At 70.2% G+C, this 56,829-nt stretch carries 52 protein-coding genes and 2 tRNA genes (1 of these 54 only partly in view); 43 read left to right on the top strand and 11 right to left on the bottom strand.

What is annotated here, in order from left to right; all coding sequences use genetic code 11:
• The 3 genes in view from hemC to hemB are tightly spaced (at most 51 nt apart) and all read left to right on the top strand, a layout consistent with a single transcriptional unit that may run on beyond the window.
• Positions 1–163, top strand: partial view of a hydroxymethylbilane synthase gene (gene hemC, locus VG296_RS12455; RefSeq protein WP_325565832.1) — the 3' end only. 818 nt of this gene lie to the left of the window's left edge; the window shows 163 of its 981 coding nt (coding positions 819–981); its start codon lies beyond the left edge, outside the window; it ends in the stop codon at positions 161–163.
• A 14-nt stretch (positions 164–177) separates the two neighbouring features.
• On the top strand, positions 178–1,980 hold the full coding sequence (locus tag VG296_RS12450; RefSeq protein WP_325565831.1) for a uroporphyrinogen-III synthase: 1,803 nt from the start codon (positions 178–180) through the stop codon (positions 1,978–1,980).
• 51 nt (positions 1,981–2,031) lie between these two features.
• Complete coding sequence (gene hemB, locus VG296_RS12445; RefSeq protein ID WP_325565830.1) at positions 2,032–3,009, top strand: porphobilinogen synthase; 978 nt, start codon at positions 2,032–2,034, stop codon at positions 3,007–3,009.
• Here the strand turns inward: hemB and VG296_RS12440 are convergent.
• Positions 2,973–3,668, bottom strand: coding sequence for an ATP-binding cassette domain-containing protein (locus VG296_RS12440; protein WP_325565829.1), 696 nt, complete (start codon positions 3,666–3,668; stop codon positions 2,973–2,975). The two genes, hemB and VG296_RS12440, sit on opposite strands and share 37 nt — an antisense overlap.
• Before the next feature lie 100 nt (positions 3,669–3,768).
• Between VG296_RS12440 and VG296_RS12435 the strand changes: the two genes are divergently transcribed.
• Positions 3,769–4,974: a CPBP family intramembrane glutamic endopeptidase gene (locus VG296_RS12435; protein ID WP_325565828.1), complete on the top strand. Its 1,206-nt coding sequence runs from the start codon at positions 3,769–3,771 to the stop codon at positions 4,972–4,974.
• A gap of 73 nt (positions 4,975–5,047) precedes the next feature.
• Here the strand turns inward: VG296_RS12435 and VG296_RS12430 are convergent, their stop codons facing one another.
• Together VG296_RS12430 and VG296_RS12425 are read right to left on the bottom strand one after the other, a co-directional pair.
• A complete protein-coding gene (locus VG296_RS12430) occupies positions 5,048–5,695 on the bottom strand; it encodes a TetR family transcriptional regulator (RefSeq protein ID WP_325565827.1) in 648 nt (215 codons plus the stop codon).
• Between the two features lie 31 nt (positions 5,696–5,726).
• A complete protein-coding gene (locus VG296_RS12425; RefSeq protein WP_325565826.1) occupies positions 5,727–8,039 on the bottom strand; it encodes an FdhF/YdeP family oxidoreductase in 2,313 nt (770 codons plus the stop codon).
• A gap of 154 nt (positions 8,040–8,193) precedes the next feature.
• Between VG296_RS12425 and VG296_RS12420 the strand changes: the two genes are divergently transcribed.
• From VG296_RS12420 to VG296_RS12360, 13 genes are all read left to right on the top strand, one after another.
• Positions 8,194–8,928: a hypothetical protein gene (locus tag VG296_RS12420; protein WP_325565825.1), complete on the top strand. Its 735-nt coding sequence runs from the start codon at positions 8,194–8,196 to the stop codon at positions 8,926–8,928.
• Positions 8,929–9,022: 94 nt separating this feature from the next.
• Positions 9,023–9,442, top strand: a complete 420-nt coding sequence (locus tag VG296_RS12415) for a hypothetical protein (RefSeq protein ID WP_325565824.1) — start codon at positions 9,023–9,025, stop codon at positions 9,440–9,442.
• Entirely contained in the window at positions 9,439–10,005 is a 567-nt protein-coding gene (locus VG296_RS12410) for a hypothetical protein (protein WP_325565823.1), read from the top strand. Before VG296_RS12415 ends, VG296_RS12410 begins: the two co-directional genes overlap by 4 nt.
• Positions 10,002–10,325, top strand: coding sequence for a hypothetical protein (locus VG296_RS12405; protein ID WP_325565822.1), 324 nt, complete (start codon positions 10,002–10,004; stop codon positions 10,323–10,325). The genes VG296_RS12410 and VG296_RS12405 overlap by 4 nt, the downstream gene beginning before the upstream one ends.
• 26 nt (positions 10,326–10,351) lie before the next feature.
• Positions 10,352–11,452, top strand: a complete 1,101-nt coding sequence (locus tag VG296_RS12400; protein ID WP_325565821.1) for a PLP-dependent cysteine synthase family protein — start codon at positions 10,352–10,354, stop codon at positions 11,450–11,452.
• Positions 11,453–11,496: 44 nt separating this feature from the next.
• A complete protein-coding gene (locus VG296_RS12395) occupies positions 11,497–12,825 on the top strand; it encodes a hypothetical protein (protein WP_325565820.1) in 1,329 nt (442 codons plus the stop codon).
• A gap of 126 nt (positions 12,826–12,951) precedes the next feature.
• Complete coding sequence (locus tag VG296_RS12390) at positions 12,952–14,523, top strand: efflux RND transporter periplasmic adaptor subunit (protein ID WP_325565819.1); 1,572 nt, start codon at positions 12,952–12,954, stop codon at positions 14,521–14,523.
• The gene (locus VG296_RS12385) at positions 14,520–15,320 is read left to right on the top strand and encodes an ABC transporter ATP-binding protein (protein WP_325565818.1); all 801 of its coding nucleotides are present in this window, start codon (positions 14,520–14,522) and stop codon (positions 15,318–15,320) included. Before VG296_RS12390 ends, VG296_RS12385 begins: the two co-directional genes overlap by 4 nt.
• 3 nt (positions 15,321–15,323) lie before the next feature.
• Complete coding sequence (locus VG296_RS12380; RefSeq protein ID WP_325565817.1) at positions 15,324–16,553, top strand: ABC transporter permease; 1,230 nt, start codon at positions 15,324–15,326, stop codon at positions 16,551–16,553.
• 19 nt (positions 16,554–16,572) lie between these two features.
• On the top strand, positions 16,573–17,193 hold the full coding sequence (locus VG296_RS12375) for a hypothetical protein (RefSeq protein ID WP_325565816.1): 621 nt from the start codon (positions 16,573–16,575) through the stop codon (positions 17,191–17,193).
• A gap of 4 nt (positions 17,194–17,197) precedes the next feature.
• Positions 17,198–17,800, top strand: coding sequence for a hypothetical protein (locus tag VG296_RS12370; RefSeq protein WP_325565815.1), 603 nt, complete (start codon positions 17,198–17,200; stop codon positions 17,798–17,800).
• 129 nt (positions 17,801–17,929) lie between these two features.
• Positions 17,930–18,631 (top strand): response regulator transcription factor, encoded by a 702-nt coding sequence (locus VG296_RS12365; RefSeq protein WP_325565814.1) that lies wholly within the window; start codon positions 17,930–17,932, stop codon positions 18,629–18,631.
• 13 nt (positions 18,632–18,644) lie between these two features.
• Entirely contained in the window at positions 18,645–20,117 is a 1,473-nt protein-coding gene (locus VG296_RS12360; RefSeq protein ID WP_325565813.1) for a HAMP domain-containing sensor histidine kinase, read from the top strand.
• 8 nt (positions 20,118–20,125) lie between these two features.
• On the opposite strand, the gene VG296_RS12355 is transcribed toward VG296_RS12360, so the two are convergent.
• A complete protein-coding gene (locus VG296_RS12355; protein WP_325565812.1) occupies positions 20,126–20,704 on the bottom strand; it encodes a TetR/AcrR family transcriptional regulator in 579 nt (192 codons plus the stop codon).
• A gap of 90 nt (positions 20,705–20,794) precedes the next feature.
• Here VG296_RS12355 and VG296_RS12350 point away from each other — a divergent pair, with 90 nt between their 5' ends.
• Positions 20,795–21,241 carry a DUF1772 domain-containing protein gene (locus tag VG296_RS12350; protein ID WP_325565811.1) on the top strand — a complete coding sequence of 149 codons (447 nt, stop codon included), beginning with the start codon at positions 20,795–20,797 and terminating at the stop codon, positions 21,239–21,241.
• 20 nt (positions 21,242–21,261) lie between these two features.
• Here VG296_RS12350 and VG296_RS12345 read toward each other — a convergent pair whose 3' ends face one another.
• Positions 21,262–21,768, bottom strand: coding sequence for a MarR family winged helix-turn-helix transcriptional regulator (locus VG296_RS12345; RefSeq protein ID WP_325565810.1), 507 nt, complete (start codon positions 21,766–21,768; stop codon positions 21,262–21,264).
• Positions 21,769–21,989: 221 nt separating this feature from the next.
• Between VG296_RS12345 and VG296_RS12340 the strand changes: the two genes are divergently transcribed.
• Together VG296_RS12340 and VG296_RS12335 are read left to right on the top strand one after the other, a co-directional pair.
• Positions 21,990–22,409 (top strand): nitroreductase family deazaflavin-dependent oxidoreductase, encoded by a 420-nt coding sequence (locus VG296_RS12340; protein ID WP_325565809.1) that lies wholly within the window; start codon positions 21,990–21,992, stop codon positions 22,407–22,409.
• A gap of 99 nt (positions 22,410–22,508) precedes the next feature.
• Complete coding sequence (locus VG296_RS12335; protein WP_325565808.1) at positions 22,509–23,528, top strand: hypothetical protein; 1,020 nt, start codon at positions 22,509–22,511, stop codon at positions 23,526–23,528.
• Between the two features lie 51 nt (positions 23,529–23,579).
• On the opposite strand, the gene VG296_RS12330 is transcribed toward VG296_RS12335, so the two are convergent.
• Both VG296_RS12330 and VG296_RS12325 read right to left on the bottom strand, forming a co-directional pair.
• Complete coding sequence (locus VG296_RS12330; RefSeq protein WP_325565807.1) at positions 23,580–24,749, bottom strand: glycosyltransferase; 1,170 nt, start codon at positions 24,747–24,749, stop codon at positions 23,580–23,582.
• Positions 24,746–27,622 (bottom strand): bifunctional glycosyltransferase/CDP-glycerol:glycerophosphate glycerophosphotransferase, encoded by a 2,877-nt coding sequence (locus tag VG296_RS12325; RefSeq protein ID WP_325565806.1) that lies wholly within the window; start codon positions 27,620–27,622, stop codon positions 24,746–24,748. Before VG296_RS12325 ends, VG296_RS12330 begins: the two co-directional genes overlap by 4 nt.
• Positions 27,623–27,746: 124 nt before the next feature.
• Between VG296_RS12325 and VG296_RS12320 the strand changes: the two genes are divergently transcribed.
• The 10 genes from VG296_RS12320 (at position 27,747) to VG296_RS12275 (ending at position 38,564) form a co-directional block, all read left to right on the top strand.
• A complete protein-coding gene (locus VG296_RS12320) occupies positions 27,747–29,435 on the top strand; it encodes a DUF5941 domain-containing protein (protein ID WP_325565805.1) in 1,689 nt (562 codons plus the stop codon).
• Positions 29,436–29,544: 109 nt separating this feature from the next.
• Positions 29,545–30,531, top strand: coding sequence for a UDP-glucose 4-epimerase GalE (galE, locus tag VG296_RS12315; protein ID WP_325565804.1), 987 nt, complete (start codon positions 29,545–29,547; stop codon positions 30,529–30,531).
• Between the two features lie 74 nt (positions 30,532–30,605).
• The gene (locus tag VG296_RS12310) at positions 30,606–31,358 is read left to right on the top strand and encodes a phosphocholine cytidylyltransferase family protein (protein WP_325565803.1); all 753 of its coding nucleotides are present in this window, start codon (positions 30,606–30,608) and stop codon (positions 31,356–31,358) included.
• A complete protein-coding gene (locus VG296_RS12305) occupies positions 31,358–32,428 on the top strand; it encodes an iron-containing alcohol dehydrogenase family protein (protein ID WP_325565802.1) in 1,071 nt (356 codons plus the stop codon). The genes VG296_RS12310 and VG296_RS12305 overlap by 1 nt, the downstream gene beginning before the upstream one ends.
• Positions 32,406–33,173, top strand: coding sequence for a CDP-alcohol phosphatidyltransferase family protein (locus VG296_RS12300; protein WP_325565801.1), 768 nt, complete (start codon positions 32,406–32,408; stop codon positions 33,171–33,173). The genes VG296_RS12305 and VG296_RS12300 overlap by 23 nt, the downstream gene beginning before the upstream one ends.
• 27 nt (positions 33,174–33,200) lie before the next feature.
• Complete coding sequence (locus VG296_RS12295) at positions 33,201–34,085, top strand: hypothetical protein (RefSeq protein ID WP_325565800.1); 885 nt, start codon at positions 33,201–33,203, stop codon at positions 34,083–34,085.
• Between the two features lie 27 nt (positions 34,086–34,112).
• Complete coding sequence (locus tag VG296_RS12290; RefSeq protein WP_325565799.1) at positions 34,113–35,093, top strand: ABC transporter permease; 981 nt, start codon at positions 34,113–34,115, stop codon at positions 35,091–35,093.
• 100 nt (positions 35,094–35,193) lie between these two features.
• The gene (locus VG296_RS12285) at positions 35,194–36,000 is read left to right on the top strand and encodes an ABC transporter ATP-binding protein (RefSeq protein WP_349259537.1); all 807 of its coding nucleotides are present in this window, start codon (positions 35,194–35,196) and stop codon (positions 35,998–36,000) included.
• Between the two features lie 208 nt (positions 36,001–36,208).
• Positions 36,209–37,246: a hypothetical protein gene (locus VG296_RS12280; RefSeq protein ID WP_325565797.1), complete on the top strand. Its 1,038-nt coding sequence runs from the start codon at positions 36,209–36,211 to the stop codon at positions 37,244–37,246.
• A 112-nt stretch (positions 37,247–37,358) separates the two neighbouring features.
• Positions 37,359–38,564, top strand: a complete 1,206-nt coding sequence (locus VG296_RS12275) for an alpha/beta hydrolase (protein WP_325565796.1) — start codon at positions 37,359–37,361, stop codon at positions 38,562–38,564.
• A gap of 64 nt (positions 38,565–38,628) precedes the next feature.
• On the opposite strand, the gene VG296_RS12270 is transcribed toward VG296_RS12275, so the two are convergent.
• The gene (locus VG296_RS12270; RefSeq protein ID WP_325565795.1) at positions 38,629–39,321 is read right to left on the bottom strand and encodes an SDR family NAD(P)-dependent oxidoreductase; all 693 of its coding nucleotides are present in this window, start codon (positions 39,319–39,321) and stop codon (positions 38,629–38,631) included.
• 408 nt (positions 39,322–39,729) lie between these two features.
• Positions 39,730–39,802 (bottom strand) — tRNA-Arg (locus tag VG296_RS12265).
• Between the two features lie 109 nt (positions 39,803–39,911).
• On the opposite strand from VG296_RS12265, the gene VG296_RS12260 reads away from it, so the two are divergent.
• The 4 genes from VG296_RS12260 to VG296_RS12245 all read left to right on the top strand — a co-directional run bounded on the left by VG296_RS12260 (position 39,912) and on the right by VG296_RS12245 (position 45,252).
• Positions 39,912–41,792, top strand: coding sequence for an ABC transporter ATP-binding protein (locus tag VG296_RS12260; RefSeq protein ID WP_325565794.1), 1,881 nt, complete (start codon positions 39,912–39,914; stop codon positions 41,790–41,792).
• Positions 41,793–42,260: 468 nt separating this feature from the next.
• A complete protein-coding gene (locus VG296_RS12255) occupies positions 42,261–44,057 on the top strand; it encodes an ABC transporter ATP-binding protein (protein ID WP_325565793.1) in 1,797 nt (598 codons plus the stop codon).
• Positions 44,054–44,251: a hypothetical protein gene (locus tag VG296_RS12250; protein WP_325565792.1), complete on the top strand. Its 198-nt coding sequence runs from the start codon at positions 44,054–44,056 to the stop codon at positions 44,249–44,251. The genes VG296_RS12255 and VG296_RS12250 overlap by 4 nt, the downstream gene beginning before the upstream one ends.
• Positions 44,252–44,862: 611 nt before the next feature.
• Positions 44,863–45,252, top strand: a complete 390-nt coding sequence (locus VG296_RS12245) for an FmdB family zinc ribbon protein (protein WP_349259536.1) — start codon at positions 44,863–44,865, stop codon at positions 45,250–45,252.
• Positions 45,253–45,265: 13 nt separating this feature from the next.
• Here the strand turns inward: VG296_RS12245 and VG296_RS12240 are convergent, their stop codons facing one another.
• The gene (locus VG296_RS12240; RefSeq protein WP_325565790.1) at positions 45,266–47,131 is read right to left on the bottom strand and encodes an ATP-binding SpoIIE family protein phosphatase; all 1,866 of its coding nucleotides are present in this window, start codon (positions 47,129–47,131) and stop codon (positions 45,266–45,268) included.
• 224 nt (positions 47,132–47,355) lie between these two features.
• Between VG296_RS12240 and VG296_RS12235 the strand changes: the two genes are divergently transcribed.
• Positions 47,356–49,776: a penicillin acylase family protein gene (locus tag VG296_RS12235; RefSeq protein ID WP_325565789.1), complete on the top strand. Its 2,421-nt coding sequence runs from the start codon at positions 47,356–47,358 to the stop codon at positions 49,774–49,776.
• 73 nt (positions 49,777–49,849) lie between these two features.
• Here the strand turns inward: VG296_RS12235 and VG296_RS12230 are convergent, their stop codons facing one another.
• Complete coding sequence (locus tag VG296_RS12230; protein ID WP_325565788.1) at positions 49,850–50,467, bottom strand: 5-formyltetrahydrofolate cyclo-ligase; 618 nt, start codon at positions 50,465–50,467, stop codon at positions 49,850–49,852.
• A 112-nt stretch (positions 50,468–50,579) separates the two neighbouring features.
• Between VG296_RS12230 and VG296_RS12225 the strand changes: the two genes are divergently transcribed.
• The 8 genes from VG296_RS12225 (at position 50,580) to VG296_RS12190 (ending at position 56,527) form a co-directional block, all read left to right on the top strand.
• Positions 50,580–51,275 (top strand): GGDEF domain-containing protein, encoded by a 696-nt coding sequence (locus VG296_RS12225; RefSeq protein WP_325565787.1) that lies wholly within the window; start codon positions 50,580–50,582, stop codon positions 51,273–51,275.
• 63 nt (positions 51,276–51,338) lie between these two features.
• Positions 51,339–52,235: a UTP--glucose-1-phosphate uridylyltransferase GalU gene (gene galU, locus VG296_RS12220; RefSeq protein WP_325565786.1), complete on the top strand. Its 897-nt coding sequence runs from the start codon at positions 51,339–51,341 to the stop codon at positions 52,233–52,235.
• A 103-nt stretch (positions 52,236–52,338) separates the two neighbouring features.
• On the top strand, positions 52,339–53,583 hold the full coding sequence (glp, locus tag VG296_RS12215; RefSeq protein ID WP_325565785.1) for a gephyrin-like molybdotransferase Glp: 1,245 nt from the start codon (positions 52,339–52,341) through the stop codon (positions 53,581–53,583).
• A 47-nt stretch (positions 53,584–53,630) separates the two neighbouring features.
• Complete coding sequence (gene moaC / locus VG296_RS12210) at positions 53,631–54,056, top strand: cyclic pyranopterin monophosphate synthase MoaC (protein WP_349259535.1); 426 nt, start codon at positions 53,631–53,633, stop codon at positions 54,054–54,056.
• On the top strand, positions 54,053–54,547 hold the full coding sequence (locus VG296_RS12205) for a MogA/MoaB family molybdenum cofactor biosynthesis protein (RefSeq protein WP_325565783.1): 495 nt from the start codon (positions 54,053–54,055) through the stop codon (positions 54,545–54,547). The genes moaC and VG296_RS12205 overlap by 4 nt, the downstream gene beginning before the upstream one ends.
• A 2-nt stretch (positions 54,548–54,549) precedes the next feature.
• Entirely contained in the window at positions 54,550–55,203 is a 654-nt protein-coding gene (locus VG296_RS12200) for a GNAT family protein (protein WP_325565782.1), read from the top strand.
• A gap of 136 nt (positions 55,204–55,339) precedes the next feature.
• Positions 55,340–56,359 carry a hypothetical protein gene (locus VG296_RS12195; RefSeq protein WP_325565781.1) on the top strand — a complete coding sequence of 340 codons (1,020 nt, stop codon included), beginning with the start codon at positions 55,340–55,342 and terminating at the stop codon, positions 56,357–56,359.
• 94 nt (positions 56,360–56,453) lie between these two features.
• Positions 56,454–56,527, top strand: a tRNA-Ala gene (locus VG296_RS12190).
• Positions 56,528–56,829: the final 302 nt, after the last annotated feature.

The following is a 56,829-nucleotide window of genomic DNA, read 5'->3' as shown; positions in this document are numbered from 1 at the left end:
GGCCGAGGCGCAATCGGCTCCGACGGGCGTGCCGCCCAGCGTGCGCGGCTCGTTGACCGGCCCGGCGGAGCGGGCGGCCCGACTGGGCGCCGAGCTCGCCGCCTGGCTGCTGGCGCAGGGCGCCGCGGACTTGATGACTCATCAGGTGGGAGAAACACAGTGAGCGCCGTTCGAACCATGACCGCGACCGTTCCGGCGGGCGGCGGCACGCTGACCCCGCTGGAGAAGATCGAGGGCGCGTTGGACGGCACCGGGCTGCCGGTGCCGCGTCCGCAGGACCCCGAGACGGCCGAGGTGCGCGTGGCCGGGGGCGGGGCCCCCGTCGTCGAGCGGCCGCGTCCGGCGCACCTGGCCCGGGTGAGCTTCGTCGGCGCGGGCCCCGGCGACCCGGACCTGCTGACCGTGCGCGGGGCCGCGACGCTGGCCGAGGCGGACGTGCTGGTGCTCGACCAGTTGCTGCTCGAGCGCTTCCTGCCGCTGGCCCGCGCGGACGTGCGGGTGATCGAGCTCGGCGCCGACGGCGGCGCGGCGGTGTTCGGCCACGCCGGCTGTCCGGAGCAGGTGCTGCACGCGATGGCCGAGGCGGTGGCCGAGGGCCGGCACGTGGTGCGGCTGCTTGACGGCGACCCCGGCCTGTTCAGCCCGCTGGAGACCGAGGCCGCGGCGTGCGTGAAGGGCGAGGTGCCCTTCGAGGTCGTGCCGGGCCTGGCCCGCGCCACCACCGTGCCGATGTTCGCCGGGATCCCGCTCAGCCGCGGCTCGATCGGCGACGTCCGGCTGCTGTCCGCGCCGCACCCGCTGGCCGGCGAGGACTTCACCGCCTGGTCCGACTGGCACCGCCAGCTCGGCGAGGCCGGGGCAAGCGCGTCTACGCTGGTGCTGCAGGGCGTCGGCGACCGTATCGACGAGGTCGCGGCCGAACTGCTGGCGGCCGGCCGGCCGAGCAGCACTCCGGTCGCGGTCACCGTGGACGGCTCGCTCACCTCGCAGCGCACCGTGACCGGCTCGCTGGACCGGATCGCCGCCGCCCTCAAGGCCGAGCGGGTCTCCTGTCTCGGTCCGAACACCGTCGTCGTGGTGGGAGCGGTCGTGGAGCAGCGCTCCGAGCTTTCCTGGTACGAGAGCAAGCCGCTGTTCGGCTGGCGGGTGCTGGTGCCGCGCACGAAGGAGCAGGCCGGCGCGCTGTCCGAGCAGCTGCGGCGGTACGGCGCGGTGCCCACCGAGGTGCCGACGATCTCGGTGGAGCCGCCGCGTACCCCGCAGCAGATGGAGCGCGCGGTCAAGGGCCTGGTCACCGGCCGCTACGAGTGGGTCGCGTTCACCTCGGCCAACGCGGTCAAGGCGGTGCGCGAGAAGTTCGAGGACTACGGCCTGGACGCGCGCGCGTTCGCCGGGATCAAGGTCGCGGCGGTCGGCGAGCAGACCTCGAAGGCGCTCAAGGCCTTCGGCGTGGTGCCGGACCTGGTGCCGGCCGGCGAGCAGTCGGCGGCCGGCCTGCTGGCCGAGTTCCCGGCCTTCGACCCGGCCTTCGACCCGATCGAGCGGGTCTTCCTGCCGCGGGCCGACATCGCCACCGAGACGCTGTCCGCGGGCCTGGTCGAGCTGGGCTGGGAGGTGGACGACGTGACGGCCTACCGGACCGTGCGCGCCGCCCCGCCGGCCGAGTCGATCCGCGAGGCGATCAAGGGCGGCGGCTTCGACGCGGTGCTGTTCACCTCCTCATCGACGGTGCGCAACCTGGTCGGCATCGCGGGCAAGCCGCACGCCGCGACCGTGATCACCTGCATCGGCCCGCAGACCGCGGCCACCGCCAAGGAGCACGGCCTGCGGGTGGACGTGCTGAGCCCGAGCCCGAGCGCGGCGGCGCTGGCCGCGGCGCTGGCCGAATTCGGCGCGGCCCGCCGGGCGGCGCAGATCGAGGCCGGGGACCCGGTCACCCGTCCCTCGGAGCGGACCCGGGCGCGGCGCAGGCGGGCGTAGGATCCCGGGCCGCCGGCCGGCCGCGGGATCGACGAGCGTAGGATTCCGAGCATGGCGATAGACCTTCCGTTCCGTCCGCGCCGGCTGCGTACGACCCCCGCGATGCGGCGGCTGGTCGCCGAGACCCGGATCCACCCGGGCAACCTCGTGCTGCCGGTGTTCGTCAAGGAGGGCCTGCGCGAGCCGGCCCCGATCGCCTCGCTGCCGGGCGTCGTCCAGCACACGCTGCCCAGCGTGCGCAAGGCCGCCCGCGAGGCCGTGGCCGCGGGCGTCGGCGGTCTGATGCTCTTCGCTGTCCCCGAGCACCGTGACGCGATCGGCAGTGCGGGCACCGACCCGGACGGCATCCTGCAGCGCGCGCTGCGCGAGGTGTCCGACGAGGTCGGCGACGAGACCGTGATCATGAGCGATCTGTGCCTCGACGAGTTCACCGACCACGGCCACTGCGGCGTGCTGCGCGCGGACGGCACGGTGGACAACGACGCGACGCTCGAGCGCTACGGCGAGATGGCGCTGGCGCAGGCCGAGGCGGGCGCCCACCTGCTGGGCCCGAGCGGCATGATGGACGGTCAGGTCGGTTACGTCCGGCGCGTTCTGGACGAGCACGGCCTCCAGGACACCGGCATACTCGCCTACTCGGCCAAGTACGCCTCCGCGTTCTTCGGCCCCTTCCGGGAGGCGGTCGAGTCGCAGCTCGAGGGCGATCGCAAGACGTACCAGCAGGATCCGGCCAACGCCCTCGAATCGTTGCGCGAGGTGCGCCTCGACATCGAGGAGGGCGCCGACCTGGTCATGGTCAAGCCCGCGCTCGCGTACCTGGACATCATCACGCGCGTCGCCGCCGAGGTGGACGTCCCCGTCGCGGCGTACCAGGTCTCCGGCGAGTACGCGATGGTCGAGGCCGCGGCCGCCAACGGCTGGATCGACCGCGAGCGCGCCATCCTCGAGACCCTCACCTCGATTCGCCGCGCCGGCGCCAGCGTGATCCTGACCTACTGGGCCGTCGAGGCGATCCGGCTGCTCGGATAGGACTTTCCTTCTCGCAGTTCGTAGACCTCGTCGCAGACGGCTTCGACGAGCTCCATGTCGTGCTCGATCATGAGCAGCGCGAGACCGTCCGCGGCCAGCGTGCGCAGCGTCCGGGCGAAGTCGGTCAGCTCCGCGGCGGCCATGCCCGACGAGGGCTCGTCCAGCAGCAGCACTCCCGCGCCGCCGGCGAGGGCGCGCGCGATCTCCACCAGGCGGGCGATCCCGGTCGGGAGTCTCCCCGCGGGGTACGCGGCGAAGTCGGCGAGACCGAGTCGGCGCAGCGTGTCGGCCACGGCCCGGCCGGGGTCCGTCCCGCCCGCCGCGCGCGCGGCGACGAGCAGGTTCTCGGCCACGCTGAGCGAGCCGAAGACCTCCAGCCGCTGGTAGGTCCGGCCGAGGCCCAGGCGGGCCCTGCGGTGCGTCGGCGTGTGCGTGATGTCGATGTCGACGGCCTCCCGGCCGCCGAGCAGGATCCGGCCGCGGCGGGCCCGCAGGCGTCCGCAGACGACGTCGAACAGCGTGGACTTGCCCGCGCCGTTGGCCCCGATCAGGCCGGTCAGCCGGCCCGGCGGGGCCTCCAGGCTGAGGCCGTCCAGCACCGGCACGCCGGGATAGCCCGCGCTGACCTCGCGGATCGAGAGTCGATCGGCGGTGGGCATCGCGTTCCCTTCAGGCGCTTGGACCGGACTCGTGATACAAAGCAAACTCGAGGGGTGGGCCCTTGTCGAGCAGTGTCGAGATGTGTGAGGTTCGTGGCGCGTGGAGATCCGAGACCAGATATCGAACGGTCGGCCGGAGCCCGCTGCTGAGCGCCGTATCCCGCTGATCCGGGCCTTCGGCGAGATCCTCGGCGTCTACGTGCCGTCCTTCGGTCTGGGCATCCTGAGCGCGCTCATCCTGCTGCACAACCCCAGTCTCGGCTCCGACCAGATCAGCGGTCCGGTCAGCGCGCTCGACGAGATCCTGCAGTACGTCATGCAGGCGAGCGTCACCGTGTTCGGCGTGGCGTTCTTCTGCCTGCAGCGCGGCGTGACGCTCCGCATGCTCTTCGGCAAGCTGGTCGAGCCGCCGCCGTACCCCCAGCCGGCGTACGGGATGCCGTACCCGCAGCCGCCGCAGAACCTGCTGCCGCCGCAGCACCCGGCACCGCCGCAGCAGCAGCCGTCGCAACACCAGCAGCCGACGCAGAACGGCAACGGGGCGTCCGTCCCCGCGAACGGGTACTTCTGGCCGGGCTACGCGTACTACATGCCGCCGCGGCCTCCGACGCAGCGCGGCCGCGGTTGGCAGTTCAGCCGCGCGTACTTCGTGTCGATGGCGGGCGTGGTCGGCTTCCTGCTCTCGGTGGTCATCTACACGGCGGTCACGCACTACCAGACCGGCGCGCCCAGCCAGGGCAGCAGCCTGTACCTCATCCCGGTGGGCTTCGTGGTCGCGCTCGCGGCGGGCTTCGGCGAGGAGATGCTGGTCACGGGGCTTACCGTGAACGCGCTCGAGGCGGCAGGCGCGGTCGGCAAGCGCTCGTGGCTGATCTACGTGGTCGCCGTCTGCCTGCGCATCCCGTTCCACCTGTACTACGGCTGGGCCTCGCTCGGCGTGATCATCTTCACCGTCGTCAACATCTGGGTCTACCGCCGCTGGCGCCTGCTGTGGCCGATCGTGCTCGCGCACGCGACGTACGACTTCATCGAGTACCTCGCGTCCGTCGCGCCCAACGCGATCGGCGGCCTGCTGATCCTCGGCCTCGGCTTCGCGACGCTGGTGATGGTGATCATCGTGCTCTGCATCGAGCTGTCCGACCGCGGCGTCCGCCGCCGCTACGCGCAGTACACCGCGGCCACCCAGGCCGCGTACGCCGCCCAGACGGCCCAATCCGCGTACGCCGCGCCGCCGACGCCTCCGCAGGTCCCCCCGGTCCCGCAGATTCCGCAGGTCCCGCGGACCGATCCCGAATCCACCGGCTGACCGGGGCCGGAGACACGGCGTCCCCGCTCCGGTGCCACAGCCGCACCAGAGCGGGGACGCGCCTTGTCGGGACCTAGGCCGCCGTCGGCTTCTTGCCGGTGACGCCCCAGGTCACCAGCCGGATCAGCGCGTTGCGCAGGTCCTTGTCCTTGACCGACCAGGACTCGAAGCTCTTCGGGTGCGCCGCGGAGGCCGCGAGCATCGTCACCAGGGCGCCCGCCGTGGCCGCCGCGGGCACCTCGCGCTCCAGCTTGCCGCTGTGCTGCAGCTCGGTGATCGCGGTGCTCAGCGCCTTGTGCACGGCGTCGAGCACGCGCATCCGGTGCCGGGTGAAGCGCTTGTCGCCCTCGGCCGCGGCCAGGTCCACCACCCGCAGGATCGAGTCGTGTTCCTGCCAGAAGTCCATCAGCCCGTTGACCAGCTCGGACGCCGAGACGGTGCCGGCCCGGCCGGCCCAGCTGCGCTCGGCGGCAAGCTCCTTGAGCTCGGCGGCCTCCTTGACCACGTCGGAGGCGAGTTCCAGGATCGCCGCCTCGATGTCCGGGAAGTACTGGTAGAAGGTGGCGGGGGAGGTGCCGGCGTCACGGGCGACGTCGATGACGGTGACGTCCCGGTAGGACCGGGCCGCCAGCAGTTCGGCGAGGCACTCGAGGAGGCGCGCCCGGGTCTCCTGGCCGCGCCGGCCGGCTATCCGTCCATCGACGGTACGTACTTGTGTCATACCGTCAGTTTATCTACCTATGAGCAGTTAGCTAATGTGATGACCTGTCTACTTGCTCCATTCGGGTCGGCTCGAGGCGTACGACGATCGACTTGGAGGTCGGGGTGTTCGAGGTCTCGGCGGTGGAATCCAATGGCACGAGCACGTTCGTCTCCGGGAAATAGGCCGCCGCGCAGCCCTTCGCCGTCGCATAGCTGACGACCCGGAAGGCGGCGGCGCGCCTGGCCACGCCGTCGGACCATTCGGAAATCAAATCCACCGACTGTCCGTCGGCCAGACCCAGTTCGCGCAGATCCGCCGGATTGACGAAGACGACTCTCCGCCCTTGCTTGATACCGCGATACCGATCGTCGAGACCGTAAATGGTCGTGTTGTACTGGTCGTGCGAACGGACCGTCTGCAGCAGCAGCGAACCCGCGGGAACGCGCAGCACCTCGAGGTCGTTGACGGTGAAGTTCGCCTTTCCGGTGCTGGTCGGGAAGGTGCGCGAGTCGCGCGGGCCGTGCGGCAGCTGGAAGCCGTCCGGCTGCCTGACCTTGGCGTTGAACCCGGCGAATCCCGGGATGACGCGCGATACGCCGTCTCGGATCAGGTCGTATTCGGCGGTGAGTGACGCCCAGTCGACCGAGTCCTGAGGGCCGAACAGCTCGCGCGCGAGACCGGCCACGATCGCCACCTCGCTGCGCAGCTGAGCCGATGCGGGGGCGAGCCGGCCGCGCGAGGCGTGCACCATCGACATCGAGTCCTCGACCGTGACGAACTGCGCGCCGCCGCCCTGCTCGTCCTTCTCGGTGCGGCCGAGGCAGGGCAGGATCAGCGCGGCCTCGCCGGTCACCGCGTGCGAGCGGTTCAGCTTCGTGGAGACCTGGATCGTCAGCTTGCAGCCGCGGATCGCGGCCTCGGTGACGGCCGTGTCCGGGGTCGCGGCCACGAAGTTGCCGCCGAGCCCCATGAACACGCGCACCTTGCCGTCCCGCATGGCCCGGATCGCCTCGACCGTGTCGTAGCCGTGCTCGCGCGGGGGCTCGAAGCCGAATTCGGCGCCGAGCGCGTCCAGGAACGCCGCCGCGGGCTTCTCGTAGATGCCCATGGTCCGGTCGCCCTGCACGTTGGAGTGGCCGCGCACCGGGCACACGCCCGCGCCGGGCCGGCCCACGTTGCCGCGGCAGAGCAGAAAGTTGACGACCTCGCGGATCGTCGGCACGGAGTTCTTGTGCTGCGTCAGACCCATCGCCCAGCAGACGATGACGCGCTCCGAGCGCAGCACCCGTTCGGCCACCGCCGATATCTGCTCGCGCGTCAGTCCGGTGGCCTCGAGAATCTCCTCCCAGGGGGTCTTGCGCACGTCCGCCGCGAACTCCTCGAAGCCGTGCGTGTATTCGTCGATGAACGCGCGGTCCAGGACGGTGCCCGGGGCTTCGTCCTCGGCCTCCAGCAGCAGCCGGTTCAGCGCCCGGAACAGCGCGAGGTCGCCGTTCACCCGGATCTGCAGGAAGTCGTCGGACAGCTGGGTGCCCGAGCCGAGCACCCCGCCGACCTTCTGCGGGTTCTTGAAGCGGATCAGCCCGGCCTCCGGCAGCGGGTTGACGGCGACGATCGACGCGCCCGCCTTCTTCGCCCGCTCCAGCGCGGTCAGCATCCGCGGATGGTTGGTGCCCGGATTCTGACCGACCACCAGAATGAGGTCGGCCCGATAGAGGTCTTCCAGCGACACCGAGCCCTTGCCGACGCCGAGGGTCTGGTTCAGCGCCGAGCCGCTCGACTCGTGGCACATGTTCGAGCAGTCCGGCAGGTTGTTCGTGCCGTGCCGCCGGACCAGCAGCTGATAGAGGAACGCCGCCTCGTTCGAGGTGCGGCCCGAGGTGTAGAACACCGCCTCGTCCGCAGTGCCCGCCTTCAGCTCGTCCGCCGCGATCCGGAAGGCCTCGTCCCAGCTGACGGGCCGATAGTGGTCCTCGCCGGGCGCCTTGTACACCGGGTCGGTGAGCCGGCCCTGCTGGCCGAGCCAGTAGTCCGTCTTCTCGGCGAGCTCGGCCACCGGGTTGCGCGCGAAGAACTCCGGGGTCACGCGGCGCACGGTCGCCTCCTCGGCCACCGCCTTCGCGCCGTTCTCGCAGAACTCGAAGTGGCTGCGTTCCGTCCCCTCCGGCCACGCGCAGCCGGGGCAGTCGAATCCGTCCTTCTGGTTCACCCTCAGGAGCGTCAGCGCGGTACGGCGCGCCCCCATCTGCTGCTGCGAGATCTGCAGGGCGTGCGCGACGGCCGGCGCGCCGACCGCCCAGGTCTTCGGGTGACCGACCCGCAGGTCGCGGTCGTCCGGATCTTCCACGGGAGGCTTGGACATAGCACAGACTCTAGTGCGCGCGCGGTATTTGGCCATGTTCACGCCTTTGGGTGATTCGTGAACGATTATCCCTCGATCGGCGTGTCGCTCCCCTGCAATGGATGACGAAAGAGCACTCGTGCTCGTCCGTTCTCGATGAAGGGATCTGGTCCGCATGGGCACGCACGCCAAACCCCGCACCACGGGTCGCAAGGCCGCGCTCGGCGCGCTCGCGTTCGGCGCGTCGCTGACGGGCGTGGGCCTGATCGCCGCCGCGCTCGACCCGTCCACCGCGGTGCTCACGGCCACCGGCGGGGACGAGGGCGGCACCACGCAGCTGTCCGGCCTGTCCTCGCCGGTGAGCCTCGAGCTGACTCCGGCCGCCGACTCGATCACGAACCTCTCCTCGGCCCCGCTGCCGTCGACGAGCACTCCGCTGCCCGCCGCCGCGACCCAGCACGGCACGCAGGAGACCGTCAGCTGGTTCAGCAAGCCCGACAGGTCCACGACCACGGCCCGGCACGCGTCGCCGTCGTCGGGCACGGCCGGCTCCTCCGGTTCGGAGACCGCCGTCAAGCCGATCGTCGCCTCGACCCCGACGAGCTCCTCCGGCTCGTCCACCGGCAAGCACAAGGTGACCGGCTCCGGCGCGCCGCCCACGGACAGCTCGGGGGTCACCTCGGCCATCCAGGACGCCGTGTCACCGGTCACCTCGGCCGTCGCGCAGGTGCTGCCGGTCGTGCAGCAGCTCGTCAGCCAGGTCCCGATCGTCTCCACCCTGGTGCAGGACACCGGGGCGAGCGGCACGGTCAGCAGCCTGCCGCTGGTCGGCACGCTGCTCGGCGGCAGCGGCGACGGGCAGTCGACCACGACCGTGCCCGGCCTGTCCACGGTGACCGGCCTGTTGTAGAGAGCCGATCTCTCACCGCTTCGAGTGGTCCGCGATCACCCGATCTGATGATGAAGTCTGATATGCCGGTTTGCTGCTGGCAGCATGGACTGCCATGAGCAACGGCATGGAGTCGCTCATCCACCGCGACTACGCAGCCCTGGTCGCCGCGGTTCCGCTGATCGCGGCGGGCGCGGTGGCGACCTTCGGCTGGCGGGACCGCGGCCCGGCCCGCGCCGCGGCGGCGGACGAGGCAGACTCGGTCATCGCGGCGCTGCCGCAGGATCTGGAGTACGCGCTGATCGGCGTGCTGCTCGCGGTGATGGCGGAGCGGCTCGAGCACGATCCGGCCGCCTTTCCACAGCTGGCCGGCGCGGCCTCCCGGCTGGTTCCGCCCGCGTACCTCTCCGGTCCGCACGGCTGGACCGGACTGACCGAGCGGGCCAGGCAGGCGGCCGTCCAGGTGCTGCGGCCCACCGCGCTCAGCACCCTGGTGCGGGCCGCGTCGTACGAATACTTGGGGGCCTTGACGTGAGTGAGCCCGCTTACGAAGAACGCTGCGCCGATTGCCCGGGCAACGTGATCCTCGAACCGGTCCCGGTCCTCGGTCCGTTCATCGGCCTCGTCGGCTCGGTGCTGTGCTGCGTGGCAGGGGCGTTGCTGCTGCTCGCGCCCTTCGCCTTCGACTATCGGCAGGGCGCGCACAAGCTGCCGCGCAGCAGCGTGATCGACCTTGGGACCGGCGGCGGCGTGCTGCTGATCGGCCTGCTGACGACGCTGCTGTTCGCCGGCTCGCTGCGACGGCGGCTGCGTGCGGCGGAACCGACGGCAGCGGCACAGGAGCCGGTACCCGAGGCCGCGTCGGAACCGGCGGCCCTCCCCGAGCAGCCGCGGCCCCAGCCTCCGCGGCCCGAACCCGAGCCGCAGCCCGTCGCCGCCCCGGCCGCGCCCGCGATCGCCGATCCCGGCGGCGCGCTGCGCGATCTGCTCACGCCGCTGGTCGCCGCCTTGGCCGCGGACCTGCGTGCCCGGGAGACGAACGGTGCTGAACCCGCGCGCGTCGACGGTGCCGAACCCGCGAAAGGAAGGCAATCGTGAGCTTCGACCCGCACTGCCCGACCGAGCCCATCCCCGTGGTCCGGGTCCTCGCCCGCCGACCGCACGCGCCGGTCGCCGCGCTGCTCGGCCTCGGCCTGCTCGGGCTGGCCGGCGCCTGGCTGATCGCGGCGCCCTTCCTGCTCGGCTACCACGGCCTCGGCGACCAGCGGCGCGGCGCGGCGTGGACGGACGCGACCCGGGTGGACGTGAGCCTGGGCGCGGCGATCCTCGCGGTCTCGGTCGCGGCCCTGCTCGGCTACCTCGCCGCTGCGGTCACCTGGCTGGCGCGGTACCGTCAAGCGGAGTGGGTCAATGAGTAAACATGTGAACTGAAGGGGCGTGCGCGATGGGGCGCGGGGATCGGACGGACGCGGGTTGTCAGGCCGGTCGCGGGTGGATACACCAGGCGATCGAGACCGTGGAGGCGGACCGGCACCGATCCGCGGACACGCACCTGCTGAGCGTGCCGCTGCCGCGTGAGTGGGGCGTGGACCTGTATCTGAAGGACGAGTCCACCCACCCGACCGGCTCGCTCAAGCACCGGCTCGCGCGCTCGCTGTTTCTGTACGCGTTGTGTAACGGCTGGATTCGCGAAGGCCTGCCGGTGATCGAGGCCTCCTCCGGCTCGACGGCGGTGTCCGAGGCGTACTTCGCGCGGATGCTGGACCTGCCGTTCGTCGCGGTGATGCCCGCGAGCACGAGCAAAGAGAAGATCTCGCTGATCGAGTTCTACGGCGGCCGCTGCCACCTCGTCGAGGATCCGACGACGGTGGTCGAGGAGTCCAAGCGGCTCGCGGCCGAGACCGGCGGGCACTTCATGGACCAGTTCACCTACGCCGAGCGCGCGACCGACTGGCGGGGCAACAACAACATCGCCGAGTCCGTCTTCGGCCAGATGGCCAGGGAACGGCACCCGATCCCGTGCTGGATCGTGGTCGGCGCCGGGACCGGCGGGACGAGCGCGACGATCGGCCGCTACATCAGGTACCAGCGGCACGAGACGCGGCTGTGCGTGGTCGATCCGGAGAACTCGGCGTTCTTCGAGGGCTGGGCGCAGGGCGATCCCGAGTACACCACCGGCACCGGCTCGCGGATCGAGGGCATCGGCCGCCCGCGCGTGGAGCCCTCGTTCATGCCCGCGATCGTGGACCGGATGATCCAGGTCCCGGACGCCGCCTCGATCGCCGCGGCCCGCTGGCTGGCCGCGCACACCGGCCACCGCGCCGGCGGCTCGACCGGCACGAACCTGTGGGGCGTGTTCCAGATCGTCGCCGAGCTGGTCGCCGCGGGCGAACGCGGTTCGGTCGTGAGCCTGCTCTGCGACGGCGGCGAGCGGTATCAGCACACGTACTACGACGACGGCTGGCTCGCCGAGCGCGGCCTGGACACCGCGCCGTACGACGCGGCGATCCGGCACTTCCTGGCCACCGGCGAGTTCCACGCCTGATCATTCCCGAGGCCCACGAGATGCCAAGCCGCTATCGTGACAGCGTGGTGGGGAACGACGGGGCGCGGCCGAGGGGCCCGAGGACGAGTACGCCGGGCCGGCTGCTGCTGTGGATCGCCCTGCCGATCCTCGGCGTGCTCGCCTGCGGGCTGCTGCTGACGACCAGCATCGGCGGGCTGCGCGACAACATCGGGGTCGTCGGCACGCAGGCCGAGCCGCAGGTCGTGGCGGCGTCCCGGCTCTCCTTCGATCTCGCCTCGATGGACGGCCAGGCCGCCGACATCCTGCTGGTCGGCGACGCGGCCGGCCTCAGCGAGACCCGGTCCGGCGCCTATCAGAGGTTCGAGAGCGATCAGGCGGACGCGGACAAGCAGTTGGAACTCGTCGGCTCCGGCATCGAGCAGGTTCCGAACGGCCCGGCGACCTACCTCGCGATCGAGACCGGACTGAGTCAGTACACGCAGTACGTCTCCTTCGCGATGTACATCGCCGATCAGGCGCACGGCCAGAAGTCCGGCCAGCCGCCGTCCGCGGCCCTGCAGGCCTACGACCACGCCTCGGCTCTGCTGAACACGGACGGCACCGGAGCCCAGGCGCAGGCGGAACAGCTGTTCATCGGCGAGCAGGAGGCCGAGTCCCGGCCGAGTGACGACGGCTCCGCGACCATCTGGCACCTCCAACTGGGATGCGCCCTGCTGATCGCCTTCATCGTCGTCACGCTCGTGCTCGTGCAACGCAGGCTCAGCCGCGTCTTCCGGCGCATGGTCAATCCGCTGCTGGCCCTGACCACGATCACCACGCTGATCTTCGGCGTCCTGCTCTTCTCCGCCCTCGGCGCGGCGAAATCCTCGTACGACGCGCTGAATCTGAACGGCCCCACCTCCGTCGTCACGCTCTGGAACACCCGCGCCACGACCGCCGACATGAACGCCTCGGAGAGCCGCTGGCTGCTGGACGCCGGAAACCCGTCCGCGCAGCCGACATCCACGCCGGCGGCCGAGCAGCAGAAGTTCACGTCCGACGACCAGAGCGTGATGTCGACGCAACCATCGGGAAACGTCGCGACGGAGTTCAGCACGTACACCGCGGACGACACGCATCTGCGTTCACTGATCAACGGCGGCAGCACGTCACTCGACGCGCAGATCAGCGAGGCCGTGGCCTACAAGACGGCCACGTCCGACGCCGCGTACGCGACGTACGACGCGGACCTCGCGCAGGTGATCGGCGTCGAGCAGCAGGCCTTCGCCGTCAGCACCGCGCACGGCGAGAACGGTCTGGTCAGCTGGCTGTGGCTGCCCTGGCTCTGGATGGCGGCGACGATCGCCCTGATCCTGCTCGGGTCCGCGCCGCGGCTTCGTGAATATCGATAACCTTTCTCATTGTTTTCTCAGACGGATCGGGCGCAAAGTCTTAGAGCCGTAACAGTTGTCTGAATAGATGCTAAGAGCATAGTGAGCTTCATCTAATTTTCAGCCGGCGTCCCGACACTCCGCTTCATGAAGTCGTTTAGGACCTCGCGCCGTCGGCTGGCGCTGAACGGGGGACTCGCGGTCGTCCTGGTCGGAGCCGCGGCCGCAGCGTATATCGAGGTGGGCGGGAACGCCTCCGCCTCGGCCGGCTCCTTCACCCGCAACGCCACCGTCACGCGCGGCACGGTGCTCGCTCAGGTCTCCGCGTCCGGCAATCTGGCCATCGCCGCCCAGTCCTCGCTCGCCTTCGGCGCCTCGGGCAAGGTCACCGCGGTCAAGGTCTCTGTCGGCCAGCAGGTCACCGCGGGCCAGGTGCTCGCCACCATCGACCCGACCGACGCGAACCTCGCGCTCACCGAGGCCCAGCAGCAGCTGACGGTCGCTCAGGACAACCTGTCCAAGGCGCAGAACGGCCCGAGCGCGCAGCAGCAGGCCGTGGACAACGACCAGCTGGCCTCCGACGAGAACGCCGTCACCACGGCCCAGGACAACCTGAACACCGCGCAGGCGCTGCCCACGTGCTCGACCTCGACCTCGTCGAAGAGCACGACGTCGTCCACCAGTTGCTCCACCGCCGCGCAGCTCACCCAGGACCAGAACTCGCTGACCACCGCCGAGGACTCGCTGCAGACCGCCAAGGACACGCAGGCGCTGAACAACAGCGTCTCTCCGGGCACGATCGCGCAGGACCAGGAGGCGGTCACCCAGGCCCAGGCCGCGGTCAACACCGCACAGGAAGAGGTCGCGGGCACGACGATCACCGCGCCGTCCAGCGGCACGGTCCTGACCATCGCGGGCCAGATCGGCACCGAGGTCAGCGCCGGCTCGAGCACGACGGGGGCCAGCGGCTCGTCCGGCGGTTCGAGTTCGTCCGGGTCCTCCACCGGCTCGGGTTCCGGATCGTCCGCCGGTACGGGCTCCGGCGGTTCGGGTTCCGGCACCGGTTCGACCTCGTCCTCCACCGGCACGTCGTCGAGTTCGAGCTCGACCTCGTCCTCTGGATCCAGCGCCAACACGTTCATCACGATGGCGGACGTGAACCAGCTGCAGATCACCGCGAACGTCTCCGAGACCGACATCGACTCGATCAAGACCGGCCAGGACGCGACGATCACGCTCAACGCGCTGGCGAACACGCCGGTCGGCGCGACCGTCGCGTCGATCTCGCCGACGTCCACGGTCGTGTCGAACGTCGTCGAGTACGCCGTGACCCTCGACCTGGTCGGCAACCCGCCGAGCGGCGTGCGCCCCGGCCAGTCCGCGTCGATCGTGATCACCACCGGCGAGGCGACCAACACGCTGTACGTGCCGAGCGCCGCGATCACCACGACCGGCGGCAGCTCGTACGTGACCGTGGTGCAGAACGGCAAGGACGTGCCGACCAAGGTGACCACCGGCGTCGTCGGCACCGTCGACACGCAGATCACCAGTGGCCTGAGTCAGGGCGAGACGGTGCTCGAGACGATCGGCACCGGGACTTCGGGGTCGAGCACGACCGGCCGCGGTTTCGGCGGGATCGGCGGCGCGGGCGGCGGCCTCGGCGGCGGCCTGGGCACCGGGACCGGCGGCGTGACCACCGGCACGGGCAGCCGCGGATGAGCACCGGGAACGGAGCCGCGGCCGTCCGCGCCAGCGCCGTCCACATCAGTGGCCTGAAGAAGATCTACGGTGAGGGCGACGCCGCCGTGCACGCGCTGCGCGGCGTGGATCTCGATGTCCCGCACGGCGACTACGTGGCCATCATGGGCGCCTCCGGCTCCGGCAAGTCGACCATGATGAACATCATCGGCTGCCTGGACGTGCCCAGCGCCGGCGGCTACCGGCTCGACGGCATCGACATCGGCAGCCTCGACGAGGCGCAGCTCTCGGTGGTGCGCAACCGGAAGATCGGTTTCGTCTTCCAGTCCTTCAACCTGCTGCCGCGCACCTCGGCCTTCGAGAACGTGGAGCTCCCGCTGGTCTACGGCGGCGTGCGCAGGCTCGAGCGGAGACGGCGCGCGCTCGCGGCCCTGGAACTCGTGGGCCTGTCGGATCGGGTCGACCACCTGCCGAACCAGCTCTCCGGCGGCCAGCAGCAGCGCGTCGCCGTGGCCCGGGCGCTGGTGAACGCGCCCTCGCTGGTGCTCGCCGACGAGCCGACCGGCAACCTGGACACGCATTCCAGCTACGAGGTGATGGGCCTGTTCGACCGGCTCAACGCGGTGGGCCGCACGATCGTGGTGATCACCCACGAGGAGGACATCGCCGAGCACGCCAAGCGATTCGTCCGGCTGGTGGACGGCCGGATCGTCGAGGACCACCGGCTCAGCCCGGCCGACGGCCTGCCGCCGAAGCTGGGCGCCGCGGAACGCGACCATACGCCGCGCGCCACTCCGCGCACCGTCGCAGGGGGCTGAGGCATGCGTATCATCGAGGTCTTCCGGTTCGCGCTGCGCGGGCTGCGGGCGAACAAGCTGCGCTCCGGGCTGACCACCCTGGGCATCCTCATCGGCGTCGGCGCGGTGATTCTGCTGATCGCCGTCGGCCAGGGCTCCGGCGAGGCGGTGCAGGCGCGCATCGACAGCCTCGGCTCCAATCTGCTGCTGATCACGCACCAGAGCAGCGCGGTCGGCCGGGCCGCCTCGACCAGGGGCGGCACGCAGAGCTCGACGGCGAACCTGACCCCGGCGATCGCGCAGGACCTGGCCGGCTCGGATCAGGACCCAGACGTCTCCGTCGTGGCCCCGGTCGCCTCGACCTCGGTCACCGCCACCTTCCAGGGCGCCTCGACCACGATCTCCCAGGTGGTCGGCTCGTATCCGGCCTACCTGCCGATCTCCAACGACGTCGTGTCGCAGGGTGCTTCGTTCACGACGGACGACGTCAACCACGCCAACAAGGTCGTGGTGATCGGGCAGACCGTCGTGACCGACCTGTTCGGCTCGATCAACCCGATCGGCCAGACGATCCAGATGAACAACGTGCCCTACACCGTGGTCGGCGTGCTGGCGAGCAAGGGCGGCGGCAGCACGTTCAACGACCCGGACGACGTCGCCGTCGCCCCGCTGAGCACCGTGCAGGACAGCCTCACCGGCTTCGGCTCGCTCAGCGAGATCGCCGTGCAGGCCACGAACGCGAACGCGACCAACGCGGCGCAGGCCGAGGTCACGAACCTGCTGCTGGCCTACCTCAACGAGACCACCGGCACCGAGCAGTTCACCGTCACCAACGAGGCCTCGCTGCTGTCCACGGCGCAGAGCACGACGCAGACCTTCACCGTGCTGCTGGCCGCGGTCGCCGCGATCTCCCTGCTGGTCGGCGGAATCGGCGTCACCAACATCATGCTGGTCACGGTCACCGAGCGAACCCGGGAGATCGGCATCCGCAAGGCGCTCGGCGCGCCGAAGGGGGCGATCCTCGGCCAGTTCCTGATCGAGGCGGTGTTCTTATCCGTGATCGGCGGGGCCCTCGGCGTGGTGGTGGGCGTCGCGGGCTCCCGCTTCACCATCGACGGCATCAAACCGGTGCTGGTCCCGTCCTCGATCGCGCTGGCTTTCGGGGTCTCCGCGGTGATCGGCCTGGTCTTCGGCTCGCTGCCGGCCAACCGCGCGGCCAAGCTGCACCCGATCGAGGCGCTGCGCCATGAGTGAGACCACGTCAGGAGGCACAATGTCACAGGACACTGAGATCCCGGAGTCCTCCGAGGGCGCGGAGACCACCGAGATCACGCGCGTCGTCGCGGACGCCGACGGGGATCCGGCGGCGGAGCTCAGCGCCGAGGAGCTGCTGTCCATCCCGCCGCGCGCCGACGACCTCGCCGCGGAACTCGCCACCCGTCCGGCCCGGGTGAAGCTGCCCAGGGTCACGCTCGCGCTGGCCGTCGGCGTCCTGCTCGGCGCCGGCTTCGTCGGCGGGGTGCTGGTGCAGAAGCACCTGGGCTCGAGTTCGGGCGGCGGCCAGGCGAGCTCGATCGCCTCCTCGTTCGCCGCGGCGCGCGGCGGCGGTGCGGGCCGCGGCGGGTTCGGCGGCGGTACGGGCACCGGCACCGGCGGATTCGGCACCGGCGGCAGCTCGATCAGCGGATCGATCACCGTCGTGTCCGGCAACACGCTGTACATCACCGCGAGCAACGGCACCGTCTACACGGTCACGACCTCGGGCAGCACCTCGGTCAAGGTCTCCTCGACCAGCAGCCTGAGCCAGCTCAAGCCCGGTCAGACCGTCACGATCTCCGGCACTCAGGGCACCGGAGGCACCGTCACCGCCACCTCAATCACCGCGGGGAACTGAAGCAATGAAACGCATCTATGTCAGCACTCTGGTCTCGGCCGCCGCGGGCATCGCCGCGGTCGGGCTGATCGCGGGCTGCTCGTCCGGCTCCGGATCCGGCGGCACGGCCGCCGCCGGGACCTCGAGTGCGAGCAACGCCGCGTACTCCGCCTACGTCTCCTGCCTCAGCCAGCACGGCGTGAAGCTGCCGAGCGGCGCCGCGTTCGGCGGCCGGCGCAGCCGTCCGGCCGGCTCCGGATTCACCCCCGGCGCGGGCGGCGGCGCGGGCGGGGGCGGCTACGGCGGGTTCGCCTCGGCCAACCCGACGACGTCCGCGGCCATGCAGGCCTGCTCCTCGCTCCGGCCGACCGGTGCCGCGGGCTCCGCCGGGGGCGGCTTCGGCGCCGGCAGCACCCGGCTGACCGCCTTCCGCAACTGCATGACCCAGCAGGGCGAGGCCGTGCCGACCACGCGGCCGACCGCGGCGCCCACGGCCCGGCCGACCGGCGACGCGCGCTACCTGGGCGGCCTCAACCCCGCCGACCCGAAGGTCGCGGCCGCCCTCAAGGTGTGCGCGCCGCTGATCCCGACCGCGTCGGCGAGCCCGAGCGTGACCTCGACAAGCTGACGGCGGCCGGTCATACTCGCAGGTGAGCAGCCTCACCGGGGCTGCTCACCCGCCCCGGGTGCCCGCGTCGAGGCCAAGCCGTGACACTCTTCTCAGCCGTTTTTTGGGCGGTTCGTCCATTCTGGTGAGGTGATTGGAACGGATACGGCGCAGGTGCTGATCGTCGAGGACGACAGCGAGGTGCGCGAGGCCCTGGGCCGCGCACTCAAGCTCGAGGGCTATGGGATCTGCCTGGCGGCGGACGGCCAGCAGGCGCTGAACTCCGTCAGCCAGAGCCCGCCCGACCTCATCGTGCTGGACGTGGCGATGCCCGGCCTGGACGGACTCGGCGTGGCCAGGGCGCTGCGCGCCGCCAACGACCGGACCCCGGTCCTCATGCTCACCGCGCGCGACGCCGTGCAGGACCGGGTGCTCGGCCTGAACGCCGGCGCCGACGACTACCTGGTCAAGCCCTTCGCGCTGGCCGAGCTCGTCGCCCGGATCAATGCCCTGCTGCGCCGCGCCGTCGTCGAGCCGCCGCTCGAGCCCGGCCTGCTCAGCTGCGGCGACCTGGTGCTCGACCTCGGCGCCCGCCAGCTGCGCCGGGCCGGCCACACCGAGGACCTGACGAAGATCGAGTTCGATCTGCTGGAACTGTTGCTGCGCAACGCCGGCCGCGTCGTGACCCGCGAGCTGATCCGCGACCGGGTGTGGGGTTACGACGGCGTCCCCGGCTCGAACTCGATGGAGGTCTTCATCTCCGTGCTCCGCCGCAAGACCGAGCCGGGTGCCTCACCGCGTATGATTCACACTGTGCGAGGCGTGGGTTACACGGTACGGACCCCCGCGTGACGTGAGGAAACCGGTGACGGTCCGGCTGAGGCAAGGCGAGTGGCGCTGGGGCAAGCGCAAGCTCCGCACCCGCATGATCATCGCGGCGACGATCGCGGTATCGGTGGGCATCGGCGCGTGCGTGGTCTTCGGCTATGTCGCCGTGCGCCGGGAACTGCTCGCCAATATGGACGCGCAGCTGGCCAGGCAGGCCTCCGGCCTCTCCGTGATGACCAAGTACCAGCTGAACAAGCCCAAGCCCGGCTCGACCAAGGGCAAGAGCGGCGGCAACAGCCCCGCCGCCGAGCGCGCGTACGCCATCGCCTACGGCCACCGCTTCGGTGACGCGGTCGGCATCTCGCAGTTCGTCTCCTCGAACGGCAAGACCGTCCCGGCGCAGTCCCCGACCGTGATGAACTCGGGCAACGTCAGCACGATCCCGCTCATCTCCGACGACCTGAAGGTCGCCGCCGGCCTGTCCCCGGACGGCTTCCGGACCATACAGCTCAACGGCGGCGCCGCGCGCGTGTACACGATGCACATAAACGGCACCAAGGAAGCGGTGATGGTCGCGCTTCCGTTGTCCGGCATCGACACCGAGCTCAAGCAGCTCGAGATCGAGCTCGGCCTCGGCGGGCTCGCCGGCATCGTCCTCGCGGTGGCCCTCGGCTGGTGGGTGACCCGCACCGCCCTGCGCCCGGTGGCGCAGCTGACCGACGCGGCCGAGCGCATCGCCAAGGAACCCAGGGAACTGGCACACCGTATCGACCTCGGCAGGCGTTCGCACAAGGATGAGCTGGGCAGGCTCGCCGTCAGCTTCAACGCGATGCTCGCCGCCGTCCAGGACGCCGCGAAGAAACAGCGGCAGCTGGTCGCCGACGCCTCGCACGAGCTTCGCACGCCGCTGACATCCCTGCGGATGAACGCCGAGGTCCTCGACAAGTTCGACCGCCTCGACGACGTCGACCGCAAGCGCGTCATAGACTCCCTGCTCACCGGCATCGACGAACTCACCGGCCTCGTCGCCGACACCATGGAGCTGGCCCGAGGCGAGGAACCCGAAGCCGTCGTGACCCAGGTCCGCTGGGACGAACTGATCAAGCGCGTCGTCGACCGCGCCAGCCTGCACTGGCCCGAGGCCGACTTCCGCGTCACGACAGAGCCCTGCACCGTGCACGGCGTGCCCGACCGCCTCGAACGCGCCGTCGGCAACCTGGTCAACAACGCCGCCAAGTTCTCCGGAGGCGTGGGCCTCGTCGAGGTGAATCTCGACATCCGCGGCGTGCTCACGGTCCGCGACCACGGCCCCGGCATCCCCGAGGAAGACCTCTCGCACGTCTTCAACCGCTTCTACCGCTCCGCCGAGATGCGCGACCGCCCCGGCTCCGGCCTTGGCCTGGCGATCGTCGCCCAGGTCGCCGAGTCGCACGGCGGCAAGGTCACCGCCCGCAACGCCCAGCCCGGCCCCGGAGCGCTGCTCACCCTGGAGATCCCGGCGGCGGAGTAGCCAGTGCGTCAGACCACGGCGAGCCGGTCGACCAGCAGTTCCACCCTCTGCTCGGCGTACTCCGGCGGGAGTCGTCCCGCTCGGGTCAGGGTGGCCAGCCCGTGCAGGGCCGCCCAGAACACCTCGGTGAACAGCCCCGGGTGGACGCCGTCCCCGGCGACCTCGCCCAGGCTCTCCAGCAGTGCGGCGAAGGCGTCCTTCAGCGGCTCCGGGGTGTCCTCCTGCGCGAACGCCAGGCCGCCGTCGAGCCGGAACATGGCGTCGTAGACCGCCGGGTTGCGCGCGGCGAAGTCGAGGTAGGTGCGGGCGAGGGCGGTGACCCGGGCGCGCGGGCCGTGCGCGGCGGAGGTCGCGGCCCGCACCGCCGCGGCCATGTCGGCGGCACCCTCGAGGGCGACGGCGCCGATGATCTCGCGCTTGCCGCGGAAGTGGCTGTAGAGGACGGGCTGGCTGTACTCGATGTGCTCGGCGAGCCGGCGGGTGGTGACCGCGTCCCAGCCCTGCTGCTCGGCGAGTTCGCGGGCTGTGGCCACGATCAGGCGCTCGCGGTCCGTCCGTTCGCGCTCCTTGCGTTCCTGTACCGACATGATTCGATTCTAGCACCGCTAGACAAGCGAGCGGCAGTAGTACTAGCGTTGCCTCATCAGCTAGCGACGCTAGATCCCAGGAGGGTCATCATGCTCACCGCACTCGAGGTCTTCACCACCGTGGAAGTCGGCCTGATGGTGGGCGTGGAGTTCTCCGTCGCCTTCGTCATGAACCGGATCTTCAACGCACTCCCCGACGACAGCGGCCAACTCGCCCGCGCCCACGGAGGCCGGATGCTCGGCGCCGTGATGCCATTCTGGTACATCGGCTCGCTCATCCTCAGCGCGGTCTGGGCCATCACCGGATGGCACCACCACGGCGCCGGCCTCGTCGTCATCGCCGCCGTGCTGCTGATCGTCAGCGTGCTCATGTCGGTCCTGCTGCTCGTGCCGATCAACAACCAAAGCAAGACGTGGACCCCCGAGAACCGGCCCGCCGACTGGAAGGAGCAGTCCAGCCGCTGGGACCGCTACCACTACGTCCGCGTCGTCGTCATCATCGCCGCCTTCGCCTTGCTGGCCACCGCCCTTGCCTGAGCCCGCGGCCGGTACGCGCCCTAGGCCTCTTCCTCGGCTGCCCGCGCCAGACCCTGTTCGATCTTTGCGAGAAGCGCCCTGGCTTGCGTGCGCTCGTCGTCGGCGAAACCGCTCGTGCAGAGTTCTTCGAGGCGTGGCCAGATCGCCTCGACCTGGGCGCGCAGCGCCTGGCTCGCCTGGGTCGGTTCGATGATGATCGCGCGGCGGTCGGTCGGGGACGGCTTGCGGCGGACGAATCCCGCGCGTTCGAGGCGCTGCACAGACCGTGTCATGGTCGCCGCGTCCGAGCCGAGCAGCCGTATCAGGGCGGCGGGTTGCTGCGGGCCGTCCGCCCACAGCCGCATCATGATCGCCTCCTGGCCGGGGTGCAGGCCGGCCGCGCGCAGCAGTTTCCCGATGAGCACGTGGTGGAGCCGCGCCGCCCGGAACAGCGCCTCGCTGACCGTGCTCGGCTCCACGGTCGGGTCGAGTCGGCAGCCGTAGTCCGGGACGGGGTACTCGGAGCCGCTCTGATGGTCGTCGTGCATCGCGCGCCTCCTCCACTACCTGCCGCTGCTACCAGGCAGGTGCCTGTCCGAACAGCATACTGAACACGTCGACCAGGCCGTTCCGAGCTCAGTTAGATACCACAGGTCAGGACGATGTTAGCTGGGTCACAATCGCCTATGCGCGGATGGCTTCTCGCAAGTTACTTGTTCGGCCAGGTAACTGCAATCGGCCGACGAGTACGTCAATCGAGGGACAAGACATGAACGACGACGAATTCAACGCGTGGAACAAGAAGGTCATCGAGGAGTTCCGCGCCAACGGCGGTAGGCTCGTCGGCCAGTTCGCGGACGCGCCGATCCTGTTGCTCTACACCAAGGGCCGGCGCAGCGGCAAGCAGTTCCTCAACCCGCTCGCCTACTACGCCGACGGCGACCGCTACCTGGTGTTCGCCTCCAAGGGCGGCGCCGACAAGCACCCGGACTGGTACCTCAACCTGGTCGCGTCGCCGGCCGCGCACATCGAGGTCGGCACCGAGTCCTTCGACGTGCGGGTGACCGAACTCGAGGGCGAGGAGCGCGACCGCCTCTACGCGGCACAGTCCGAGCTCATGCCCAACTTCGCCGAGTATCAGGCCAAGACGACGCGGCTCATCCCCGTCGTCGCGCTCAGCCGGGTCTGACCCATGCGGTCCGCGCGACGTCCGGCTGCGTTGTCGGCGGCTTCGGGTAAGACTGTGGGACGACGGGAGTTCGTGATTCCTCCGAGGAGGTAGGGGCCGATGGACGCGGTTGGATGGCTGCTGGACGGCGACCCGGCGATCCGGTGGCAGGCGATGCGGGACATCACGGATGCGTCGGCGGACGAGATCGAGGCGGAGCGGGGGCGCGTCGCGGGTGAGGGCTGGGGCGCGCGGCTACTGGGGTTGCAGCTGCCAAGTGGGCAGTGGACGACGCAGACGCCCGAGTTCGACTCGCCGCGTGCCGCCGAGTGGTGGCATTCGCTCGGGGCGGCGCGGCAGGGGACGCTCTTTCCGCAGGGGACCTCGACGACGACGAGCTTGGCGCTGCTGCGGGACTTCGGGCTGCCCGCGGACGATCCGGCCGCCCGGCGGGCAGTCGGGCTGGTGCGTGACCGGGTGCAGTGGGAGCACGACGGCGAGCCGTACTTCGACGGGGAGACTGAGCCCTGCATCAACGGCAGGACCGTGGCGATCGGCGCGTACTTCGGCGAGGAGGTGGCTCCGGTCGTGCAGCGGCTGCTGAGCGAGCAGATGAGCGACGGCGGGTGGAACTGCGAGCAGGAGAACGGGTCTACGCGCGGGTCGTTCCACACCACGATCAACGTGCTCGAAGGGCTGCTGGAATACGAGCGGGCCGTGGGGAGGGCTCCGGGCGGCCCGGATGCTCCGGACTCGGCGGACGTGACGGCCGCTCGGCTGCGCGGACAGGAGTATCTGGTCGAGCGGCGGTTGATGCGGAGACTGTCGACGGGCCAGGTGATCGAGCAGGACCGCAAGACGGAGGCGGCCGCGACCTGGGATCAGTTCTCTTACCCGACGTTCTGGCATTACGACGTGCTCCGCGGCCTCGACTACCTGCGCGCGGCGGGCGCCGCTCCGGATGAGCGGCTGGCGGCGGCGATCGAGTTGGCCGAAGCCAAGCGCGGCGCGGACGGGCTTTGGCCGCTGGAGAATCCGCACGACGAAGGGCTTCACTTCGCGATGGACGAGGGCGAGGGGAAGCCGAGTCGGTGGAATACGCTGCGTGCTCTGCGAGTGCTCAAGTGGTACGGCCGCTGAACCGCGCTGAGCCCTGAACCGCGCTAGCACGACCTGGCGACCGAACCCCCGTCAGCGGTGGACGAGGGCGAAGAGGCGTTCCCAGCGTTCTGCGATGGCGTCGGGGCTGTAGCGGGCGACGGATTCCGGGGCGGCCTTGGCGAGTGTGCCGCGGAGGGCGCCGTCGTCGATCAGCTTGCCGAGTTGGTCCGCGAACGCCTCGGTGTTGCCGAGGGAGACGAGGGTGCCGTCGCGCAGGATCTCGCGTACGCCCGGGGCGCAGTCGAACGCGACGCAGGGCAGGCCGCACGCGAGTGCTTCGAGCAGCGTCATCGGGAAGCCCTCGGCGCGCGAGGTGCTGACGAAGATCGAGCCGGAGCGGAGCGCCTCAGGGACCTGACTCGTGGGGCCCTCGAAGGAGACGGACGAGGCGATTTCGAGTTCGGCGGCTTGGGCTTCCAGGGCAGCGCGGTCGGGGCCGTCGCCGTAGATCTTGAGGCGCCAGTCGGTGCCGGGCCGGGCCTTCACGACGTACGACCAGGCTTCGAGGAGCAGGTCGAAGCCTTTCTCCTGGGAGAGACGGCCCAGCGCGACGCAGACGTGCGTCTCAGGATCGGCGCCGCCGGTTGCGGGGAACGGCAGGGGGTTGGGCATGACGGCGGCGTTGTTCATGCCGCCCTTGGTCGTCCAGTCACGAGCGTCCTGATCGGTCAGGGCCACAAAACGCGGCAGATTCGCGTACAGCTTCTTCACCCGCGTGCCACGACTCGACGCCATCGACGCGGCGTACGACTCGTGGCTCATCCCGATGACCGGGATGCCGCGCGTGTCCGCCTTCGTGATCCATTCCATCGCGAAGACCTGGACGCAGATGATGACGGAGCTGGCCGGGTCGAGGGGCGCGAGAAGGGTACTGAGGCGATCGGCACCGCTCTGCTGGAGACGCAGGTAAGAGCGGTGTTTGAGACCGGCCTTCGGGTGGCGCAGGCGTGCGTCGATGGAAGGCCTCGGTGCCGCGTGGACGGGCTTGTCGTGGAGCAGGGCCGTGCGATACGGCAGCGGGCCGTCGTGGTCGGCCGTGTAGTCGTGCGGACTCGAGACGCCGGCGACGCCCACGAGCAGCACGCGATGGCCCTCGGCGCTCAGCAGATCGCCCATCGAGCGGGCCCAGCGCTGAGCGCCGCCCGCCTCGTCGATGTTGTTGCAGACGATGACGACGTCGCGGGAGACGGTGACGGTCACTTCTGGCCGCCCTTCGCGAAGAAGCGCTGGTAGACGCGTTCCGCGGCGTCGCCGTGCTCGTATTCGCCGAAGCGTCGGGCGAACGCGCGGCGCTCGGCGTGGTGCGAATCCGGCGTCAGGGCGTGCAACGCCTTGAAGAAGGACTCCTGATCGGTGGTGTACGGGCCGGGGGCCTCGGCCTCGAGGTCGAAGTACGTACCGCGATCCCGCGTGTATCCCGCCTTGTCCGGCGCGAAGAAGGCCATCGGCCGGTCCAGCAGCGAGAAGTCGAACATCACCGAGGAGAAGTCGGTGATCAGCGCGTCCGAGGCGAGGAAGAGCTCTGTGACATCGGGGTATTTGGAGACGTCTTGGACGGCGCCGCGGGCCGCTTCGGGGACGGAGACCGTGTTCAGGTAGTGCGCGCGGACGAGCAGCAGGTGCGTTTCGCCGAACTCGCGCGCGAAGTCCTCGAAGGAGAAGTCCGGCCTGAACGGACCGGAGGTGCTGCGGAACGTCGGGGCGTAGAGCAGCACCGTCTTGTCGGCGGGGAAGCCGAAGCGGGCCCGCAACGACGCGGAGAGCTCGCCGCGCTCGGGGGACAGCAGCAGGTCGTTGCGCGGATAGCCGAAGCGCAGCGGCTCGGCGCGCATCTCGAAGGCCTCGACCAGGGTTCGAATATCCCACTCGCCGCGCACGAGAAAGTGGTCGAACCGGTTCACGGCGCGAGACAGCGCCTTCCGCTGACCGGTCAGCATCGCCTTGACCTGCGGGGTGTTCACGCCCATCGTCTTGAGCGCCGTGCCGTGCCAGGTCTGGATGTACGTGGTCCGCCCGGGCTTCGCCATCCACTGCGGGAAGCCCTGGTTGTCCACCCAGAACTCGGCGCGGGCGAGTGCGCGCAGGTATCCCCACGAGTTGCGCATCACCAGGTGCGCGTCCTTGGGGAAGCCGTTGGTGTTCTCGGTGTACGACCAGGTCACGCGGCCCGAGTGGCCGTGCCTGCGCAGTGCTTCGTAGATGTACTTGGGACTGTCGCTGTACGACAGGCCCAGGTGGGATTCGAAGACCACTGACCCGCGCTTGGCAGGGAGCCTGCACAGCAGCGCGTAGCCCTTGCGCTTGAGCCGCGGATCGTTGGCCTTCTGCGCAGTCCGGGTCGCCTTCTGCACGAGTCGCAGCATCCTGCCACCGCCGGTGCCGGTGGCGTTGCGCTCGAACGACGCGTTGACCCGCTTCGCGATCGGGTTGCGCGAGGCGATCTGCAGTGTCACGACGCCGCGGTGGTTGATGCGGACGACCCACCGGTCGCCGACCGCCCTGGTGAGCAGCGGCCGCGCGGGCAATTCCAGAGACGCCGCGGCCTCGGGCAGTTCGATCGCGGTGACGCGCGTGGCCATGGTGCCGAGGTCGCCGGCCTTGAGACGGAATCTGACCTCGAACATCTGGTCCACGACGCCGACCGGCCGCACCGTCTTCGTCACGTCCACCTCGCCGGACCAGCGGATCCGGCTGCCCTCGTGGCGGATCTCGGTCACCTTCACCCGGTACTGCCGCAGCGCGCGCTGGCCGGGCCGGAACTCCAGCTGGGCGCTCAGCGGGACATCGGACGGGACCTTGCCGAGCGGGTTCACGGTCTCGCCGGAGATGCGGATCCTGCCCGACTTCCGGCCGACGGAAACGACTTCGAGCCCGGTCAGCCGCGTCGCGAGGTTCGACTCGGGCAGCGACAGCTGGTGGTATCCGGCCTCTGTCACGTCCAGCGCGATGCGGCCGAGCTCGTCGTCCAGGTATCCGTTGTCGCACCAGTAGATCCGGCCGTCCCGCTCGACCAGGTCCGTGCTCACCCGCGTCCGGTCGAGCAGGTTCTCCGCGATCGTGACGATCGCCGGCCAGTCCTCCTTGAGCAGCAGGTAGGCGCCCGCGACCGCGACCCGGTGGTCGCAGCGCGCGAACACGGCCGCCAGCGGCAGCGTCCGCAGGTAGTCGCGGAACAGCCGCCGGCACTCGGCGATGTACTCGTCGGTCTGGTACGGCAGTTCGCGCAGGTAGAGCACGAGGTCGTGCTCGATGAACTTGACCGCCTTGGCCAGCCGGATCGCCTCCCGGCCGTGCTCGTCGGGGAAGCCGTCCAGCACCGCGTCCACCTTGCGGTGGATGCCGATCCGGTCTCGCACGTTGCTGATGTTCGAGCGCTGATTCGAGATCGACTTGGCCGCGACGCGGACCATGACCTCCCAGTAGTACACCGGGTTCGGGATCAGCACGATCTTCCGCGCGTGCAAATACGCCGTCGCCGAGAAGAGCAGGTCCTCCCAGTGGAAGCCCTCCGGGAAGCGGATCGCGTGCTCGCGCAGGAACTCGAGCCGGTAGCACTTGTTCGTCGAGAGGGTGTCGCGCAGCAGGTCCGGCATGTCCGCCGCCGATTCCAGCACCCGCCGCTCGGTGTACATCTCCGGCCACCACGGCACGTCCTCGACCAGGCCGGACCGGTTGAGGTGCCGCCGGATGCACAGGCCGGAGACCAGGTCCGCGTCGTACTCCTCGGCCGCCTGCAGCATGTTCAGGCCCGCGTGCCGGTCCAGGGTGTCGTCCGAATCGAGGAACATCACGTACCGGCCGTGCGCGTGCTCGATGCCGGTGTTGCGCGGCTTCGAGCAGCCCCCGCTGTTCTCCTCCAGGCGCACGAAGCGCACCCGCGGGTCCTCGGCGGCCAGCCTCGCGGCGACCTGGGGGGTGTCATCCGAGGAATGGTCGTCCACGACGACGACCTCGAGGTTGTGCAGCGTCTGGTTGAGCACCGAGCGCACCGCCCCGGGCAGCCGCGCGGCATCGTTGTACCCGATGACGACGACTGTTAAGTCCGGCGTCACGGGCTCGTTCTGCTGCGGCAAGACTTCCTCGCTAACCAGCCGGTCCGGCGTTTTAGGGATGGTATCGGATCGGGTGTCGGACTACGGTTGGCCACCGGATCCCACCGCACCCACACGGATCGAACCGGCCTAGGAGTCAAGCACAGTGCGCACCGCCGCAACCCACGTCACCGCCATCCTGAGCGGCCCGCAGCCCGTGGACGGAGACAGCCATCTGCGCGCGGTCCTCAGCGGGCTCGACGTCACCGTGATCACCGCCGACGGCCCGGCCGCCACCGCTCGCGCCGTGGCCAGCTCCTCGCACTCCGGCAAGATCGCGCTGGTCGACCCGAGGCTGGCGGCGCACACCCACGCGCTCCGGCTCGCGCTGCTCGACCCCAGGTGGGTGGCCGCGCACGCGCCCGGTGTGCTGGTCGTCACCGGCGCGGCACGCGAGTTGCTGGCCGCCGAACTGCGCGCGATGCCGGACCTGACCGGGCACCGGGTGGACGGCAGCTCGCCCGCGGCCCGGCTGACCGCCCCGAGGCTGCTGCTCGCCGACGAATTCGCCGAGCGGCTGCGGACCCAGGGCGTGGACGTGCACGAGACCGCGCTGCCGCCCGGCCTGGTCGCGCGGCTGGTCGCCGAGCCGCTCGCCGCGCGCAAGGACGTGTACGCCGAGATCGCGGCCGTGGACGACGAGGCGATCCGGCTGCGCCGCGCGGTCAAGGGCGACGACGGCCTGTTCACCACGTACTGCGTCTCGACCTGGACGCGTTTCCTCGCCCGCTGGGCCGCCCGGCACGGCTGGACCCCGAACTTCGTCACCACGCTCTCGCTGCTGATCGCCTTGGCGGGCGCCGCGGCCGCCGCCACCGGAACTCGCGCGGGTTATGTCTGTACCGCCTTCGCCCTCTACTTCTCTTTCGCGCTGGATTGCACCGACGGCCAGCTCGCCCGCTACTCGCTCCAGTTCTCGCGCATCGGCTCCTGGCTCGACGCCACGTTCGACCGGGCCAAGGAGTACGCGGTGTACGCGGGTCTCGCGCTCGGTGCCGTGCGCGGCGGCAGTCACGACCACGGCGTCTGGCTGCTGGCGGCTGCCGCGATGGTGCTTCAGACGCTGCGTCACCACATCGACTTCGCCTACCACGAGTCGCTGCGCGGCCAGCCGGCGCCCGAAAGCCCGGTCACCTCGGCCGAGGCTCCGCAGCGCAGCCTCGGCTACTGGGCACGCAAGGTCGTCGTGCTGCCGATCGGCGAACGCTGGGCCCTGATCGCGATCCTCGCCGCGCTCACCAACCCGCGCGTCATCTTCAGTGTTCTGCTGATCTGGGGTGTGCTGGCCGCCGCCTACACGACCGTGGGCCGTGTGCGGCGTTCCTTGGCGGGCAACGGAATCCGCACCGAGGAGGCCGTCGACGCGCTGCGTGCCATGTGCGACCTTCCGCTCGCGATCAAGGCCGCCGCGCGCGAGCCGCTCACCGCCAAGCTCGGCTGGATAACGCCGCCCACGATCCAGCTCGTCGCGTACGTCGTCGCGCTCGGCCTGATCGTCAACGACGCGCTGCTCGGCGCCGCCACCTTCGTCCTTCTCGCGGCAGTGATCTACCACCACTACGACGTCGTCTACCGGATCCGCGCCAATGCCGCGCAGCCTCCGCACTGGCTGTCCGTCGCACTCGGCGGCAACCTCGGCCGCTCGGTGCTGATCGTGGTGCTGGGTACGGCGATCGGCAGCGGTTACGCGCTGAGCGCGGCGATCTGGCTGCTCGCCGGGTACCTGGCCGCCCTCGCGCTCGCCGATTCGGTGCACTTCTGGACCCAGCCCGCGGCCCCGGTGCTGCCCGAGTAAGTGCCGCCTGAGTAACAGAATCTGATCGGTATCGCGCGTTCATGTTGGATTTTGTTAGAATCTGAGGAAGGAGCGGGATCTGGCCTCTGAGCGAAGGTAGGGTCAAGGTATGACGACGTGGCTTGTTACCGGCGGTGCCGGGTACATCGGATCGCACGTGACCCGGGCGCTGCTCGCGGCCGGCGAGGGGGTCGTCGTGCTCGACGACCTGTCCACCGGCGCGAAGGACCGGATCCCGGACGGCGTGCCCGCCGAGATCGCCAAGGTGCACGACCGGGCCGCCGTCGCCCGCGCGATCGCCGGGCACCAGGTCGGCGGCGTGATCCACGTCGCGGCGAAGAAGCAGGTCGGCGAGTCGGTCGAGCGCCCCACCTGGTACTTCGAGGAGAACCTGGAGGGCCTGCGCACGCTGCTCGACGTGGCCGTCGAGGCCGGGGTCGACAAGTTCGTCTTCTCCTCCTCCGCCGCGGTCTACGGCGAGGTGGACGTCGAGCTGGTCACCGAGGAGACGCCGTGCACCCCGGCCTCCCCGTACGGCGAGACCAAGCTCGTCGGCGAATGGCTGATCAAGGACGTGGCGCGGATGCGGCGCCTGGCGGGCGAGGAGTTCGCCTTCGCCAACCTGCGCTACTTCAACGTCGCCGGGGCCGGCGCGAAGGAGCTCGGCGACCCGGTGGCGCTCAACCTGATCCCGATGGTCTTCACCAAGCTGGAGGCCGGCCGGAATCCGCTGATCTTCGGCGAGGACTACGCCTCCCCGGACGGCACCTGCATCCGCGACTACATCCACGTCGCCGACCTGGCCGAGGCGCACGTCGCCGCCGCGCTCCGGCTCGAGCGCGACCCGAAGACCTCGCTCACGCTCAACCTGGGCACCGGCACCGGCGCCTCGGTCAAGGAGGTCATCTCCACGATCCTCGAGCACACCGGCATCGATCTGCCGCCGGTGGTCGTGCCGCGCCGCCCCGGCGACCCGGTCAAGCTGGTCGCCTCGGCCGAGCTGGCGCGGCGGGAGATCGGCTGGTCCGCGAGCCGCGATCTTCGTGACATGATCGTCTCGGCCTGGGCGGGCTGGCGCTTCCAGCACGATCGGTAACAAGCTCGGTGTAATAGTCACCTTGTAGACAGTGGAAGTGTGGTTGGAAGTCATCCACCGATAAGCTGTCAGCCATGATCGGACTCATCCTCGCCGCCGGTGCGGGACGCCGCCTGCGCCCGTACACGGACACGCTGCCCAAGGCCCTGGTGCCGGTGGACGAGGAGCGAGGCCTTACCGTCATCGACCTGACCCTGGCCAATTTCGCGGAGGTCGGGCTGACCGAGGCCGCGATCGTGGTCGGCTACCGGGCCGAGGCCGTGCGGGAGCGCAAGGCGCAGTTCGAGAAGCAGTACGGCCTCGAACTGCACCTCGTGCACAACGACAAGGCCGAGGAATGGAACAACGCGTACTCGCTCTGGTGCGCGCGCGACCTGCTCAAGCAGGGCGTGATCCTCGCCAACGGCGACACCGTGCACCCGGTTTCGGTAGAGCGGACCCTGCTCGCCGAGCGCGCGAAGCCCGGCTACGACGGGCGCGTCGTGCTCGCCCTGGACACCGTGAAATCCCTCGCCGACGAGGAGATGAAGGTCGTCTGGTCCGCCGAGGCCGGGGTCAGGCGCATCACGAAGCTGATGGACCCGGCGGACGCGACCGGCGAGTACATCGGCGTCACGCTGATCGAGCCCGAGGCCGCCGAGGACCTGGCCGACGCGCTGCGCGCCACCTTCGAGCGCGACCCGCAGCTGTACTACGAGGACGGCTACCAGGAACTCGTCGACCGCGGCCTCCGGGTGGACGTCGCGCCGATCGGCGACGTGCCCTGGGTGGAGATCGACAACCACGACGATCTCGCCAAAGCACGGTCCATCGTCGCGAGCGTCTGATGGCCGTTCTCAGTAGGCTGATCCAGGCCCCGGCCGCGGTGCGCATCGGCCCCGGCGTGGCCGCCGAGCTTCCGGCGATCCTGGCCGACCAGCGCATCTCCGCCTCCGGCCGGCTGGCCGTGGCGATCAGCGAGGGTTCCGGCACGCGGTTGCGCGAACAGCTCGCCTGCAAGCTGCCCGAGGACGTCGGCTGGTTCACCGTCAGCAGGGCCAGCCTGGACGCCGCGGTCGACCTCGCCGACCGGGTCCGCGCGGGCAAGGCCCCGTACGACACGCTCGTGGCCATCGGCGGCGGCAAGGTCATCGACGCCGCGAAGTACGCCGCGGCCCGGCTCGGCATGCCGCTGGTCGCGGTCGCCACCAACCTGGCGCACGACGGCGTCTGCTCGCCCGTCGCCACCCTGGAGAACGACGCGGGCACCGGCTCGTACGGCGTGCCGAACCCGATCGGCGTGGTCATCGACCTCGACATCATCCGCCAGGCCCCGCCGCGCTTCGTCCGCGCCGGCATCGGCGAGGCGCTGTCGAACCTCTGCGCGCTGGCCGACTGGGAACTCGCACACCGGGAGACCGGCGAGTCGGTGGACGGCCTGGCCGCGGCGATGGCGCGCACCTCCGCCGAAGCCGTGCTGCACCAGCCGGGCACGATCGCCGACGAGACCTTCCTGGCCGTGCTGGCCAACGCGCTCGTGCTCTCCGGCCAGGCGATGGCCGTGGCCGGAACCAGCCGCCCGGTCTCCGGCGCCTGCCACGAGATCAACCACGCGATCGACCAGCTGTTTCCCAAGCAGGCCGCGCAGCACGGCGAACAATGCGGAGTGGGCGCCCTTTTCGCGACGTACCTGCGCGGCGATCACGCCCTGGCTGCGCAGATGGCCGAGGTGCTGACCCGGCATGAACTACCGGTGACACCTAGGGATCTAGGACTTGGTATCGATCAGTTCGCCGAAGCGGTAACGTACGCGCCGCAGACAAGGCCGGGCAGGTTCACAATCCTGGAGCATCTGGACCTGTCCCGTTCGCAGATTGATGACGCGGTGAAGGGTTATGTCGCTACCTACGCTCGATGAGCTGCGTACCGTCGTTCAGCCGCCGGAGAAGATGCAGCGCCGCAACGGCGAGCACTGGGCCGGCCGGCTGTACATGCGGCGGATCTCGCTGCGCACCACCCGACTCCTCGTCAACTCGCCGATCTCGCCCAACGGATACACCTACCTGATGATCGTGGCCGGGGTGCTGGCGGGCCCGGCGCTGCTGATCCCGGGCATCGGCGGGGCCGTGCTCGGCGCGTTCTTCGTGCAGCTGTACCTGCTGTTCGACTGCGTGGACGGCGAACTCGCGCGCTGGCGGCAGCAGACCTCGATCGTCGGGGTCTACCTCGACCGGATCGGCGCCTACTTCGCCGAGGCCGCGTTCCTGGTCGGCCTGGGCTTCCGGGCGAGCAGCCTGCACCTGGACAAGTGGGCGGTGCTCGGCCTGGCCACGGCCCTGTGCGTGATCCTGGTGAAGTCGGAGAGCGACCTGGTCGACGTCGCGCGCACCCGCGCCGGGCTGCCGGCCGCGACCGAGGGCTCGGTCGTGCCGCGCGCCTCCGGGGCCGCCAGGCTGCGCTCCGTGGCCCAGATCTTCAAGATCCACCGGCTGATCGTCGGCATCGAGTCCTCGATGCTGGTGCTGCTGGCCGGAATCCTGGACCTCTTCGCGCACCACCAGCCGTTCACCAAGGCCGCGCTGGTCATCCTCGCGGTGATCGCCGCGGTGATGGTGGTGCTGCACTTCGTCTCCATCGTGCTCTCGAGTCGGCTGAAGGCCTAGAAAGTGGCCACGGTGACATCTCAAAGCATGCGTCTCGGCGCCGTGATCCTGACGATGGGAAATCGGCCCGCCGAGCTCGTCGACCTGCTGCGGAGCATTTCCGGACAGCAGGGCGACCCGATCGACGTGGTCGTCGTCGGCAACGGGATCAAGGCCTCCGGGCTGCCCGGGCTCGACGGTGTCAGGACCCTGGACCTGCCGGAGAACCAGGGCATCCCGGGCGGGCGCAACCGCGGCTTCGAGGTGCTGCTCGGCCTGCCCGAGGATCAGCGCCCCGAGGCGATCCTGGTGCTCGACGACGACGGCCGGCTGGACGGCGCCGACTCGGCCGAGCACATCCGGTCCGCGTTCGCCGCGAACCCGCGGCTTGGCATCGTCTCCTTCCGGATCTGCGACCCGGTCAGCCACGAGGTGCAGCGGCGCCACGTGCCGCGGGTGCGGGTCGGCGATCCGAACCACTCCTCGCAGGTCACCACGTTCCTCGGCGGCGCGAGCGCGATCCGCTCCGCGGTGATCGACCAGGTCGGCGGCCTGCCCGACGACTGGTTCTACTGCCACGAGGAGACCGACCAGGCCTGGCGCGCGCTGGACGCCGGCTGGACCATCGAGTATCGGGCGGACGTGACCCTGCTGCACCCGAAGACCATGCCGAGCAGGCACGCGACCTACAACTTCAACGTGGCGCGCAACCGGGTCTGGCTCGCGCGCCGCAATCTCCCCGGGGCGCTGGTCCCGGTCTACCTGGGCGTGTGGACCGTGCTCACCGTGGCGCGGCTGCGCAGCCCGGCGGCGCTCCGGGTGTGGTTCCGGGGCTTCGCCGCCGGCTGGCGCACCCCGTGCGGACCGCGCCAGCCGATGGGCTGGAGTACCGTGTGGCGGATGACCAGGCTCGGAAGGCCCCCGGTCATCTGATGGATCTCGACGACATAAGGCGAAGCAGTGAGTGAAACCGGCGGCATCGTGTTGGAGGAGTTGCCTCCTCCGGCGATCGATCCCGAATTCGCCGAGCTCGGCGGCGTCGCGCTGGCGGCGAAGTTCGGGCTGAAGCAGAGCGGCAAGCGTCCGCCGCTGTTCGAGTACGCCGCGCAACTGTGGCAGCGGCGGCACTTCATCACCGGCTACGCCACCGCCAAGAACCGCTCGCTGTACTCCAACGCGCGCCTCGGCCAGCTCTGGCAGCTGCTCACGCCGATCCTGAACGTGGCGGTGTACTACTTCGTCTTCGGCATCCTGTTCACCCAGAGCAAGGGCGTGCCGGACTTCCTGCTCTTCCTGGTCGTCGGCGTCTTCCTGTTCAACTTCCTGCAGACCTCGATGATCAACGGCTCGCGCTCGATCAGCGACCAGCTGGTGCTGATCCGCGCGCTGCACTTCCCGCGCGCCTGCCTGCCGATCTCCGCGACGCTCATCCAGCTCCAGCAGCTCGGCTTCTCCATGGTCATCGTGGTCATCGTCGCGCTGGCCACGGGGCAGACGCCGACGCTGTCCTGGCTCGCGGTGATCCCGGCGCTGGTCCTGCTGAGCGTCTTCTGCACCGGCATGGCGATGATCGTCGCGCGGATGGGCTCGGTGCTCACCGACACCGCGCAGCTGCTGCCGTTCATCAGCCGCACCTGGATGTACCTGTGCGGCGTGATGTACAGCCTCGCCTCGGTCGCCGACAAGGCCGGAGTGCCGCACGTGGTCAAGCTGATGCTCTACTACGACCCGCCGGCGCTGTTCATCACCGTCGTGCGCAACTGCCTGATCAAGGCGCCGGTGGCCGCGAGCTACCCGAACGCGGCGGACTTCCACGCCGCGGTCAACGCGCTGCACCAGCCCGCGTACGCCTGGCTCTTCCTGCTGTTCTGGGCCCTCGCGTTCGGCGTGGGCGGCTTCGTGTACTTCTGGAAGGCAGAGGAGCAGTACGGCCGTGGCTGACACACCGAAGGTCCTGCCGAGTCAGGTGCTGCGCGCCATCCAGGGCAAGGAGGGCGAGCACAGCTACTCCGAGGAGGAGCTGGCCGGCCTGCGCGCGCAGATCATCGAGGAGCGGGCCAAGCGGCGCGCCGAGGCGGCGACGAGCCAGCCGACGGTGATCGTCGACAACCTCAACATCATCTACCGGATCCACGGCGCGGGTACCGGCCGCGGCTCGGCCACCGGCGCGCTCTCCCGCATCGTCTCGCGCCGCGCGGCGCCCACGATCCGCGAGGTGCACGCCGTGCGCGGGATCTCCTTCGTGGCCCGGCGCGGCGAGAGCATCGGCCTGATCGGCCGCAACGGCTCCGGCAAGTCCACGACGCTGGCGGCCATCGCGGGCCTGCTCCCGCCGGAGAAGGGCGGCGGCGTCTACACGGACGGCCAGCCCTCGCTGCTCGGCATCAACGCCGCGCTGATGCCGGACCTGACCGGCGAGCGCAACGTCATCGTGGGCTGTCTCGCGATGGGCATGTCCAGGGTCGAGGCGAACGACCGCTACCAGGGCATCGTGGACTTCTCCCGGATCCAGGAGACCAACCCGCACGCGATGAGCCTGCCGATGAAGGCGTACTCCTCGGGCATGGCGGCGCGGCTCCGGTTCGCGATCGCCGCCTCGCGCGACCAGGACGTGCTGATGATCGACGAGGCCCTGGCCACCGGCGACGCCAAGTTCCAGGCGCAGAGCGAGCAGCGCATCCGCGAGCTGCGGGCCAGCGCGGGCACCGTGTTCGTGGTCAGCCACTCGATGGCCGCGATCCGGGACACCTGCGACCGGGCGATCTGGATCGAGGCGGGCAGGATCCTGATGGACGCCGACGTGGACGAGGTCGCCGACGCCTACGAGGCCTGGTCCAAGCAGGGCTGAGCGCGGCTGAGCGCGGTTGAGCGCGGCTGAGCGTGCCTGAACGCGGTGAGCACGGGCGCTGTGGTGACCGCGGAACTGCGGTGAACGCAAGATTGCTGCACGGTTAAGTCTAATTTAAGACGGATCTGTTACGTAGATCGCACGTCTGGCGGCGCCCGCTCGTTAGTCTCTGTTCGAAGACCTTGGGACAGAGCTAGGCGGGCGCGGCGTGAATATCGTGGGCAAGGGGTTCTTGCTCCTGCTGGGCTGCGTCACGCTGGCGTCGGCCGGCATGACGCTGTGGCTGTGGCCCCGGCTCGCCGGACGCGGCCCGCGGCCGTTGGCCGGGCGGATCGGCCTGCTGCTCGGCACGCAGCTGAGTCTCGCGGCGACCTTTCTGTTCACGATCAACGCGCTCGGCGGCTTCTACACGTCCTGGGCCCAGCTGTTCGGCGACTCCTCGGCGCAGTACAACCTGAACAACGCCGGAGCGGCGGGCGCGGCCGCGCACGACACCCAGCAGCTGACCGTCGCCTCGGACGGCCATGGCCGGTTGGTGGGCGTGCGCAGCGGCGTAGCGGCCCAGGTGGCCGTGTTCACCCCGGCCGGCTATGCATCGCCAACGTCCCCGCCGCCGTCCGCGTCCCCGCCGTCGTCCCCGTCCCCGCCGTCGTCCGCGTCCCCGCCCTCCGCCACCCGGTATTTCCCGGTCGAGATCGTGGACCTGACGGGCCATTCGGCAGGCCTTTCGACGAGTGGCCCGCTCCCGAACTTCCAGCAGATCGCCACCGGCTATCACCTGATCGTCGCCGTCGTCACCGCCCCGGCCGTCATCCCCGGTGTGAACGTTCCGGCGGGAACGCAGGGTGAGTTGTTCTGGTCCCAGGACCTGCGTGCCGCGCTGATCGCGCACTACCGGGTCGACACGTCCCCCGCCGACTGGGGCGTCGCGGGCGTCGCCCAGTCCGGCGGTGCCGCGATCAACCTCGCCGTCCAGGACTCGACGAGCTACGGCCTGGCCGCGGCCGTCGGCAACTGGACGAGCGCTCTGCCGCAAGACAGTTGGCCCGGCATCGACAAGTACCTCGCGGCCGTGCCCACCCCCGCCGTCCGCCTGCTCTACGACCCGACGGCCCCCGACATCCCGAGCAAGCTGCGCCTGACGGAGGGAACACTGCAGGTGGCCACGCAGTCGGGACTGACCCTCACCAGCGCACTCGACTGGCTCGGCGCGTCGATCCGGGCGAACGCGGGGGTGGTCGCATGAACCTCCCCCTCACCGGCAATACGCTGCTCGCCGTGTTTGCGCTGCTCGTGCTCGCCGCGCTCACCGGCGTGCGCTTCGGTGTGTCGATCCGGGTAAATGCGGGGGTGGTCGCGTGAGCGTCCCCCTCACTGGTAACGGCCTGCTCGCCGTGCTTGCGCTGCTCGTGCTCGCGGCGCTCACCGGCGTGGTACTGCTGTGGCGCAAGCTGTCCGGCAAGACCTGGCGGCACGTACTCGGCCGGATCGGCGTACTCGGCGGCGCTCAGCTCGTGCTGGTCCTGCTGCTCGCCGCGTTCTGCAACGACTACTTCGGCTTCTACAGCTCCTGGCACGACCTGCTCGGCTTCGCGTCCCAGGCGGTCGACCAGAACCAGGCCCACCCCTTGGGCCCCGCCTCCGGCTCCGACGCCCCGGACGGTCCCGGCGCCCCCGGCCAACCGCACCGCGCCCTCCTCACGATTCAGTCCATCAGTGGTCTGAGCCTCCCCAGCGGCACCGTCCCGTCCGCCACCGGCGAGACCCAGGATGTCACCATCCTCGGCGCGAGCACCGGTCTCAGTACCCACGCGGTCGTCTACCTCCCCCCGCAGTACTTCCAGAGCGCATACCGCGGCTACGACTTCCCCGCAGCCATCGTCTCGACCGGCTACCCCGGCGACATCACCGGCCTCGAAGACCGGCTCAAGTACCCGTACCGCCTGCTGACCGGCATCAACAGTCGCCAGGACAAGCCGGTCGTGCTCGTGATGACCCAGCCGTCCCCAAGCAGCGTGGGCGGCGTCGACACCGAGTGCACCAACGTCCCCGGCGGCCCCCAGGTGAACACGTTCTGGGCCCAGGACATCCCCCGCGCCATCGAGGACCAGTACCGGGTCACCTCCGCGGCCGGGGGCTGGGGCGTCATCGGCGACTCGACCGGCGGCGACTGCGCCCTCAAGGTCACCCTGATGAACTCCGACAAGTTCTCCGTCGCGGCCTCCCTATCAGGGGGCTACGACGCCCCCCAGGACATCACGACCGGTGACCTCTACGCCACGCCGCAGTTCAGGGACCTGAACAACGTCATGTGGCGCATCGAGCACCTCCCCAAGCCCCCCGTCTCAGTCCTGCTCACCAGCAGCCGCTCCGGCGAGAGCGACTACGCCGCCGTCACCCGCTTCCAGCAGTTGACCGCCGGCACTCCCACCCACACCTCCACCCTCATCCGCAACGAGGGCGGCCACAACTTCACCACCTGGAACGCCGAGATACCCCCCGCCCTGCAATGGCTCACCAACACCCTGCGTTCCCCGACCGCGCTCCCCAACCCCGGAAGCTGAACGGTATTTCCGTCACAGCATGTCCGTCACAGCGCGACGGGCTGATCGGGCGGGAGGCCGTCTCTCAGCGAAGGGTGAGTGCGGGCTGCACGTGCGTCATCTCCGCGGAGACGTCCCATAGCAGACGTGCCAGTTCGGGATCGCGGGCGGCCTTCGCGGGCCTGACGGGCTTCGGCGCGCTGCTCATCTGCATGAAGCCGCCTGGGCCGACGAAGCCGCCGCCGGGGACGTCGTCGGCGAAGGCGGCGTACAGCGTCTCCAGGGCGGTGTCGGCCGGTGTCTGTGCGAACAGGCGCATGAAGGTGCGGATCAGCAGGCCCTCGGACCCGCCCGACTTCGTGATCGCGTCGGTGGCCGCCGCGCCGGGGTGAGCGGCGACAGCCAGCACGTTCGAGCCCGCCGCGGCCAGCCGGCGCTGAAGTTCGGCGACGAACAGGAGGTTGGCGAGCTTGGACTGCGCGTAGGCGGCCGAGGCGCAGTAGGGCCTGCGCTCCCAGTTCAGATCGTCGAAGTCGATCTTGCCGAACCGGTGGGCGTTGGCGGACACCGCCACGACCCGGCCGGTCACGTGCTCGAGCAGCAGATTGGTCAGCGCGAAGTGGCCGAGGTGATTGACGCCGAACTGCGCCTCGAAGCCGTCACCGGTCCGGGTGAGCGACGGCGGCATCACGACTCCGGCATTGCAGATCAGCAGGCTGATCTCACCGTCCCAGTCCCGGGCGAAGCGGCGGACGGAGTCCAGGCTCGCGAGATCCAACTCGCGCACCTCGGTCTGCCCGGTCCGCGGATCACCGCCGGGATCGTGCCGGTGCCCGGCCGCAGCGTTCCAACACGTCCACCATCTGCCGGACCACCGGCTCGGTCGAGCACTTCGCCAGGCGATCGGGCACGAAATCCCGGACCTGATACATAAACGCGTGCGTCCTCAGCCCAGCCGCCACCCAGGCAGGAGTCGAGTCGCCGCGCTGCCGCGCTCCGCCGACACTCAACTCAGCGGCCGTCCGACACCGTCACCATCGCCGTGCATACAGCCCACGGGAAGCCGCGCCGCATGGTTGGTCTGGGGCGAAGGCCGCTGGACAGGTATCGGCATCCTGACATCTCTTTAGGGCGCTGACCTGCAAGAAAAGCGATGATGGGATAGGAATCCGGGCCCCGCTTCAAGTGCCCTTGGCGCGATTCGAACGCGCGACCTACCGCTTAGGAGGCGGTTGCTCTATCCCCTGAGCTACAAGGGCGGGATACCGGGACAGCTTACAGGTTGGTGGTCTTGGGCCAGAAACAAGATTGCCGGGCGGGCGGAAATCCAGGTGCGGGGCGCGGTGGGGGCGACGTACTGTCCGTAGCATGCGCCAACTGCCAGCACGGGAACCAGGAGTGCCGGACAGCCGGTCGGCCGCGCGGTACCTGATGTGGGTGTGGCGGGAGCAGTGGCGCTCGCAGGTGCTCGCGATGAGTTGGGGCGTGGCGTGGATGCTGGCGCTCGCGGTGATGCCGGCGATGATCGGGCGGGCGATCGACCAGGGGTTGCTGGAGCGGTCGACGACAGGGCTCGTGACGTGGACGGGCGTGGTGCTGGGGCTGTCGGTGTTCGCGGCGGTGGCGGGTGCGATGCGGCACCGGAGCGCGATGACGAACTGGCTTTCGGCCGCATACGTCACGATCCAGGTAACGTCGCGGCACGCGGTGAAGGTTGGGGCGGACCTGCCACGGCTGATCGCGAGTGGGGACGTGTTGGCGATCGGGACGACGGATGTCGAGGCGGTAGGGGGCAGCTTCGACATCCTCGCGCGGCTCTGTGGTGGGCTCGTGGCGACGGTCGTGGTCGCGGTCATCATGCTGACCACGTCCGTTCCGCTCGGCTTGGTGGTGCTGGTCGGTGTGCCGCTGATGATGGCGTGCACGGTGCTGTTGCTGCGTCCGCTGCATAGGCGGCAGGACACGTACCGCGAACTGCAGGGAGCGCTTTCCGATCAGACGGTGGACATCGCGCAGGGCATCAGGATTCTGCGGGGGATTGGCGGCGAGGAGGCGTTCTCCGCGCGCTACGCCTCCGGATCTCAGCGCCTGCGCGGCCTCGGCATACAGGTCGGGCGGATCGAGTCGCTGTTCGCTGCGCAGGAAGTGCTGCTGCCGGGGCTGCTCACCGGGCTGGTGACGTGGCTTGCGGCGCACTTCGCGCTGCACGGCGAGATCACGGTCGGCCAACTGGTGGCCTTCTACGGCTATGCCGCGTTCCTGGTCATGCCGCTTTCGTTTTTCGGTGAGGCGGCGAGCTCGGTGACCCGCGGCCACGTCGCGGCGGAACACGTCATCAGACTGCTGCGTATCAGCCCACCGATCGAGGAGCCGGAGTCCCCGGTTGCCCCGCCACCAAACGGCGTGCCGCTGGCCGACGCCGCTTCCGGTCTGACGATTACTCCAGGAGAGTTGCTCGCGGTTGCCTGCGCCGAACCGGAGGACGCCGAACGGCTGGCCAACCGCCTGGCCCGTTACACGGACGACGGAGCCGCGACGCTCGGAGACGTGCCGCTGAACTGTCTGCCGGTGAGCGTGGTGCGTGAGCGGATTCTGGCAGCGGGCAACGGAGATCGCGTCTTCGCGGGCACGGTGCACTCAAGCCTGTCCGGTACGAAGAATCCGCCGGACGAGGCAGTGATGGCGGCACTGAACGCGGCATCGGCCGAGGACGTCGTCGAAGCGCTCGAAGACGGCCTGAGCGCCCTGGTCGAGGAGAAGGGCCGGAACTTCTCCGGCGGGCAGCTGCAGAGGCTGCGTCTCGCCAGAGCCTTGATCGCGGATCCGGAGTTCCTGATCGCCGTCGAGGCGACAAGCGCGGTGGATGCGCATACGGAAGCGCGCATTGCCGAGCGCATCGGCGCCTATCGAGCGGGACGGGACGGGCTGCGAGGGACTGTGCTGTTCACGACGAGCCCGTTGGTACTGGATCACGCGGACGTCGTCGCATATGTAGAGGGCAGCCGCGTGGTGGCGACGGGAAGGCATGCGGAACTGCTCGCCAGCCAGCCCGGGTACCGGCTGCTGGTGACGCGCGGCGAGGACGAGTCGCAGGACGCTTCGAAGGATGAGAAGGATGAGGAGGATGAGGAGTCGCGGGACAGTGCGCATGACGCCTCGAAGGATCAGCCGCAGGACGAGTCGCGGGCCACGGTGGGCGAAGCGCTGGACGCCGCGGATGGCGAGCTTGAGCGAGTGGTGCAGTCATGACGGTGCGTGGACGGCTCGCAGGGCGTTGTTGGCGGAGGGCGGGCGACGTGGCGGGTGGCGGGCTTGGGCGAGTGGTGAGGTCATGACGGTGCGCGGGCGGCTTGCGGGGTGTTGTTGGCGGAGGGCGGGCGACGTGGCGGGTGGCGAGATCGACGGAGCGGTGCGGAGGCGACGGGGCGCGGTTGCCTCGCCGGGCGTTGTCTGCGGGGAGCGTCGACGTGGTGGCGGCCGGCGGGCTTGAGCGAGCGGCAGTCATGACCGCGTGCGGACGCCTCACCGGGCGTTGTCGATGGAGGGGATCTTCGTGGCGGGCGGCGGGCTTGGGCGAGCGGTGGTTATGACCGGGCGCGGGCGTCTTGTAGGGCGTTATTGGTGGAGGGGGTTGGACTGGCGGGCGGAGGCCTTGTGGGGTGGTGGTGCGGTCATGACGGGGCGTGAGGGAGAGGAGGTGGTTTGGAGGTGAGTGCGGTGACGTTGCCGATTGCGGATCGGGCGGCGGTTCGTGGGTACGCGGCGGACATCGGGAAGCGGTATCGGCGGGAGCTCGTGGGAGTTGTGGCGCTGGCGTCGCTGGCGACGATCGCGGGGCTCTTCGGGCCGCGGCTGCTCGGCGAGATTGTGCAGGCCGTGCAGGGTGGGACTACGTCAGGACACATCGATGTGCTGGCCGGGCTGCTCGTCCTCGCCATCTGCGTGCAGGGCGCGCTCAGCCGCTATGCGTATATGGCGGGGAAGAACTTCGGCGAGACGGTGCTCGCGGAGTTGCGCGAGAACTTCGTCGACAGTGTGCTGGATCTGCCGCTCTCGACGGTGGAGCAGGCGGGGAGCGGCGACCTGATCAACCGGGCCTCGCGCGACGTGGGTGCGCTGCGGATCGCGGCGCAGCAGGGTATTCCGGCGGTGCTCGCCGCGGTTACGTCGTCCTTGCTCACCCTGGTCGCGCTCGTGGTGGTCTCGCCGTTGCTGGCGGCGGTCACGCTCATCACGCTGCCGCCGATCCTGTTCGTGGCGCGCTGGTACCTGAATCGTGCACGCGAGGGCTACTTGGCCACGAACGCCAGTTACTCGACCATGATCGAGAACCTCGCGGCCGCCGTTGAGGGCGCGCGGGCGGTCGAGGCATTGCAGCTCGGCGGGCAGCACATCGCGCAGACCGATCGGGACATCGCGGCCTCGTACCGGACGGAGAGGTACACGCTGCGGCTGCGCAACATCTTCTGGCCGATCGTCGACGTCTGCCAGTTGGCACCGGCCGGGCTGATGCTGCTGCTCGGCGGTATCGGTTACACCCGCGGTTGGGTCAGCATCGCGCAGGTCACCGCGGCGACGCTATACGTGCAGCAACTCGTCGCGCCGATCGGCACGTTGGCCGACTGGCTCGACACGATCCAGACCGGTTCGGCCTCGCTCTCCCGGCTGCTCGGCGTCACGCAGATTCCGGCGGACCGCGTTGCCGCCGAGGGCGTGCGGCCGGACGACGCGGACCCCCGGCTCGAGGCGCGCGCGGTCGGCTTCTCGTACGTGCCGGGCCGCGAGGTGCTGCGCGACATCGACCTGACGGTGCGTCCGGGCGAACGGCTGGCCATGGTCGGCCCGTCCGGCGCGGGCAAGTCCACGCTCGGACGGCTGCTCGCCGGCATCGGTGCGCCGGGCCGCGGCCGGGTGAGCGTCGGCGGCGCCTCGCTCGTCGAGTTGCCGCTCGACGAGCTGCGCGGCCAGGTCGCGCTCGTCACGCAGGAGCACCACGTGTTCGTCGGCACGCTGCGCGAGAACGTCACGCTGGCCCGGCCCGACGCCTCGGACGAGGAGATCCACGCCGCATTCGCCGCCGTCGACGCCGACGCCTGGATCGCAGGGCTCGGCGACGGCCTCGACACGCGGCTCGGTTCCGGAGCGCTGGAGCTCAGCGCCCCGCAGGCCCAGCAACTCGCTCTCGCCCGGCTCGTGCTGGCCGACCCGAACATCCTCGTCCTCGACGAGGCGACGGCCCTGCTCGACCCGCGCGCCGCCCGCCACCTGGAGCGCTCGCTGTCCGCGGTGCTCGAGGGCCGCACCGTGATCTCGATCGCGCACCGGCTGCACACGGCACACGATGCGGACCGGGTGGCGGTCGTCGAGGACGGCCGGATCGCCGAACTCGGCTCGCATGCGGATTTGATCGCGGCGGGAGGGGCGTACGCCCGCTTGTGGGACAGCTGGCACGGCGCGTCCGACCAGACTTTGCCGGATGGACAGACGGATTGGCTACCATCGGAAGCGCTATGAGTTACCAGGATGACGAGTACGACGAGGACTGGGGTCGCGACGAGCGCACCCTGGTCGCGGCTTCGGGGTTCGAGCAGACGCGGGACGACACCGACTTGGGCTGGGGCGAGCGCACCTGGTCGGACAACCCCGCCGGCAGCGACCCGGATATCGAGCGCTTCCTCGAGGAGCGCCCCCCGCACCACGGCGACTAGACCAGCGAGAACAACGAGAACAACAAGAACAGGCAGACCTGCTCAAGTCGCTTGCCGGTGTTGATCGGTGAGCGGCTGATGCGTGTACGGCGTTGTGCGGGACGGGCGGAACTCCTCGATCTGCTGAGCGATTCGGCTGCTCGGCGGCTAAGTCGCGTGCATCGGCGCGGTCGGGCGCGGGGTCGGCCGCAGGGCGGGGGCAGCGCGCGAATCGTGCGGGGCGGCGTGTCTGAGGACGGCGGCGCCGGCGGGGGCCGGGCGAGTCGCCGTGATGCCGAGGGCCAGGGCGGCTCCGGTCAGCAGGGATGCCGCGCTGCGGTGACGCCTTCGGCGCAGCCGGTGCCTGGTCAGAACCGGTCTCAACTCCACGGGGTATGCCTCGAACATGGTTCGCTCCTCTCTCGGAGTACGTCTCGGTGCGACTCTCCGAGATCCAGTATGCATGAACATTCTGGACTGCGCATGTTTTTCCGGAGTGGTTGAACCGTTTGGTCAGAACGTGTTCTGTGAGTAGGTCAGAACGTGTTCTGTGAGCGCGGAGTGGACAGGGTGGGCGAGGATATCGCACAATTGGCACTCGACGTATCAGAGTGCCAATCGGGAGCGTGACCGTGCCGACGTACCAGTACCAGTGCACCGAGTGCGGCGAGGCGCTCGAAGTGGTTCAGAAGTTCACCGACGACGCGCTGACCGTCTGCCCGGCCTGCGAGGGCAAGCTGCGCAAGGTCTACTCCGCGGTCGGCATCGTGTTCAAGGGCTCGGGCTTCTACCGCACGGACAGCCGCAGCGGCTCGTCCAGCTCCAGCGCGCCCGCCGCCAAGTCGGAGGGCAAGTCCGAGGGCAAGTCGTCGGAGAGCAAGTCGGACGGCGGGTCCTCGGCAAAGTCCGACAGCTCCTCGTCGAGCGGCTCGTCGGGCTCGACCGGCTCCTCTTCGACCAGTTCCTCGTCAGCCGGATCCTCGTCGTCCTCGACTTCGAGCGCGTCGTCCGCGGCCGCCTAGCCCGCGGATCGACTCAGACCTGGAACCAGACCGCCTTGCCGGTCCGGGTGTCCCGGGCGCCCCAGCGCTTCGAGAGCTGATCCACCAGGAACAGGCCGCGGCCGCCCTCGTCGGTCGCCGCGGCGGTGCGCACGCGCGGCATGCGCACATCCTGGTCGTAGACCTCGATCCACAGCGAGCCGCTGCCCCGCCGCGCGACGACCTCGACCTGCCGCGGCTCCGGGCCGTAACCGCCCTCGCCGCCGGTCGGCATCGGGACGTTGTCCAGCAGCGCCAGTTCAAGCGACTCCAGGTCCAGGTCCTCGACCGCGTCCGGGTCGAATCGCGGGGCCGGCGCCGGTCCCGCGGCGTGCCGGACCGCGTTCGTGACCAGTTCGGAGAGCAACAGCTCCACGGTGTCCGCCTGCGCCTGCATGCCCCACTGCTCCAGCACGGGCCGGATCGCGGCGCGCGCGGCCGACGGGGAGGACGGGGTGGCGGGCAGGCTCAGCCGCCACAGCGGCAGCGGGCCCACACCGGTGCGCATCGCGAGCACGGCGCGGTCGTCGTCCGCCGGGCCGATGCTCGTGCTGGACCGCAGGGCCGCGCGGCACAGCGCGGCGGGCGTCGCGTCCGTGCCGCCGGGGCCGTTGCCGTCGAGCACCTCCTCCAGCGCCTCGCACAGGTCGCGGACGCCCTCGTCCACCGAGCGTCCGCGCTGCTCGACGACCCCGTCCGTGTAGAGGAAGATCGTGTCGCCGGGTGCGACCGTGAACGTGTGGTCGTTGAAACTGAAGCCGCCCACGCCCAGCGGCACGTCAGGCGGCACCTCCATCGGATGGCAGCCGTGCGCGCCGGCCAGCAGGGGTGGCGGATGGCCCGCGTTGGCCAGCACGCATTCCCTGGTGAACGGGTCGAAGACCGCGTAGACGACGGTGACGAGCAACGCCTCGTTGAGGCCCTGGACGAGGCTGTCGAGGTGCTGCAGGACCTGCGCCGGCTCCTCGTCGAGGACCGCGTACGCCCGCAGCGCCGCCCGGAGCTGGCCCATCACCGCCGCCGCGTGCGCGCCGCGGCCCTGGACGTCGCCGATGACGATGCCGACACGCCCGGCCGAGAGCTCCATCACGTCGTAGAGGTCGCCGCCGACGTCCGACTCGTCGCCCGCGTTGTAACCGACTTGCACCTCGACGCCGTCGATCGTCGGCAGGTGGGCGGGCAGCAGCGAGTGCTGCAGGGCCAGGGCCAGCGAGCGCATCGACTCGTAGAGGGACGCGTTCTCCAGCGCGAATCCGGCGCGCGCCGCGACCTCCTCCACCAGTTCCACGTCGGCCGCGCTGAACTTCCGGTTGATCCCGTCAGCGCCGACCGCGAGCACGCCCTTGATCCCGCGCGGGCCGAGCAGCGGCACGGCGATCACCATCGCGGCGTCGTACATCAGGCTGTGCGTGCTGCGCCCGGACTGCTGCGCCTCGGCCGGACGCGGCTGGTCGAACTCGGCCAACACGGGCGCGCCGGTGCGTAGCGCGACGGCGCAGGGGTGCTCGTTCGGGTACACCACGCGACGGTCCGCCGGGCCCGGCATGCTCACCCGGCGCGCCCGCTCCCGGTCCAGCCGCACGCTCACGGCGCGGCGCAGCGTCCCGGTGTCCTCGAGCAGGTCCACGACGCACTGGTCGGCGAACGAGGGCACCACAAGTTCGGCGATCGCGGCCAGGGTGCGGCCGGTGTCCAGCGAGGTGCCGAGCAGCCTGCCGGCGCGGGAGAGCAGCGTGGCCCGCACCGAGCCGGGCTCCGTGCCACGCTCGGCGCGTCGTCTTCCGGGCACGGTCGGTGATCCCGCGACCCCGGCCGAGCCCGCACCGGGAGTGTTCGTGGTGCCCACCACCTGACCTGCCATCAGCCCACCTTTCGAGCGACCGCCGGACGGAGCGGACGCCGCGCGCGACCCGCCGTCCGGCTGATCCAGTGTGGCACTTCCGGCGCGCCGAAAACAGCAAAGCGTCTGCATTCCCCGGAGCGTGCGGGAGTGTTGGAGTGAGCATACAAGTCGGGGCAATTCGTCCGGACGGTTTAGGGTGACGGTCTGTCAGATCCACAGTGACGCACCGTGAGGAGCGAATCTTGGCGACGACCCCGGAGCCTGCGGGCGCCTCGCCCGCGCCGCGCCGTTCCCGCGGGCTGCTCTGGCGCGGGCTCGGCGCGGTGGCCGTGCTGCTCGTCCTGGCGCTCGCGGCCGGGGCGGGTTTCACCTGGTGGCGGCTTGATCGCGCGCTGCACGCCTCGTATCCGCAGACCTCGGGGGCGCTGCGGATCGAGGGTCTGAGCGGCTCGGTGACCGTCGATCGGGACTCGTCCGGAATTCCGCAGATCTACGCCTCGACCTCGGCGGATCTGTTCCTCGCCGAGGGTTATACACAGGCGCAGGACCGGTTCTGGCAGATGGACGTCTCGCGGCACTACGCGGCGGGAACTCTCGCCTCCGTGCTCGGCCAGTCCTATCTGGAGCACGACGAATTGGCCCGAACGCTGGGTTGGCGCACTCTCGCGGCGCAGTCGTACGACAAACTCCAGGCCCGAACTAAGACTTATCTCCAGGCTTATGCACAGGGTGTGAACGACTATCTCGCGGCGCGTCCGAGCGGCTCGGGCCTCTCCTTCGAGTACTCGGTACTCGGGCTTCCGGACACCCATTCCGCGAAGGGATATGCACCCGCTCGGTGGACCCCCGTCGATTCACTCAGCTGGCTGCAAGCGAACTCCTGGAACCAGGATGGCGGAATCGACCAGGAGGTCTCCCGCGCGCTGCTCAGCGACACGTTGACGCAGGCGCAGATCGCTCAGCTCTACCCGGCGCAGGGCGCGGACTCGGGTTTCGCCGCGTGGGCCGTCTCCGGCAAGCTCACGTCCACCGGCTCGCCGCTGCTGGCCTCGGCGCCGGTCGCGCCACCCGCGCTGCCCTCCGCCTGGTACCAGATCGGGCTGCACTGCACGAGCGTGACCACGACTTGCCCCTTCGACGTCGCCGGATACACCGAGCCCGGGATCCCCGGCGTGCTGATCGGGCACGATCGCTCGATCGCCTGGAGCTGGAACGGCCGGGCCGCGCAGGACTCCGAGCTCTACCTGGAGAAGGTAGATGGTTCGGACTATTCGTATGACGGGCACGATTACCCGCTGACACAGCGTCAGGAAACGATCCAGGTGGCGGACGGATCGCCGGTCACGATCACGGTGCGCGCCACCGGGCACGGCCCGCTGCTCTCCGACGTCTCGTCCGACTTCCGCCGCGTCGGTCATACGAGTGGTGCGTCCGGGCTATCCGTTGAGTCGACGTCGCTGCTGCCGAACACCACGGCCGACGCGCTCTTCGCCCTCGACCAGGCCGCGAACTGGAACCAGTTCAGCGCCGCGGCCGGCGAATTCACTGCGCCGGACGAGGGAATGGTCTACGCGGACAACGCGGGCAACATCGGCTACCAGGGCCCCGCCGCACTGCCCGAGCGCGCGTCGGGTGACGACGGCACGGCACCCGTCCCGGGCTGGACCTCGACGTACGCGTGGGCTACCGCTTCCACCACGACTGCCGCTGACGGAACGTACGCCGCGCCAGTCCGGGAACTCGATCCGGCGGACGGCTACATCGCGGGTGCGCCGGGCGACGTGCTGGGAGTACGCGCCGAGCGTACCGCCGCTGACCTGCGAAGCGGCACGTCGGTCGGTCAGAAGCTGAGCGCCGCGGGGCTCGCGGCTATTCAGGGCGACGCGTACGACGCGGAGGCGGCGGTTCTCGTCCCCTACCTGCTCAAGGTGGGGGTGGACGACTTCACCCAGCCCGCCGTCGCACTGCTCAAGGGCTGGGACTACACCGAGCCAGCCGGATCGAGCGCCGCGGCGTACTACAACGCGGTGTGGGCTGAGCTGCTGAAACTCGTGATCGACAGAGAGTTGCCGCAGGACGAATCGGCCTCGCAGCTCGCGCTCAACGGCTCAGTGCGCTGGGACGCCGTCATCAACGCCCTGCTTGAGCAGCCGAACAGCACCTGGTGGGGCGCATCGAGCTCGAACAAGGTCCCGGTACGCGACGCTCTGCTGGCCGAGGCGCTGCAGAAGGCCAGGCTCGATCTCACGTCGCTGATGGGCAAGGACGTCTCGAAGTGGACCTGGGGACGCGTGCACACGCTGACCCCGGAGAACCAGACTCTCGGCGTCGGCTCGCATCCGGCGCTGGTCAAGTGGCTGCTCGACGGCGGCAGCATCGGTGTGCCGGGCGGCGGTTCGGACGTGGCAACCGCCGACTGGAACGTGGCGTCCAGCGGATTCGCGGTCGGCGCGGCCCCGGCGCTGCGGATGGTCGTGGACCTCGGCGACCTCGACGACTCGCGCTGGATCGGGCAGACCGGCGAGTCGGGGCATGTGGGTGACGCTGACTACCTCGACCAGGCGCCGCTCTGGGCCGCCGGCGATACGAAAACCTGGGCGTATTCCGTCTCGGCGGTTCGCGCGGCGACGCAGCAGCGGCTCAACCTGGCGCCGCGGCAGTAAGGGAGCTCGGCAGCGAGACGGGTCGGGCAGCAAGACAGGTCAGGCAGCGAGGCAGGTCAGGCAGTGAGGTAGCTCACAGCCCGGAGAATTCCACCAGCCGTGCCGCGGCGCACGCGGCGTCCACGGCCCGATCGTGCGGCTCGACGGCGGCCGGCTCCAGCGTGCCGAGCTCGTCCTCGTAGACGAACGCGCAGGTCCACGGCGTTGCCAGCCCGGCGTCCCGGGCCGCGGCGATTCGCGCGAGCACCCGGTCGTAGCTCCCGCCGCCGCGGCCGAGCCGCACGCCCGCGGCCGTCACCGCGAGCGCCGGAACGACCATGACTTGTGCCCGTAACACCGCGTCCGCTCCGAGCGTTAGGCCCGGCGGCCGCCGAGTGCCCGCGCCGCCGTCGCCCAGCGCATCCGGGTCCCCGTCGTACCGCGCCCAGTCCAGGTCGCGATCGGCCAGTAATACCGGAAGCAGAACCCGCACATCCCGCTCCAAGAGTGCTGCGATCATCGGGCGGACGTCCGGCTCGGTGCCGAGCGGCCAGTAGGCGGCGACCGTATCCGCCGAGGTCAGGCGCGAATCGTCGAGCAGCAAAAGGGTTGCGGCGCGCGCCTGCCGCGCGCGCTCCCGATTACCGAGAGCTCGACGATTGTTTACGAAACGTGATCGTGCCGTGGCTTTCTCGTAGATCTGATCGGGCATTCTGGGTCCTGTACGGTGCTGGGCCTTCATCGGCGCTGTGGGGACGGGGCATTCTCCTACGACCTAGCCTGACGTATAGGGCGCGTGAGAAGGGAACGGCACGACCGCGGCCATGGCCTCTACACAGTGGTTCACCGACGGCGGTTGGGTCCTGCTCGGGCTCGGCCTGGTCTGCCTCGGCCTGGCCGTCGTGCTGGCCCGGGTCGTCGTCCTGCTGCGCGACCGGGATCGGCACAACGAGGCCCACATCGACCGGCTGCGCCGCGAGCTCAGCGGCCTGGAGCAGGGCCGCGAGGACCTCGAGCGGCTCAGCGCGCTCGACCCGGTCACCGGCGTGTGGAACTACCGCTACCTGCAGCAGGCGCTGGCCCGCGAACTCGGCTGGGCGGCCCGGGACCGGCGGCCCTTCGCGCTGCTGGTGCTGGAGGTGGACGGCTTCGCGGACTACACCGCGGCCGCCGGGCACCAGAAGGCCTTCGGCACCCTACGTGACCTGGCCCAGCGCCTCAGCGTGGAGATCCGCTCCGGCGACACCTTCGCGCGCTATGGCGGGGACGAATTCGTCGCGCTGCTGCCGGGTGCCACCGCCGAGGGCGCGGTGGGCGTGGCCGAGCGGCTCTGCTACGCGGTGCGCAAGACGGTCGCCCACCAGGAGGAGGCGGCCGCCGAACTGACCCTGTCGGTGGGCATCGCCTGCTTCCCGGAGGCCGGCGAGCACGCGGCGAGCCTCGTCGGTGCCGCGGACAAGGCGCTCGCCGGGGCCCGGGCCAACGGCGGCGACGGCTGGGAGCTGGCCGGGGCGAGGTAGTTTTAACCGGCTATCAAACTACGGCTCGCTCTAGGTGACCGGACGACCCGGTATCGTGCCCTCATGCCGATCCGTAAAGCCGTCATCCCCGCCGCCGGGCTCGGGACGCGGTTCCTGCCCGCCACCAAGGCGACGCCCAAGGAAATGCTGCCGGTGATCGACAAGCCGGCCATCCAGTACGTCGTGGAGGAGGCGGCCGACGCCGGACTCGACGACGTGCTGATGATCACCGGGCGCAACAAGCGGCCGGTCGAGGACCACTTCGACCGCGCCTACGAGCTCGAAGGCGCCCTCGCGGCCAAGGGGGACACCACCCGGCTCGAGGCCGTCCGCGCGTCCAGCGAGCTCGCCACCGTGCACTACGTGCGCCAGGGCGATCCGAAGGGCCTGGGCCACGCCATCCTGTGCGCGGCGCCGCACGTCGGTAACGAGGCCTTCGCGGTGCTGCTCGGCGACGACCTGATCGATCCGCGCGATCCGCTGCTGACCCGGATGATCGAGGTGCAGGAGCAGCACGGCGGCTCGGTCGTCGCGCTGATCGCGGTGGACCCGGAGCAGATCCACCTCTACGGCTGCGCCGCCGTCACGCCGGTGGACGGCGAGGCCGACCTGCTGCGCATCACCGACCTGGTGGAGAAGCCCGACCAGTCGGTGGCCCCCTCGAGCCTGGCCGTCATCGGCCGCTACGTGCTCGACCCGGCGGTCTTCGACGTGCTGCGCGAGACTCCGCCCGGCCGCGGCGGCGAGATCCAGATCACCGACGCGCTGCGCACCATGGCGGCCGACCCGGGGATCGGCGGCCCGGTGCACGGCGTGCTCTTCTCCGGCCGCCGCTACGACACCGGCGACCGCGCCGACTACCTGCGCACGATCGTCCGGCTCGCCTGCGAGCGCGAGGACCTCGGCCCCGGGCTGCGCGAGTGGCTCGAGGCGTTCGTCGCCAAGGGATTCACGGACTGATCCAGTGCCCGGCCATCCGCGGCCCAGCTCGGGCAGGCCGCGGGTGGTGACGGCACCGTGAACAATTCGCAAGCCTTCGGCGCGGGGCGGTTACGCTGACTGCATGAGGAGTGTCGAGGAGCACCTTTCCGCCATCTTGTCCCGGCTCAGGCCCCTGCCGCCCTTCGAGCAGCACCTGCTCGACGCGCACGGGCACTACCTGGCCGAGGACGTCGAGGCGACCCGGGACCTGCCCGCCTTCGACAACTCCGCGATGGACGGCTACGCGGTTCGCCTGGTCGACGTGCTCGGCGCCGACGAGGACACGCCGGCGATCCTGGCCGTCGAGCAGGAACTCCCGGCGGGCTGCCCGCCCAGCGAGATCGAGCTCGCGCCCGGCACCTGCGCCCGGATCATGACCGGCGCGCCGGTGCCGCCCGGCGCGGACGCGATCGTGCCGGTGGAGTGGACGGACGCGGGCGCCACCGGGGACGGCAGCGTGCGGATCAACCGGGCGCCGAGCCAGGGCATGCACGTCCGCTCGAAGGGCGAGGACGTGCGCGCCGGGGAGGTGGTGCTCACCGCGGGCACGCATCTGGGGGCCCGTCAGATCGGCCTGCTCGCCGCGATCGGCCGCGACCTGGTCTCGGTCCGGCCCACCCCGCGCGTCGTGGTCATCTCCACCGGCGCCGAACTGGTCGAGCCGGGTACGGAGCCGGCCCCGGGCCAGATCCACGACTCCAACAGCTTCACTCTGGCGACCGCCGCCAAGGAGGCCGGTGCCGAGGTCTATCGCGTCGGCATGGTCCCGGACGAGGGCAAGGTGCTGCTGGACACCATCGAGGACCAGCTGATCCGCGCCGACCTCGTGATCACCAGCGGCGGGGTGAGCATGGGCGCGTACGAGGTGGTCAAGGAGACGCTGGGCCGACTCGGCACAGTCGAGTTCACGAAGGTCGCGATGCAGCCCGGGATGCCGCAAGGCTACGGCGTGATCGGCCCGGACGAGACGCCGATCTTCACGCTTCCCGGCAATCCGGTGTCCGCCTTCATCTCCTTCGAGGTTTTCGTCAAGCCGGCGCTGCGAGCGCTGCAGGGACTCAGCCAACTGGATGAAGAGCCGGAGAAGGCCTTGGCCGCGGAGGCCTTCGGTTCCCCTGAGGGGCGGCGCCAGTTCCTGCGCGGCAAACTGGTGAAGAGCCCGGAAGGCAGGGAGAACAGCGTCATCCGAGTGACCCTCGCCTCGGGCTCCGGCTCTCACCTGATGGGCGGACTCGCTCACGCGGACTGCCTCATTGTCGTACCGGAGAACGTCACGCGGGTGGAGGTCGGCGAGCCGGTCGAGATCCTGAGATTGGAGACCGCGTGACCAAGTCGGAGCAGTTCACTCACCTGGACGCGAGCGGCGCGGCCAGGATGGTGGACGTCGCGGAGAAGCCGATCACCGCGCGCGAGGCGGTGGCCAGCGGCCGGGTGGCGGTGAACGCCCGGGTGGTCGAGTTGCTGCGCGGCGGCGGGCTGCCCAAGGGCGACGCGTTGGCGGTGGCGCGGATCGCCGGGATCCAGGGGGCGAAACGGACCAGCGAGCTCATTCCGCTGTGCCACCCGATCGGGATCGCCGGAGTGAGGGTGGACCTCGAGGTCGAGGACTCGGCGGTGGCGATCCGCGCGCGGGTCAAGACGGCCGACCGCACCGGCGTGGAGATGGAGGCGCTGACGGCGGTCGCGGTCGCCGGCCTCGCGTTGATCGACATGGTCAAGGCCGTTGACCCGGCGGCGGTGCTCGGGGAGATCATGGTGGAGTCGAAGACCGGCGGAACGAGCGGGGACTGGCACCGATGAACGCGATCAACTGCAGCGCCCGGGTCGTCGTGGCGTCCAACCGTGCCTCGAGCGGGGTCTACGAGGACACCACGGGTCCGCTGATCGAGCAGGCGCTGAAGGCTCAGGGCCTTGACGTCGAGGTGGCCGTCGTGCCGGACGGCGACCCCGTCGAGCAGGCGCTGCGCGAGGCCGTCAAGGCGGGCTGCGCGCTCGTCGTCACCACCGGCGGCACCGGGATCAACCCGACCGACCGCACCCCGGAGGCGACTCGGGCCGTGCTCGACTACGAGATTCCGGGCATCGCCGAAGCCATCCGCGCGCAGGGCGTGCGGAAGATCGCCACCGCCGCGTTGTCTCGCGGAACCAGCGGAGTCGCCGGTAGTACTCTGATTGTCAACTTGCCCGGCTCGTCCGGCGGGGTGAAGGACGGACTCGCCGTGCTCCTCCCGCTGCTCGGACACGCACTGGACCAGCTTGCCGGCGGCGACCATGTGCGCGGAGGCGACTGACGGTGACCGGGGTGCAGGGCTATCCGCGGGTGCTGGCCGAGGGGCCGGTGAGCCTGCGGCCGCCTCGGTTGCGCGACGCGGAGGCCTGGCGCGAGCTGCAGACCCGGAACCAGGCGTGGCTCTCCCGGTGGGAGGCGAGCGTGCCGCCGAACACGCCCTTCTTCCGGCGGCTGAGTTACCGTCAGTTGGTGCGCCGGGGTCGGCGCGAGGCCACCCAGGGTCGCATGCTGCCGTTCAACGTCTGGTACGACGAGTCGGCCGACGAGCGCCACCCGGGCAACGAGCGTGCCCGCATGGTCGGGCAGATGAATATCGCGGGCATCACGTGGGGCAGCCTGTGCAGCGCCAACATCGGTTACTGGGTGGACGAGCGTGTCGCGGGCCGCAACGTGACTCCGACGGGGCTCGCCCTGGCCATCGACTACTGCTTTCAAACTGTCGGGCTGCACCGCGTCGAGGTGAACATCCGCCCGGAAAACGCCCCGAGTCGGCGTGTCGCGCAGAAGTTGGGCCTGCGCGAGGAAGGTCTGCGAGAGCGTTATCTGCACATCGACGGCGGGTGGCGGGATCACTATTCGTACGCCGTGACCCAGGAAGAAGTCCCCGAGGGGATGCTGGCGAGGTGGCGCGCGGCGCAGGCTTCCCCGATCGGGTGAGATGAGGAGTAGTACCGGATCTGACGGGGTAAAAGAAGATGGGCCCTAATCCGGGTTATCAGATCACTCGAATTTTCTTACCCCGACACGCCGAAATCTGTCGCCGTAGGAGGTCGTACCACTCTACGGTTGTGTTATGAGCAGCAGCGGGCTTATCTACGCCTTCATCGTCGGTGCCTGGGCCGTATACCTCGTGCCCATGTGGCTGCGCCGCGAGGACGAGCTGAACAAGGCGCGGCAGACGCAGCGGTACACCACCGCCATCAAGGTGCTGTCGCACAAGGACTCGTTCGAACGTCGGTACGGCGCGGCCGACGAGCAGGAGCAGGCGCGCGAGCTGCCGTTGGCCGCCGGCCAGAGCGGACCCGCCCCGACCGCCGGGCAGCGCACGCTGGACCGGATCAAGCAGAAGGAGCGGGAGCGCACGGTCGCGAGTGCGCCCTCCGCGCGCCGGGTGACCGCCAAGGTGGCCGCGAGCGGTTCCAGGTCGGAGGCGCCGGCGAAGCGCAAGCCGGGCTCCGCGCCGATCTCGGGGAAGTCGGGCTCGGCGAAGTCGGGCTCGGTGTCCGGTAACCCGGGCTCCGGGAAGTCGGTCTCGGGAAACTCGGCCCGGGGGAACACAGTTTCCGGGAACTCGGGCTCGGCGCAGGAGTCTTCCTCGAGCGTCTGGACCCCGGCCCCCCTCTCATCGTCCGCGCCTTCGCCGTCGCAGTCCTCCGCGTCCGCGTCCGGTGGCGTCGGCCCGCGTTCCGGCCTGCGCGCCCGGCGTCGCAAGGTGGTCGGCTTCCTGTTCGCGCTGACCAGCCTCGGCGCGATCGTCTCGGCCGACCTCGGGCTCGGCTACGTGTGGGCGATGCTGCTCCCGGCCGCCGCGCTCACCACCTACATCGCCTGGTGCCGCAAGGACGAGCGCGCCCGCGCCGCCGAGCGTGCCCGCCGCCACGCCGTCGCGGTCCGGGCCGCCCACGAGGCGGAGCGCCGCGAGCTGGAGCAGCAGCGCCAGCTCGAGGAGGCCGAGCGCCTCGAGCGGGAGGAGTTGGCCCGCCGCAACGCCGTAGCCCGCCGTCGCGTCGCCGCCGCCCGCTCCCGCGCCGAGCGCCGTACCACCCCCGGCAGCCCCGACCAGGGTGACCTCCCCCGCGCCGCCAACGGCTGAGCCGCCGCCGAACAATCGGTTTCAGCCGTGCGCCGCCGCTGTGATAACCTCATCCACGTCGCAGCCGCTGTCATCAGCGGTCGCGAGGCAAGATGGGCCTGTGGCGCAGCCCGGTAGCGCACCTCGTTCGCATCGAGGGGGTCAGGGGTTCAAATCCCCTCAGGTCCACAACGGAACAGCAGGTCAGAGGCCCTAGCCGATCTTTCGGCTAGGGCCCCTCATCATACAGGTGGGCGAGATGTGGGCAAGTCCCATTTCGGCGCGGTGCGGATCGGTGCGCGCAGGTGCGTGATTGACGTCACACCGTGCTTGGCGCTAGAGCTTCGGAGGCGCACCATCGTTCACCCCGTTTTGAAGAGGGTCCGGACCGCATGGAACTCGAGCGGAACGATCTTTCCCAAGGCTTGGTGGCGCATTCACTAGAACGCAGAAGCGACCTTAGGATGACCCGCACACCCCAACCGTCCGAG

It is taken from the genome of Actinospica sp. (assembly GCF_035552695.1).
Lineage (GTDB): Bacteria > Actinomycetota > Actinomycetes > Streptomycetales > Catenulisporaceae > Actinospica.
The sequence above is the reverse complement of the archived record's forward strand: the minus strand, read 5'-3'. Positions and strand labels throughout refer to the sequence as shown.

Coding starts and splice junctions, on each gene's coding strand:
- VG296_RS12450 (WP_325565831.1), top strand. CDS start 178: ATGACCGCGACCGTTCCGGCGGGCGGCGGCACGCTGACCCCGCTGGAG.
- hemB (WP_325565830.1), top strand. CDS start 2,032: ATGGCGATAGACCTTCCGTTCCGTCCGCGCCGGCTGCGTACGACCCCC.
- VG296_RS12440 (WP_325565829.1), bottom strand. CDS start 3,668: ATGCCCACCGCCGATCGACTCTCGATCCGCGAGGTCAGCGCGGGCTAT.
- VG296_RS12430 (WP_325565827.1), bottom strand. CDS start 5,695: ATGACACAAGTACGTACCGTCGATGGACGGATAGCCGGCCGGCGCGGC.
- VG296_RS12425 (WP_325565826.1), bottom strand. CDS start 8,039: ATGTCCAAGCCTCCCGTGGAAGATCCGGACGACCGCGACCTGCGGGTC.
- VG296_RS12420 (WP_325565825.1), top strand. CDS start 8,194: ATGGGCACGCACGCCAAACCCCGCACCACGGGTCGCAAGGCCGCGCTC.
- VG296_RS12415 (WP_325565824.1), top strand. CDS start 9,023: ATGAGCAACGGCATGGAGTCGCTCATCCACCGCGACTACGCAGCCCTG.
- VG296_RS12400 (WP_325565821.1), top strand. CDS start 10,352: ATGGGGCGCGGGGATCGGACGGACGCGGGTTGTCAGGCCGGTCGCGGG.
- VG296_RS12390 (WP_325565819.1), top strand. CDS start 12,952: ATGAAGTCGTTTAGGACCTCGCGCCGTCGGCTGGCGCTGAACGGGGGA.
- VG296_RS12385 (WP_325565818.1), top strand. CDS start 14,520: ATGAGCACCGGGAACGGAGCCGCGGCCGTCCGCGCCAGCGCCGTCCAC.
- VG296_RS12380 (WP_325565817.1), top strand. CDS start 15,324: ATGCGTATCATCGAGGTCTTCCGGTTCGCGCTGCGCGGGCTGCGGGCG.
- VG296_RS12375 (WP_325565816.1), top strand. CDS start 16,573: ATGTCACAGGACACTGAGATCCCGGAGTCCTCCGAGGGCGCGGAGACC.
- VG296_RS12370 (WP_325565815.1), top strand. CDS start 17,198: ATGAAACGCATCTATGTCAGCACTCTGGTCTCGGCCGCCGCGGGCATC.
- VG296_RS12355 (WP_325565812.1), bottom strand. CDS start 20,704: ATGTCGGTACAGGAACGCAAGGAGCGCGAACGGACGGACCGCGAGCGC.
- VG296_RS12350 (WP_325565811.1), top strand. CDS start 20,795: ATGCTCACCGCACTCGAGGTCTTCACCACCGTGGAAGTCGGCCTGATG.
- VG296_RS12345 (WP_325565810.1), bottom strand. CDS start 21,768: ATGCACGACGACCATCAGAGCGGCTCCGAGTACCCCGTCCCGGACTAC.
- VG296_RS12340 (WP_325565809.1), top strand. CDS start 21,990: ATGAACGACGACGAATTCAACGCGTGGAACAAGAAGGTCATCGAGGAG.
- VG296_RS12335 (WP_325565808.1), top strand. CDS start 22,509: ATGGACGCGGTTGGATGGCTGCTGGACGGCGACCCGGCGATCCGGTGG.
- galE (WP_325565804.1), top strand. CDS start 29,545: ATGACGACGTGGCTTGTTACCGGCGGTGCCGGGTACATCGGATCGCAC.
- VG296_RS12310 (WP_325565803.1), top strand. CDS start 30,606: ATGATCGGACTCATCCTCGCCGCCGGTGCGGGACGCCGCCTGCGCCCG.
- VG296_RS12305 (WP_325565802.1), top strand. CDS start 31,358: ATGGCCGTTCTCAGTAGGCTGATCCAGGCCCCGGCCGCGGTGCGCATC.
- VG296_RS12300 (WP_325565801.1), top strand. CDS start 32,406: ATGTCGCTACCTACGCTCGATGAGCTGCGTACCGTCGTTCAGCCGCCG.
- VG296_RS12295 (WP_325565800.1), top strand. CDS start 33,201: ATGCGTCTCGGCGCCGTGATCCTGACGATGGGAAATCGGCCCGCCGAG.
- VG296_RS12260 (WP_325565794.1), top strand. CDS start 39,912: ATGCGCCAACTGCCAGCACGGGAACCAGGAGTGCCGGACAGCCGGTCG.
- VG296_RS12250 (WP_325565792.1), top strand. CDS start 44,054: ATGAGTTACCAGGATGACGAGTACGACGAGGACTGGGGTCGCGACGAG.
- VG296_RS12240 (WP_325565790.1), bottom strand. CDS start 47,131: ATGGCAGGTCAGGTGGTGGGCACCACGAACACTCCCGGTGCGGGCTCG.
- VG296_RS12230 (WP_325565788.1), bottom strand. CDS start 50,467: ATGCCCGATCAGATCTACGAGAAAGCCACGGCACGATCACGTTTCGTA.
- VG296_RS12225 (WP_325565787.1), top strand. CDS start 50,580: ATGGCCTCTACACAGTGGTTCACCGACGGCGGTTGGGTCCTGCTCGGG.
- galU (WP_325565786.1), top strand. CDS start 51,339: ATGCCGATCCGTAAAGCCGTCATCCCCGCCGCCGGGCTCGGGACGCGG.
- glp (WP_325565785.1), top strand. CDS start 52,339: ATGAGGAGTGTCGAGGAGCACCTTTCCGCCATCTTGTCCCGGCTCAGG.
- moaC (WP_349259535.1), top strand. CDS start 53,631: ATGGTGGACGTCGCGGAGAAGCCGATCACCGCGCGCGAGGCGGTGGCC.
- VG296_RS12205 (WP_325565783.1), top strand. CDS start 54,053: ATGAACGCGATCAACTGCAGCGCCCGGGTCGTCGTGGCGTCCAACCGT.
- VG296_RS12195 (WP_325565781.1), top strand. CDS start 55,340: ATGAGCAGCAGCGGGCTTATCTACGCCTTCATCGTCGGTGCCTGGGCC.